Raw genomic sequence first — 57,671 nt, 5'->3', positions numbered from 1 at the left:
GTCACAGCCCTTCGCAGAAGACTGATTTCGGACCGACCGCGTTGGAAGCCTAGCCAGCTTTTGACTGCGTCATCAGCATGTCGGCATCAAGATCCGGCAGGTCAGTCAGTTCAGGTAGGTCAGACATATCCGGCAGATCCGGCAAGTCTGGCAAATCAGGCAATTCCGGTAAGCCTCCGCCCCCAATACTGCTGTTTTCAACAGGCGAATCCGCAAGACTTGCAGTGTTGGCAGTGATGTCGCCCGTCAGAGGAAGGGACAAATCAGGTGGCGACACGCCCCCGCTTTCAGCAACCTCCGGTCCCTGTGTGGCCGCGTGCATCTTGTCGGCGTCTCCCAATCCAGCGCGATCCTCTGCCCGACGGCTAAGCACACTATTTTGTCGTTTGCTCTGCTGCACCATTACCGCACGGCCACCATCAAGCTGCCCCAGAACACCGCGTCCGATCCGGTTGCCTGCAATCGTCTGGATGCGCACAAGGTCAAATGACGCCGCGCCAAGATCAATGATATCGCCCGCTTGAAGCACACCAAGCTGGCGTAGCGGCATTTTAAACTGCGCGATTGAAATTAGCAGCTCTGCATGGAGGCTCATCACCGTCTCTGACAGGTCCGCAGCGGGTGCCCTGTCAATGCTTGCTTCCGCAGAAGTGTGTCCCTCGTCATCGGGATCAGTGAAATGGGTCACCGCGCCGTCTTTCGGCAAGCACAAAACAATACTGCCCTGACAGACCCCTCCGGCGATATCCAGATCGAGATGAAGCAGTTCATATTCGGGGTCTTCCAGCGCCATACAGAGCACGCGCAGGTCTTCAACCCATGCACCGAATGCGAACCCTTCGATCAATCTTCTGTCATCAGGCTCCTCGGGAACAGGTGCTGCACGGCGCAGAACAGCATCCAGAAAGGGCGCTGCGACTGCCGCATCTGTCGGGGTCATCCTGCGCGGGTCATCGTCTGATGGTGCCATCACCTTTCCCATGGTTTGCTGTTGGATCAGCGCGGTGACCAATGCACTGTCAAAAACCGCAGCCGCACGGCGACGGCCCGGCCCCTCCAACAACATGCGCAGACCTTCTGGTTTGAGTGTTTGAGCCAAATCATCTGTCGGACAGCTTTGACGGCGGACGCCAATCACTGACACCGACATATCAATCAGTTCTTCTGCTACTTTGGCGACGGTCAGGCGCAAAGCTTTGGACAGCGACATCGCACGAGCTTGATGCTCGGCCCTGCCAAGTTCGGTCTTACGGTGAATGATCGTTCCGGGAGGCGCCGTGCCTCCTTGGGCCGACCGTTCGGACGCTGCCATATCGCCTCAATTTCCTGTTTGCTGCCGCCCTTCGTTCGGGCTCCGGCTTCAGACATAGCGGACAAGAGGTTACCAGAGCCTTTAGGATACACGGCCAAACCGTCACGAAGGCGTTAAATCAGTATTACCTACGCGCGTGCGGAAGGACCGCCAGCCTTCCTGATCCGCTCGATTGTGTCTCAGGAAACCTCAGACGTAACAGGTGGCGCTTCAGACCGGCTTAGCGCCGAGACGGGAAGCGTCACCCGGAACGCTGCGCCGCCACGGCCCGGCAGGTAGGTAATATGCCCCCCAAGCCGCACCATAATTTCCTGACAGATTGCCAGCCCGAGGCCCGCGCCCTCACCCTGCGCGCCGGTCACGCGGTAGAATTTCTCAAAGATCACACCCTGCTCATCCGCCGCAATACCGGTGCCGTTGTCGACAAAATCAATCGCCACGCCTTGCGCAGTAACCTGCGTCGTAATGACAAGCTTTGGATTTTCGGCAAGGCAATATTTCTGCGCGTTGCCAATCAGATTGATGAAGACCTGAACAAGACGATCAAGATCGGTATGAAGTGCGACAGGCTCCGTGCCGCCACGCAGCTCGACCTGCAAGGCAGCTGCACCGCCCGCCACTGCAGTGGTTACTGCGCGGTTCAGCACCTCATTCAACTCTCCCTCGCTCAAGTGCAATGAAACCTGCCCGTTCTCCAAAACGGACAGGTCCAGCAAATCATTCAGCAGCCTTGTAAGTCTGAGTGTCTCGGTGTGAATGATCGAGGCGTAGCGGGTTTTGTCGGCATCAGACATTTCCTCAGCATCGCGCAATATTTCTGAAAACGACCTGATCGACGTCATCGGTGTACGCAACTCATGGCTGATCTGGCTCAGGAACGCGTCTTTTTGCAACGAGAGCTGCGTCAGCTTTTCGTTCGCGGTGCGCAGCTGTGCCGCTGTCAAAGACAACTCCCGCGATTTTTCCTCTAGCTGGCTGGAGTATTCCAGAAGTTGCGCGGACTCGTCAGCCACGGCTAGCAGGTCCTGCACCGAGACTGAGGTTCCCCCGACAATCTGGCTTACCATCGCATGTGCTGTCGCTGCCCCGACCGACGCGGCAAGCTCGCGTTCAAGGGCTTGTACGAATTCCGGCGTCGGCTCTGGCAGTTGTCCGCCCATGCCCTGCGCCTCAGCCTCCTGGCGGAAAAACTGCTGCGCATCCGCAGCGCCCAAAATCCGCTGTGTCATGATCATCAGGTCTTCGCTGCCCGCAACCGATGCCGCCCAAACGCGGTTCGGGCTGGTATGCTCCATCACGTTCACAAACTGCGCGCCTTGCAGTCGCTCCATCGGCGTGGGGAACGTGAAAATCGACGTGACAACAAAGGCCATCGTATTGAGCGACAGGCTCCACAGAACAGCATGCACTGTCGGGTCAAGGCCATCGATGCCGAACAACGCCTGGGGGCGCAACCAATGGATGCCAAGGAGGCCTTGTTCAAACGTGGATCGCGAGAGTGCTGTATCCATGCCGAAACTTGGCAACAGCATCGTGAAAAGCCAAAGGGCAAAGCCGACGGCCAACCCAGCAAGCGCACCACTTCGCGTAGCCCCGCGCCAGAATATCCCACCAGCGAGCGCGGGCAGGAACTGGGCCACACCGCCAAAGCTGATGGTCCCAATGGCGGCCAATGCCCCGCTGCCGCCCGACAGACGATAGTAAGAGAACCCCAACCCCATGATCAGAAGGATCGACATGCGCCGCGCAAGGATCACAACGTTGCGCACGTCGCCCGATTGCGTAGCCCCGCCTTGCCTTGAAGCCAACCAGATCGGCATGACGATATGGTTCGAAACCATTGTGCTGAGTGCCAGTGCCGCCACGATCACCATTGAAGTCGCCGACGAAAATCCGCCGAGAAAGGACAGCATCGCAAGCCCGTTCTGGTTCTGACTAAGCGGGAGTGTCAGCACAAAGAGATCAGGGTTTGATCCGGCGGGCAAAAGGTCAAGCCCGACGACCGCGATCGGCATGACAAAAAGGCTCATTGCCATCACGTACAAAGGGAAAGCCCATGATGCGATTTGCAGGTGGCTTTCGTCGTCATTCTCGACCACCATTACCTGAAACATACGTGGCAGACATAGAAACGCTGCCGCTGAGAGTAACGTCAATGTTGCCCAACGGCTGCCCTGCACATCCCAAGCCCCGATCGTGGACGCGTCGATGCGGGCAAGTGTATCACTTACTCCGCCGGCCAACCCCCATACAACAAAGATGCCAACCGCCATCAAGGCGACCAGTTTCACCACCGCCTCAACCGCGACAGCGATAACGATGCCATGATGACGCTCGTTTGCGTTCAGGTTCCGCGTGCCGAACAGCACAGTAAAAAGCGCAAGTCCGGTCGCGACCCAAAACGCGGCACGGGTGGGGTTAAAATCAGCAGGCGTGGCAGTCGACCCCAGATCAGCCACGGCAAAGATCGAAAGCGACAGAACAACCGACTGAAGTTGCAAGGCAATGTAGGGTGTCACACCGATGACGGCCATCAGAGTCACGACGATGGCCAGTACATTTGATTTTCCGTAGCGCGAGGAAATCAAATCAGCGATCGATGTGACCCGCTGGCTTCGCCCGATACTGACCAACCGGCGCAGTACCCACCACCAGCCGATCATGACAAGCGAAGGCCCCAAATAGATGGTCAGATACTCAAGCCCCGACCGCGCGGCATAGCCGACCGCCCCGTAAAACGTCCACGCTGTGCAATAGATCGAAAGCGAAAGCGTATACACCAGTGGTGAGCGCAGCAAAGCTGCCCCTCGCCCCTGTACCGCTGCCCGCTCCGCCAAAAAGGCAATTAGAAACAGAAAGGCAACGTAAGCAAGGCACACCAATAGGAGTTGGTTGAGGCCTACCATCATGGCTTTTTGGGTTCCGGTGTCGCACCACTTTCTGGAACAATGCGGTTTCGTGTCCTCCGCCACAGCAGCCACGCACAAAATGGCAAAAGGCACCAGACCCCGAAGATATAGCGCAGTGCCACGCTCATTGAAGTGCCCTGCCCGCCGTTCGCATCCGGCAGCGGCCACATCAGCGGCACCATCCACAAGGCAACACCCAGAAAAGGTAACAAGCGCACCGCATCCATCATCCGGCGCATCCGGTAGCTTTGACGCTCAAGAAAAACGGGCGTTTTTGTTATCGGGGCCACCGCCCTGGCCGATTGTGGAGAAGCGGGGTTGGGTAAAGGGGTTTTGGCCATATCAAAACACCTCACTCAAATCTGATCAACGGGTTAGGTCGCGCACGGCGTCCAGCATTTCGGTATTGGAAAAAGGTTTGGTCATAAAACGGCTGACGCCTGCTTTCTCTGCCATTTCGCGGTCGCGGGCATGACCGCGTGCGGTCAGCATCAGAACCGGCAACGCCTCAAACGCCGCGTCGCTGCGCAGATCATGCAGGATCTCGAATCCGCTTTTGCCCGGCAACATCACGTCAAGAATAACAAGATCAGGCACGGCGTTCCGAATGACATCATAAGCACTGCCCCCGTTTGCCAGCGTTTCGACCCGCCAGCCTTCGTTTGAGAGCAAAAAGCGGATGGCCTCCGCAATATTGACCTCGTCCTCCACCAGCACGACATGTTTTGTCATGAGCGGCTGTCCTCCCCCATTGGTAATCTGCGTGCCCGCCATCTGACGCGGCAGGTCACACATTAAACCAAGGATGCACCGGAACGCCTGCCGGTGTCAAAAGGACAAGCTGCCTCAGACCCCGACGCCAAGCACTGACGGCTCGCGACGGGCGCGACATTCTCTTTGTGCGCAGACCCTACAGGTTGATCCCACCTCAAGGCCCTGCCCCGACCCCGCAGCAGCAGGCAGCAACAGCATCACCCCCTGCACCAATGGCCGCGCGTTATACTGCGGTGTGGTGAGCGTTTCGCAGGCCGCAAAACTGTCGAACGCCAGATCGCCACCGCTTGACTGGCTAATCCGGGTTTTTAGCACTGTGCCGGGATCGCCAAGTGCCGCAAACAGTGGCCAAAGCGGACAGCCCGATCCATGACGCGGCACTGTGAAACCTTCGATGGATTTGCGAAAAATGACCGTGCCGGAGCGATCACAGACGACCAGCCCCGCACCCAGTTCAGGCAAAGCCGCCAGTCGCCGCAGAATGCAGGGCACGCCGAGGCGCAGAATACGCGCAAGCGCCAAGGGGTCGGTGCCTGCCTCATTGATTGCAGACCGGAGTTCGGCCAGCTTGAGCACGGCAGCATCACCAGCTACCTGTTGCAGAACGTTTGTCGCGATGTATTTCGCAGCCTGCGATTTCAGTTCTGGTGCGGCATCAACAACGCGCGCGATCTGGTCTGCCTTCGGGGTGCCCAACTCAAGCATCGGAAAGCTGAATTCCTGCGCAGTCAGAAATTTCTCGACTTCTTCTTGCGGAGAACTCGCCGCATCGGCAGCTTCCCCGTCCGCTTCCAGATAGGTGACGATAGCACCGGCACTGTCTGACAGGCGTCTGCTGTCTTCGTGAATATTGGCATGGAAGCGGTCGCGCCATTCTGGCTGCAATGTTTTGGTTTCCGCAAGGATCGACGCCGTTGACCGGATCGCCGCCGCTGTTGACAACAGCTCGTGCATAGATGCGGCAAGATGCGGGTCATGGGCCAGACGGTCGGTCAATGCCTCAACTGTGCGCTCCAGCGCTTCGACCCGTTTGCGGGTGCCTGCCACGACATCTGCCCACCCCGGAAAGCGCCCTGCAAATTCGTCGGCGCGGGCCGCTTCGGCGGCACTTAATCCGGCTTCGTCAGCCGCTTCGCGCAGGCTGGCGATCAATGCGGCTTCTGCACCTTCCGTCAGTGCCTGCGTCTCAACACCCAAAGCCTGAGCGATATTGAGCAGCAACTTCCCCCCGATCTTGCGACGGTTGTGCTCGATCAAATTGAGATAGCTTGCGGAGATTCCGATATTGCGGGCCAGATCGGCCTGCTTGAGCCCGGCCATCACCCGCTTTTCACGGATGCGGCTGCCCGTCAGTGCGTCGCGCGTCATGTCAACCAAACCTTACAAAGTCGGGCAATTTCAATGCGTTTCTGCACCGCAACATCATCTTATTTACACCTTTGCAAAGAGCCTTGCGAATATCTTTACAGAATAATTGTGAAGATCAAGGGACTTATTGATCGGTTTTCTGGAATCAACTCATAGTGGCTTTGCACACTTGTGTTGTCATGGCCGAGAGGAACGGCCAGGCGAATTTACCAACCGGGAGGACTTCATGTCATTTTCAAATCCGACACGTCGCGGTCTGATCAAAACGGGTGCTGTTGCCAGCGCCGGTCTTGCGCTGCCGACGTACCTGCGTGCCGATGGCCACTCTGGCTTCACCAACGCACCGACAGGCTCAACTGTAACGCTGGGTTTCAACGTACCCCAGACCGGCCCATACGCCGAAGAAGGTCTTGACGAGCTGCGCGCGCAGGAGCTGGCAGTCCAGCACCTGAACGGCGAAGGCGACGGCGGAATGATGAATACGTTCAGCTCGAAAGCGCTGAAGGGTAACGGTATTCTGGGCAAAAAGGTCGAGTTCGTTACAGGCGACACACAGACCAAGTCAGACGCTGCACGGGCATCCGCAAAAGCGATGATCGAAAAAGACGGCGCTGTCATGATCAACGGTGGCTCATCCTCGGGTGTGGCTGTTGCGGTTCAGGGCCTGTGCCAAGAAGCCGGCGTCATCTTTATGGCGGGCCTCACACACTCCAACGATACAACCGGTAAGGACAAGAAAGCCAACGGCTTCCGTCACTTCTTTAACGGTTACATGTCAGCGGCTGCTCTCGCACCCGTTCTGAACAACGCTTATGGTTCCGACCGTAAGGCATACCACCTGACAGCCGACTACACATGGGGCTGGACACAGCAGGAATCGATTGCCGCGGCAACCGAAGCCATGGGCTGGGAAACAGTGAACAACGTGCTGACGCCACTCGCGTCCACGGACTTCTCTTCCTATATCGCACCAGTGCTGAACTCCGGTGCCGACGTTCTGGTTCTGAACCACTACGGCGGAAACATGGTCAACTCTTTGACAAACGCGGTCCAGTTCGACCTGCTGAACAAAGAAGTGAACGGCAAGAAGTTCGAAATCGTTGTTCCCCTCTACTCCGAGCTGATGGCTGCGGGTGCGGGTAAAAACGTTGAAGGCGTTATCGGCTCCATGAACTGGAACTGGCAGCTGCAGGATGAAGGCTCCAAAGCCTTCGTTAAATCCTTCGGTGAAAAGTATGGCCGTCCACCGTCCAACTCTGCGCACACATGCTATGTTCAGACGCTGCTGTATGCGGATGCTGTCGAGCGTGCGGGCACATTCAACCCATGTGGTGTTGTCGAAGCTCTGGAAGATTTCGAGTTCGACGGCTTGGGCAACGGTCCGGTTCTGTACCGTGGCGATGACCACCAGTGCTTCAAAGACGTGCTTGTTATGAAGGGTAAAGAGAACCCGTCAAACGAATACGACACACTGGAAATCGTTGAAGTGACACCACGTGCTCAGGTCGAGTACGCGCCTGATCACCCAATGTTTGCTGGCGGCCAGCTGGGTTCATGTAACCCCGGCGCGTAAGCGAAAACCTTTCTATAATATCAGGGCGCACCATAACGGTGCGCCCCATCCCATAGCCTGTGCGGGACCGATGGCGGTCCGGCAACAGGCGTAGTGCATCGAGGTGGGGACCATGGACGCAATACTTCTTCAATTCTTGAACGGTCTGGACAAAGGCTCCGCATATGCGTTGATCGCCCTTGGTCTGACCCTTATTTTCGGCACGCTCGGTGTTGTGAACTTCGCACACGGTGCGCTGTTCATGATCGGTGCGTTCTGCTCTGTCACCTTGCAGCGCATCCTCACACTCAGCTCCGAGACGCTGTCCGAGACGGAGAAGGATTTTCTGGGCAACCCGCTCAAGATCAAAACGCCTTATGTAGAGAACTGGTTCGGCCCCGAGGTGGGCGGTGCCATCATTGACTGGGCCGTGCCGCTGGCAATCCTGCTGGCAATCCCCGTCATGCTGTTGATCGGTTTCATCATGGAACGTGGTCTGATCAAACACTTCTACAAGCGCCCCCATGCCGATCAGATCCTTGTGACTTTCGGTCTGGCGATCGTTCTGCAGGAGGTAATCAAGTACTTCTATGGTGCGAACCCGATCCCGACGCCCGCACCCTCCGCCTTTGTCGGCAGCTTTGACTTCGGCCCGCTTCTCGGCCTCGATACATCGCTGGCCTACCCCTACTGGCGACTTGTCTACTTCGGGTTTTCCGCGCTGATTATCGGTGCTGTGTTTGCCTTCCTGCAATTCACCACCTTCGGGATGGTTGTTCGCGCCGGTATGGCAGACCGCGAGACCGTCGGCCTTCTGGGCATCGACATCGACCGCCGCTTTACCATTATGTTCGGTATCGCCGCCGCCGTCGCCGGTCTGGCCGGTGTGATGTACGCTCCGATCAACTCTCCCAATTACCATATGGGCATGGACTTCCTCGTTCTCAGCTTTGTGGTTGTTGTTGTGGGTGGCATGGGATCGCTTCCCGGTGCGGTACTTGCGGGCTTCATGCTCGGTATCCTCGAAAGCCTTGCCTCCATGAACGAGGTCAAGAACATCCTGCCCGGTATCGACCAGATCATCATCTATGTGGTCGCCATTATCATCTTGCTGACACGTCCACGTGGCCTCATGGGTCGCAAAGGCGTGATGGAGGAATAAATCATGTTCGGACTTCAAAAGAACGACACCCGCCTGCTGATCTTTGTCGCATTTCTTGCCATGGCAGCGCCTTTCCTGTTGAACCCCTTTCCGGTCGACAGCGCGATGGCACAGTTTAACGCGGGCTATCCCGACCTGATGCAACGCTTTGTCATCTTCGGTATCTTTGCGATCGGATTTAACCTCCTGTTCGGCCTGACCGGCTACCTCAGCTTTGGCCACGCAGCCTTTCTCGGGCTCGGCTCTTACGGTGCGGTCTGGATGTTCAAACTGCTGAGCATGAACATCATTCCCGCGATCTTGTTGTCGATCATCGTGGCGGGGCTTTTTGCACTCGTTATCGGGTTCATCAGCCTGCGGCGGTCGGGCATCTACTTTTCGATCCTGACGCTCGCCTTTGCCCAGATGATGTTCGCGATTGCCTATTCCGATCTGATTGGCCGCTTCGTGGGCACACCGATCACCAACGGCGAAACAGGTCTGCAACTGGCACTCGATGATCCCCGCATCCTCGGAGTATCGGCAACCCCTGACGGATCGATCCCGCTGACGAACCTCTTTGGCATGGACATGCGTTCCGTGGCCGAGCTTGAGGTCGGAGGCTGGCTCTTTACCTTCTCCTTCGGCTACTACGTCTGTGCCGTCCTGATGCTGCTGTCCTTCTACCTTGCCATCCGTATCTTCCGGTCGCCTTTCGGTCTGATGCTGCGTGCGGTTAAGTCCAACCAGCAGCGAATGAACTACACCGGCCTGAACAAGCGCCCCTACACACTGGCCGTTTTTGTCATCTCCGGCATGTATGCCGGTCTGGCAGGCGGTCTGATGGCCTCCATGGACCCGCTTGCCGGTGCCGAGCGGATGCAGTGGACAGCTTCGGGCGAGGTGGTTTTGATGACCATTCTCGGCGGTGCGGGGACCCTGATCGGTCCGGTTCTTGGTGCAGGTTTCATCAAGTACTTTGAAAACATCTTTGCCAAGATCAACGATAACGTCCTGCACAGCTGGTTCTCGTTCATGCCCGATGGCATCGAGGACATGATGGTCGCGATCATTCACCCCTTCGTGGGCAAGGGATGGCACCTGACGCTTGGTCTGCTGTTCATGCTGGTTGTGATCTTCCTGCCTGGCGGCTTGGTCGAAGGCGGTCAGCGCATCGGCAAGATGTTCAAGCGCCAACAGCCTCAGGACGACTCGCCTGATGCCAGCAAAACACCAGCGGAATAGGAGGCTGTCATGGCTATTCTCGAAATCAAAAACGTAAACAAGCGCTTTGGTGGTCTGCAGGCCCTTGGTAATGTGAACCTGAGCGTTGCGGAAAATTCCGTCCACGCGATCATCGGGCCAAACGGTGCCGGCAAGTCCACCTTGCTGAACTGTCTGGTTGGTAAACTGATCCCCGATACGGGTTCCGTGATGTTCGCGGGCCAATCCGTGCTGGGGCGCAAACCATACGAGATCAACCAGATGGGCATCTCCCGCGTTTTCCAGACACCTGAGATCTTCGGCGATCTGAATGTGATGGAAAACATGATGATCCCATGCTTTGCAAAACGCGACGGATCGTTCGAGATGAACGCGGTTGCCTCGGTGGGCAGCCAACGCGACGTCATCGAAAAAGCAGAGCATATGCTGGAAGACATGAAGCTGATCGACAAGCGCGAGATGCACGCGGCATCCATGTCGCGGGGCGACAAGCGCCGTCTCGAAATCGCGATGTGCCTGGCGCAGGATCCACGGCTTTTGTTGCTGGACGAGCCGACAGCGGGGATGGCACGTGCTGACACCAACAACACCATCGATCTGTTGAAACAGATCAAGGAAGAGCGCGACATCACCATCGCCATCATCGAACACGACATGCATGTTGTTTTCTCGCTGGCTGAACGGATCACTGTGCTGGCTCAGGGGACGCCGCTGGTCGAAGACACGCCAGACAACATCAAAGGGCACCCGAAAGTGCGCGAAGCCTATCTTGGCGAAACACAGGACGCGGCATAACCGCCCGCGTCCCCTGCCCTTGCAAAGGATATTCGACATGAACACGCAAACGCTTGAGAAAAACGCAAACCACGCAGCCACCGCTCCGGCCTATCTCTCGGTCTGGGATCTCGAAGCCTACTATGGCGAGAGCTACATCGTCCAAGGCATCAGCTTTAATGTGCACGAAGGCGAGATCCTCGCGCTTCTGGGACGAAACGGAGCTGGCAAAACCTCCACCCTGCGGGCCATCGCCCGCCTGTCTTCCCCCGAAGTGCACAAGGGCGAGATCTGGCTCGACCATCAACCGCTGCACAAAATGAAGTCTCACGAGGCATCAGCTGCGGGCTTGGGTCTTGTCCCCGAAGACCGTCGCATCATCCCCGGACTGACAGTCGAGGAAAACCTGAAACTTGCCCAGATCGCACCACCTGTAGGTTGGTCACTGGAACGCCTCTATGATCTGTTCCCACGTCTTGGTGAACGCAAAAGCCAGGAAGGCACGACCCTATCCGGCGGCGAACAGCAAATGCTTGCCATCGCGCGTGCACTTGCCCGCGACATCAAAGTTCTTTTGCTGGATGAGCCGTACGAAGGGCTTGCGCCTGTCATCGTGGACGAGATCGAAAAAACCCTTGGTATCATCAAGGAACAGGGCATCACGACCATTCTGGTCGAGCAGAACGCGGTTCGGGCGCTGCAACTGGCGGATCGTGCTGTGATCCTCGACACTGGTGGAATCGTCTTTGACGGCACCGCACAGGAAGTCCTCGAGAACGAAGCACTGCGCGCCGAATACCTCGCGATCTAATCTATAATCCTATGAAAACGCGCGACTTGAAGGACAAGTCGCGCGTTATCTCCGACGATTCCGGCATCTGCCGCCGGCTTGCGCTTTCCCTGATCCACTCTGCACGACTTTCCCCTGCAAAGTGGCGGGTTTTCATGCCATGTCCCTTAGCCTATAAGCATTAAAAACGTTGCGGCATTTTCACGCGCCGCATAGGGACCTGTCGAGGATAATATGACAAAAAACACCCATGACGCAGATGTCGCGTTTATTCGGGCATTGGCCGAGCTTTTGAATGAAAACGATCTGACCGAGTTGCAGGTCAAGCGGGACTACGCCGAAGACGACAGTCTGAACGTGCGTGTCAGCCGCAAACCGCCACAACAGGTTATGGCCGCTCCTGCCCAGATGGCGGCTCCTGCCGCACCGGCAGCAATTGCCGCTCCGGTCGCCGCGACACCTGCTTCCGCGAGCGAAGGTGCTGCAGACCCTGCAAGCCACCCCGGTGCTGTCACTTCACCAATGGTCGGAACAGTCTATATGCAGGGCGAACCCGGTGCCCCGGCCTTCATTACCGTTGGTGCCACCGTTGCCGAAGGCGATACATTGCTCATTGTCGAAGCGATGAAGACAATGAACCACATCCCCGCCCCCCGCGCAGGCAAGATTGCGCGGATCATGGTTGGCGACGGCGATGCGGTTGAATTCGGCGCCCCGCTTGTAATCATCGAATAAGGCGCACGCCCATGTTCAACAAAATCCTTGTCGCCAACCGTGGTGAAATCGCGTTGCGCGTGATCCGCGCCGCGCGCGAAATGGGCATCGCCTCAGTGGCGGTTCATTCCACAGCTGACAGCGACGCAATGCACGTGCGCATGGCTGACGAATCCGTTTGCGTCGGCCCGCCTTCTTCTGCGCAGTCCTACCTTTCGATCCCTTCCATCATCGCCGCATGCGAGATCACAGGGGCCGAAGCAATCCACCCCGGCTATGGCTTTCTGTCCGAGAACGCCGCCTTTGTTCAGGTGATCGAAGATCATGGCCTGACGTTTATCGGCCCGACAGCGGAGCATATCCGTGTCATGGGCGACAAAATCACAGCCAAAGAAACGATGCGCAAATTGGGTGTCCCTTGTGTCCCCGGCTCCGACGGTGGCGTGGCAAATCTTGCAGACGCACGCGCCTTGGGTGAGGAAATGGGCTATCCCGTTATCATCAAAGCGACCGCAGGCGGTGGCGGCAAGGGCATGAAAGTGGCACAAACCGCCGCAGACATGGAGCGTGCATTCCAGACAGCGCGTGCCGAAGGCCAGTCCAACTTTGGCAATGACGAAGTCTATATCGAGAAGTACCTCACCACGCCGCGCCATATCGAGATCCAGGTCTTTGGCGACGGTAAAGGCCGCGCCGTGCATTTGGGCGAGCGTGATTGCTCGCTCCAGCGCCGCCATCAGAAAGTTTTCGAAGAAGCCCCCGGCCCCGCGATCACCGCGGAAGAGCGTGCGCGCATCGGTAAGGTCTGCGCGGATGCCATGGCGGACATCAACTATATCGGCGCCGGCACAATCGAGTTTCTGTACGAAGACGGCGAGTTCTATTTCATCGAGATGAATACACGCCTGCAGGTTGAACACCCTGTGACCGAGGCCATCTTTGGTGTCGATCTGGTGCGAGAACAGATACGTGTCGCTTCCGGTATGGATATGTCCTTTGTGCAAGAAGATTTGCACATCAACGGCCATGCCATCGAAGTGCGCATCAACGCGGAGAAGCTGCCGAACTTCAGCCCCTGCCCCGGCCGGATCACGCAGTACCATGCGCCCGGTGGTCTGGGCGTGCGGATGGATAGCGCACTTTATGACGGCTATAGCATTCCGCCTTATTACGACAGCCTGATCGGCAAGCTGATCGTGCATGGTCGTGATCGGCCAGAGGCGTTGGCACGTCTCAACCGCGCTTTAGGTGAGCTGATTGTGGATGGGGTCGATACGACGATCCCGTTGTTTGATGCGCTGTTGCAGGAAAAAGACATCCACACCGGCGAATACAACATCCACTGGCTGGAACATTGGCTGGAAAACCTCAGTGCCGATGCCTGACCGGCAATGTCTGAACTGACGCCGGAACTGCTGCTCCACGGATACCGTATCGGAATTTTCCCGATGGCCGAACATAGGGACGACCCGGAGATTTTCTGGGTCGATCCGGAGCGGCGTGGCATTATGCCACTCGACGGCTTTCACCTCTCGCGTTCTTTGGCCAAGGCGATGCGGCGCACCCCATTCGACGTCAAGATTAACACCGTTTTTGACGATGTTGTTGCTGCCTGCGCAGATCGTGCAGACACATGGATCAATGACGAAATTGCAGGGCTATACAGCGCGCTGCACGATATTGGTCACGCCCATTCATTGGAAATCTGGGATCAAGACGATCTTGTCGGCGGGGTCTACGGAGTAACATTGGGCAGTGCTTTTTTTGGAGAAAGCATGTTCTCGCGACGTACCAACGCATCCAAAATGGCGCTTGCCGCACTGGTTGACCGGCTGAACCACACAGGCTTCACGCTATTTGATACACAGTTCCTGACGACCCATCTCGCATCATTGGGGGCAATCGAAATTCCCAGACGGACCTATCAAGCGCGTTTGCAAAAGGCGCAACAAACAGCGGCCCTGTTCACTCAAGGCCCGGTCGCGACACTTTATGATGTTGTGCAGCGGATGACCCAAACGTCGTAGCGTGGATGTTCCATCGCCGAAAGTGCTGGCGCGGATGCGATCATCCACCCTGAAAACACGACGCCCGGCTTGCCGCGCTCTGAAATTTCCAGCGCAGCATATGCATTGCCGGAAGGGTTGCCAGCGGGATACCGGCAATCGGTCATCACGATTTCAAGCAACCCATGGCTTACCGCCTGACCGCTTCTGATTTCGATATCGGCGGTCTGACCGGACGTTTTATCAAGCGCACGCAGAACACCACCCGTAGCGCTTGTCACATTTTGCGCGTAGGCAGGTACAGCGACAGCGGCGGCTAAAAAACCGATCAACGTCAATGACTTCCACATAGGTCTATCCTGCTAGAACGGCCCGATCACTCTGGGCTCCACGCCTCGTAATCAGAGCGGTCTTTCGGCTTTTCCTGACGGATCGAACCCGCAGGCGCATAGGCCAGCATTGTGCCGGTCAAATTTTCAGTATGCGGCTTTTCCCAAACCTTGTGCGCCAAAGGTTTGTCTGTGGGTGGCTCATCCCATGTGTGGTGCAGCCAGCCGTGCCAGTCGGGGCTGACCCTGCTGGCTTCCATATCACCGTTGAACATCACCCAGCGGCGCGTGTTGTCTGCGTTGCGGTAATAGACATTACCCTGATCGTCTTCACCCACTTTGGTGCCTTTGCGCCACGTGAAGAACTGCGTGTTCAGGGTGGCGCGGTTCCACCATGTCAAACCTCTGAAAACTGTATTCAAAATGCCCATGATACTCTCCGCGCTGTGTTGATCTGCTTATGCACCAAGCCGCGGTGCGCGTCCAGCCAATCCATACGCCGCATGGGTGTTGCGGCAAAGACTCGTGCAGCACCCGACGAAGAGACACCAAGAGCAAATCTATTGGAAGATAGGCACCGCCGCGCGTATTGTTGCAAAAACGGAGACAATCACGATGGCCACTGCTGCAAAAAAGAAGACACATGTTGCCGAATGCCATGGTGTAAAAGTGCCCGACAGCCCGATGCTCAATCCGATGAGAATCGAACGCATCAATGCAGCGCGCTATGAGGGGCAAGAAATTGCAGGGGCGCTCGACGTCGTGCGCAAGGGCGACAAGGTACTGGAACTGGGTGCCGGCATCGGATTGGTCGGCGCAGTCGTGGCCAAGAACGCAAAACCTTCAAAGGTCATGTCATTTGAAGCCAACCCCGGCCTGATCGAACACATCACGGCGCTCTATAGATTGAACCGTCTGGGAACGAAGATCGAGGTCCGAAACGAGGTTCTGATCAGCGCACCGGATGCCCCAAAGACATTGCCGTTCCATATCCGCAATTCCTACCTTGGATCGTCGCTCATTGATTCTGACAGTCGCGCCACCACACGTGTGGACGTCCCCACCGCGGATTACACCAAATTACACGCTGACTTTGCCCCCGATGTTCTACTCATGGATATCGAAGGGGGCGAGCTTGAGTTTTTACGCCATGCCAATCTTGAGGGTATTCGGGCGATAGTTGTCGAATTCCACCCCGAAGCCTACGGCAGAGCGGGCATGCAAGAATGCAAATCCATTCTTGAAAACGCGGGCTTTGGCAAAGTGGAAGGTCAATCCACACGTCTTGTGTGGACTTGTGTACATGATGCCGGACTGCGCCCCCCATTGCCGGACGGCGGCTGGAGCACGGAAATCGACACGGTCGAGAACGCCATCGTGGTACCGCCAAGCGAGCAAGGTTTTGTTCAGAAAGCCGGGGTTCTTACTGCGGACGGGCATTACAAGCCATCGGGCGCACTCTGGCGTAATGGAAGGGCGCTCACAACCCAGCCCCCCATGCCTGAAGGAGAGCTTGCCGAGCGCAAGGGAACATGGCTTTGGGGCGGCGTGCTCTGGATGCACTTCGGGCATTTTCTGGTCGAAAGCGCTGCGCGTCTGTGGGCTTTGGACCAGATCGACACTCCTATCGACGGGGTGATTTTTGTCCCGAAACGACCGCGCAATGGCAGTGAAGTGCTCGGCTACCAACAGGAATTCGTTAACCTGATGGGCCGTGACATCCCTGTTGTGTGTCTGGCAGAACCTGAAAAAGTTGAGCGCTTGATTGTGCCCGGCCAAGGCTTCGGGCTTGGTGCCATGACGCCCGGCACCGATGCATTTCGCAGCGCTTTCGCCAAGAATTTCGCCCATGGGGTCGCACCGGAGGGCAGCGAAAAGGTCTATATCAGCCGCAGTGATCTTCCGGCAGGTCGCGGAAATCTCATTGGTGAACGCGAACTGGAAGAATATCTGAAATCAGATGGTTACACGATATACCACCCCGAGAAACACGATATCCGTCACCAGATTGCCACCTACAAAGCGGCCCGCAAAATCATTGCGGCTGAAGGGTCTGCCTTGCATATGGTCGCATTGGTCGCCGATCCCGAAGCGGATGTCGCCCTCGTTGTGCGCCGCCCCTCAGGTGCGACACGCAATCTCGAAGTTCATCTGGAATCCTTCACCGGCAAGAAACCAACAACCGTCACGCAGCTGATCCGTTCATGGAAGCCACGCGGCCCCTCCAAACCACGACACTGGATGGGAGAGCTGGACATGCCCGCCCTGCAATCGGAACTTGCCAGCGGCGGGTTCATTTCAGAAAGCGGCAGTACCTGGATATCGCTGGAACCGGAAGAAGTGCAAAAACGCCTCGGGGACCGGTTTGAGGAAGTCGCATAAGCGGCTAATCCGCATTTATGCTGGCAATAGGGCCGTAACTTCTATCTCGATCCGGTATTTCGGGTCGATTAACCCACATTCGATCATCGTCGCCGCAGGCGGGTTGGTCCCGAAGGTTTCAGCAAGCACAGGCCAACAGTTTTCGAACTCGGTCCGGTCTGGCAGCATGTATGTTACCCGCACCACATCCGCAAAGCCCGCTCCGGCTTGCTTCAACGCATCACCGATAATATCGAGTGCTGAAGCACATTGTGCTTCAACCGTGTCACCCTGCCCAACGGTCCCTGCCACATGGACAAAGCCACCGGCAACAACAGCACGGCAATAGCCCACCTTGCTTTCGAACTCTCCGCCCGAATGTATCCGCTTGATCGCCATCGCTCATCCCCTCTCTTGGTTTGAGTGAGACAGAAGCACACAACCCCGCAAGAAAAAAGGGCGTACCAATTGGCACGCCCCTTAATCAGTTTCGGAAAGCGGGCAATTTGCCCGCCCTCAATCTCAACCCGCGGTGGCAGGTTCTTTCTCGGCCTCGCCATGGATCATCAACGGAGCGGCGTCAGAATTGACCGCCTCTTCATTGACGACAACTTCGTTCACCGATTCAAGACCAGGCAGATCGAACATCGTGTCGAGCAGAATGTCTTCCAGAATAGACCGCAGCCCACGCGCACCGGTCTTCCGCTCGATCGCACGTTTCGCGATGGCAGATAGCGCATCCTCGGTGAAGTTCAGCTTGGTATCTTCCAGCTCGAACAGACGCTGGTATTGCTTGACCAACGCGTTTTTGGGCTGCGTCAGGATCGTCACCAAAGCATCTTCGTCCAAGTCCTCAAGCGTTGCCAGAACCGGAAGACGGCCGACAAATTCGGGGATAAGGCCGAACTTCAGCAGATCCTCAGGCTCAAGATCGGTAAATATCTCGCCCACGCCCCGCGCATCGTTGTCACGCACATCGGCACCAAAGCCCATCGCAGATCCTTTGCCGCGTGCGGCAATAATCTTGTCGAGACCCGCAAAGGCACCACCGCAGATGAACAGGATGTTTGTGGTGTCCACTTGCAGGAATTCCTGCTGCGGATGCTTGCGCCCGCCTTGCGGCGGTACAGAAGCAACAGTGCCTTCCATCAGCTTCAGCAGCGCCTGCTGCACGCCCTCGCCCGAAACGTCACGTGTGATCGACGGGTTCTCTGACTTGCGTGTGATCTTATCGACTTCGTCGATGTACACGATTCCGCGCTGCGCCCGTTCAACATTATACTCGGACGACTGCAAAAGCTTGAGAATGATGTTTTCGACATCCTCGCCCACATAACCGGCTTCGGTCAGCGTGGTGGCGTCCGCCATGGTGAACGGCACATCCAGAATGCGCGCCAGCGTTTGGGCCAGCAACGTCTTGCCACAGCCGGTGGGGCCGATCAGCAGGATGTTGGATTTCGCAAGTTCGATATCGCCGCCTTTTTGGGCGTGGTTCAAACGCTTGTAGTGATTGTGCACCGCAACAGACAACACGCGTTTGGCCGTTGCCTGACCGATCACGTAATCGTCCAGAACCTCGCAGATGTCCTTCGGTGTCGGAACACCGTCCGTCGCCTTAAGGCCGGACGCTTTTGTCTCTTCGCGGATGATATCCATACACAGCTCGACACATTCATCACAGATGAACACTGTCGGGCCTGCAATCAGCTTTCTCACCTCATGCTGGCTCTTGCCGCAGAAGCTACAATAAAGCGTGTTTTTGCTATCACCGCTGGAAGTATTGGCCATGTCAGCCCTTTCAGGTCTGTCGTGAATTTTACAGCACCAAAGGCGCTGCCATGTTTCCTGCCCAGAACACTAAGGCAGTGCCTTGGACGCTACAATCGCAAAATGGCAGCGTCCGAGGACTTGGTTACTTGTCGCCCTTGCCCTTTTTAGGGGTATCAGGGTCATCCGCCTTGCCGCGGCTCTCGACGATCTCGTCGATGTGGCCCCATTCCTTGGCTTCTTCGGGTGACATCCATGTGTCACGGTCCAGCGCGCGCTGCACGGTTTCATAGTCCTGACCGGAGTGTTTTACATAGAGCTGGTACATCCGTTCACGCGTCTTCTCGATGTGGCGTGCAGAGATCAGTATATCCGCTGCCATACCCTGAGACCCGCCTGAAGGCTGGTGCACCATCACTTCGGCATTGGGCAGCGCAAACCGCATCCCCGGCTCACCACCAATCGCGATAACAGAGCCCATGGACGCCGCCATGCCGCAAATCAGCGTTGAAACTTTGGGACGGATGTACTGCATGGTGTCATAGATCGACAGGCCTGCCGTCACTTCACCACCCGGAGAGTTGATGTACATGCTGATTTCCTTGGACGGGTTTTCCGCCTCAAGGTGCAACAGCTGTGCAACGACCAGATGGCTCATACCGCTGTGAATAGGGCCGTTGATGAAAATGATCCGTTCTTTCAGCAGGCGCGAAAAGATATCGTAGGCCCGTTCGCCACGGCTGGTTTGCTCAACCACCATCGGCACGAGGTTCATAAATGTCTGGTGTGAATCGGTCATGATGTTTGCCTGTATTTGTGTTCGCGGGACCATACCCGATAAACTGTTATCATCAGATTAGTCGTGTGAGGGTGGAGCTTCAAGGGGGGCAGCGCCCTTGAAATCAGCGGTTGTTTGACAGGGCCACCGCCCTATCTCGCCGGTATGACCGATGCACTGACACAATTCCCGCCAACATTGACCGAAGCCCGCAAGCGTCTGGCACAGTTTGTACCGCACGCCGGTGTCGAATACGCACGATTGCGCAACTTTGATCACGGCCCCGGCGCGCATGACCACGTGTCGGTGCTGTCGCCTTACATCAGGGCGCGACTACTGGATGAGACGGCAGTTACCCGCGCTGTTTTGGCGCAGCATACAACCGCTGAGGCCGACAAGTTTCTGGCGGAGGTTTTCTGGCGCACCTACTGGAAAGGCTGGATTCAGCAACGGCCAACAGTGTGGGATCAATACCTCCATGATCTCAACCGCTTGCGCGATGACGTGCAATCTCAGGCGGGTCTGCGCGCGCGGTGGGAAGAAGCCTGTCTTGGCCAGACCGGTATCGCCCCGTTCGACGCATGGGCGCATGAACTTGTCAGCACTGGTTATCTGCACAATCACGCGCGCATGTGGTTTGCTTCGATCTGGATATTTACGTTGCAATTGCCGTGGCAACTCGGTGCAGACTTTTTTCTCAGGCATCTGCTCGATGGCGATGTGGCCGTCAACACGCTTAGCTGGCGTTGGGTCGCAGGCATCCAGACCCGTGGCAAAACCTATCTGGCGCAACCGGACAACATCGCGAAATTCACAGGCGGCCGGTTTGAAAGTGTAACAGGTCTTGCCAGTGAGGCGCCCCCGATTGACGCGCCTGAACCTCCTGCAATCGTGCCCTTACAACCCAGTGATCCCCTGCCCCTCCCTGCACGCTACGGCATCCTTCTTCACGGCGAGGATATCGACCTTCCTCGTATGCTCCGACATGCGTCCGAACCTGTAGCGATCGCCTATAGCGAGACGACAGACCGTCACAGCCCATGGACTATGGCACCCCACGTCGCGACCTTCCGGCTTGAAGCGGCAAGGTCCGTGCTGCCGGATGGCGTGACCCTGGATGTGCTCGCTGATGCGCAGGCGATCAGTCGGTGGGCGCAGTTACACAGGCTCGAACAGATTGTAGCACCCTATGCCCCGACCGGGCCGGCCCGTCAGGCGCTGGATGTATACGAGGCGCTACAAGATGGCGTCCCACTCAGCCTTTATCGCCGGTCTCTGGACAGCACCGCGTGGCCGAAGGCAACCAAAGGGTTCTTCCCCTTCCGCAAACACATTCCCGACCTCATCGCGACCTTCGGGCAATAGCCTTTGAAACGATAGCCCGTGTCGTGGTGCTTGCATTGAACCATAGTCTAAAACACGGCTGTTCTGCGGCGAAGGAATAGTGTCACAATTGTTTAACAGACTCAGTCCAGACCAGCGCCGATACAAACCGCAGCCTTGGGGAGCCACGCATGAACCGCAAAGATATCCTGAACGATCCGACCATTGGAAACAAAGCAGAAGCCTTTGAAGCCTTCGATGATATTCCAACAAATCCAAACTTGTCGCGCACCATCGGCGACGTCATCAACGCACGTTATGGCCGTCGCGACGTGCTTCGCGGGATGCTTGGCGTATCGGCGACGACTGCGCTCTTTGGGACATCCGCAATGATCGCGCCCAATGCCGGCCAAGCGGCCAGCGCCAGTCGCTATGTCTTTGACGAACTCGCCGCAGGGAACGACGAAACACACCATGTGGCAGATGGCTATGACGCGCAGATCCTGTTGCGTTGGGGCGATCCGATCACGGCGGACGCGCCCGAGTTTGATGTGATGAACCAGACGGCCGAGGCGCAGCTGAAGCAGTTCGGCTACAACAATGACTATGTGGGCTTTGTCTCACTGAACGACGAAGGCACACACGGCCTGCTATGCGTCAACCACGAATACACCAACGAAGAAGTGATGTTCCCCGGTCTTGGCCGTCAGGATCGGGACGGTTTCAAAGGCATGACGCCCGAGCTAATCGACATCGAGATGGCCGCGCATGGCGGCTCCGTGGTCGAGATCACCCGCGATGATGCGGGAAAATGGTCCGTTGTGCGCGATGGCAAAATGAATCGCCGCATCACGCCGCTGGACACGGCAATGACGCTAAGCGGTCCTGCCGCAGGTCATGACCGGATGAAAACCAATGATGACCCTGCAGGCATGAATGTGATCGGGACACTGAACAACTGTGCTGGCGGCATGACGCCTTGGGGTACATGGTTGATGGCCGAGGAGAACTTTCACGGCTATTACTGGACCGATACGCTGGACAGCGAAGGCAAGCCAGACCTGACCGGTCACAGCGATGCCGCCTCTAAAAAGCGCTACGGTGTGCCAGGCATGTGGTACAACTGGGGCACGCGCCACGACCGTTTCAACATCGACCGTGAACCTAATGCGCCGAACAAATTCGGCTGGGTGGTCGAGGTCGATCCGATGGACCCGACGTCCACCCCGATCAAACGCACCGCCTTGGGTCGGTTCCGCCACGAGGGGGCCGAAACAACGGTCAGCAGTGATGGCAAACTTGTGGTCTATATGGGCGACGACAACCGCTTCGATTATCAGTACAAATATGTCTCTGACGGATCGGTTTCGGAAGTTGCTGCCGAAAACAGCAATTTGCTGGATGAGGGCACGCTCTACGTGGCGCGTTTTGACGAAGATGGCACGGTTGCATGGTTGCCGCTGATACACGGCCAAGGGCCCCTCACCGCTGAAAACGGGTTCAACGATCAAGGCGATGTGATGATTGACACCCGCCTCGCTGCCGATCTGCTGGGTGCCACACCTATGGACCGCCCCGAAGACGCGCAACCGCGCGGTGATGGCACGGCCTATATCATGCTTACCAACAACACGCGGCGCAAACCCGATGATGTGAATGCAGCAAACCCGCGCGCGGACAGCAGCTTTGGTCATATCATCGAGGTCAAAGAGGATGGCGGCAATCATGCTGCAACCTCCGGCACATGGTCGATTCTTGTGAAATGCGGCGATCCGAACATCTCCGAGGTTGGTGCGCAGTGGAACCCCGAAACCTCCCAGAACGGCTGGTTCGGCTCTCCCGACAACTGTGCCTTCGACGCAGACGGACGCCTGTGGATTTCTACGGATCAGGGATCGAACTGGGGCAAAACCGGCAAATCCGACGGCCTCTATGCACTTGAGACCGAAGGCGAAGCACGTGGGACCTCAAAGCTGTTCTTCCGCTGCCCCGTCGGCGGCGAGATGTGCGGCCCCTACTTCACCGACAACGGTGAGACCCTGTTCCTTGCGGTCCAGCACCCGGGCACCGATGGCACCAAGGACCTGCCGGGCTTCGAGCGCAACTCGACCTTCGAAGATCCTGCAACGCGCTGGCCTGATTTCGACCCCGCAATGCCGCCACGGCCATCCGTGCTGGTGGTGACAAAGACGGGCGGCGGCAAGATCGCCGTTTAGGCATAGACGATTAAAAGACTAATGGCCCCGCCACATAGGCGTGCGGGGCCATTCTTGATTACAGGATCGCCAGCTTTGTTGAGTGCCTGACGCCCGAATGCTCGCTTAACGGCTCAAGCAGCTGAGGAATTCACCCGCAAGCGCGTCAATCGTCCCAAGATAGTGATCAGGCCCAAGGGGCAAATCGCTCCCCATCGGATCAAGCGTGGCTGCTTTGAAGTCCAAGCCTTCCGTGACCAGCGTAATCATGCGTGTGTTGTTCTGCGGCTCTGAGAAAGCGCAGGTTGCACCGCTGGCCGAAATAGCGGCTTTCAGGTCCGCAATCCTTGCAGCACCGGGTTCTGACGCATCACTAGGCGCAATCGCGAGCGGTTCGCTCAGATCATACGCTTTTTCGAAGTACTGAAATGCATCGTGCAACACGATGTAGCGCTGGTCGGAAACCTCTGACAATGGACCCGTCCACTTGACTGAAAAAGCGGTTACTTCCTCGGCAAAGCTTGCAAGATTAGCGGCATACTTTTCTTTGTTCTCTGGATCGAGCGCCGAAAGCTGGTCGGTAATGGATTCGGCCCAGATCACGCCGACCGAAGGATCAAGCCACCCGTGAGGGTCGACCACATGATCGCTGTGGTCATGGGCATGGTCGGCTTTGTCTTCGTCATGTTTGTCATGATCATCGTGACCGTCTTCGTGATCCTCATGATCGTCGTGGCCATCATGACCGACATGGTCCTTATCGTGATCGTCGTGGTCATCGTGACCATCATGTTCCTCGTCGTGACTGTCGTGATCGTCATCGTGGGCGTCCTCTAAGGAGACAGACAAGCCAACCCGTGCAGGCAGCGCTGTTGCCTGATCCAACAAGGCCATTTGCACGGATTGATCCGCAAGGTTCTCGACGGCATCTTCAAGCCACGGGGTCAGTTCCGGCCCCACCCAAACAAAAAGCTCCGCCTTCGACAGCATCCGCGCCTCGGACGGGCGCATGGCATAGCTGTGCGGCGAGGCCGTGGGTGGCAGCAAAAGCTCGGGAGAACCGACACCATCCATAATACGGGCCACCAGCCCGTGAACGGGCGCGATATCCACGACGACGCGTGGCACCTCGGCCCACCCCATTGTTGGCACAGCACAGAAGACAAAAAACAAGCGACGCATCACAATCCCCATAAATGTTATAGTATTACAGTTGCTACCCTGAATGTTATAACATATCAATACGCGAAACTGGAGAAACTCGTGTCAACCATCGGATTTGAACCGCATGATCACCGGCACTGCGTAAAAGATACGCTGTCGGAGGCGGAAAAACACTGTGCTGAAAAAGGTTTGAGGCTGACAGCTGTTCGCCGCAGAGTGCTTGAAATTTTGCTTGCCCATCACCGCGCCTTGGGTGCCTACGATGTATTGGGCACGCTTTCTGCAGAGGGCTTGGGCACACAACCACCTGTCGCCTACCGTGCGCTCGACTTTCTCGTAAAAGCCGGATTTGCGCATAAAATCGAAGCGTTGAACGCCTATATAGCCTGTGCGCATCTGGGCGCGTGCCAGACACCGGCTTTTCTCATCTGCACCGACTGCAAGTCTGTCGCCGAAACCGATACGCAACCTGCATCGGGCCGTCTGGTAGACGCGGCAAAGGCTGCGGGCTTTGTCATCAAACGCACGGTCATTGAAGCCGAAGGGCTTTGCCCGAATTGTCAGGAGCCCCCCGCGTGAGCCTCATTTCGACCAAGGGCCTGACGCTCGGTTACGGCAAGACCACCGTGCTGAGCAACGTCACCATGTCAATTAACGCGGGCGAGATTGTCACAATCGTCGGCCCGAACGGGTCAGGCAAATCAAGCCTGCTGCGCGCGTTGATAGGCGCGCTGCGCCCCGCGAAGGGGACGGTTCACCGCGCGCCGGGATTGCGCATCGGCTACGTGCCGCAAAAGCTGCAGATCGACGCGACGCTGCCCCTCACCGTGCAAAGGTTCCTGAACCTGCCCAAGCGCCAGACTGCGGCAGATGTAAGCGATGCACTGGATCGCGCCGGTGTTCCCGAGCTTAAAGAAGCGCAAATGTCATCATTGTCAGGCGGTCAGTTCCAGCGTGTTCTACTGGCACGGGCGTTGTTGGCCAAGCCTGACATCCTTATTCTGGATGAAGCCACGCAGGGGTTGGATCAACCCGGTGCTGCGGCTTTCTATCGGCAGATTGAGGCGGTGCGCCGCGATCTGGGTGTGGCGGTTCTGATGGTCAGCCATGACCTGCATGTGGTGATGGCCGCATCAGATCGCGTGATGTGCCTAAATGGCCATGTGTGTTGCGAAGGTGCGCCTGATATTGTCGCAGATGCGCCTGAGTACCGCGCCCTGTTCGGGACGGGCACCAAAGGGACCCTGGCGCTTTACCGACACCATCACGACCATGACCACGATCATCAACATGCGCATGGTCACGAGCACGAGAACGGACACACCCACTGATGTTAGATGATTTCATGATCCGGGCCGCGCTCGCAGGTCTGGGCGTGGCCCTCGCAGCCGCACCTTTAGGCTGTTTTGTGGTCTGGCGCCGGATGGCCTACTTTGGCGATGCCACCAGTCATGCCGCACTTTTGGGCGTGGCCCTTGCACTAGCGACCGACCTGCCCGTCCTTGCCGGTGTGATGCTTGTCGCGCTGGCCATGGCCCTGATTGTCAGCGGGTTGTCTGACAGACAGGTAAGCGCTGACGCGCTGCTGGGCGTTCTGGCGCATGCGGGCCTTGCGATGGGACTTGTGGCGGTGTCACTTGTACCGGGACAACGGGTTGACCTTTCGGCATATCTTTTTGGCGATATTCTGGCGGTGTCGAAGACAGACGTCGCTGTAATCTGGGGCGGTGCCGCGCTTGTTATCGTGCTGCTGTTGTCACGATGGCAGGCGCTGTTGACCGCTACGCTCAACCCGGATCTGGCGACCGCATCTGGTGGTAATCCGCGCCGTGAACAGCTGGTTCTGACGCTAGCGCTTGCTCTTACCGTTGCTGTGGCACTTAAGGTCGTGGGCGCATTGCTGATCGCGGCTATGCTTATTATCCCCGCCGCCGCTGCCCGCCCCTTCGCCCGCACGCCCGAAGGCATGGCAATCTGTGCCGCAGTTCTTGGCTCAATCGCCATCGGTGCTGGCCTCTCGGCCTCCTACATCTATGACACGCCAACCGGGCCAAGCATCGTCGTCGCAGCGGCATTTCTTTTCGCGCTATCGACAGCGGCTTCCCCGCTTTTGCGGTCGAAGTAGGACGTAACTCGACCGCTCATGGCGTTAACCTAAAACTTGAAGGTAAGGCGTTAACTATCTGTTAACAAAAACCATTCAAGTGACGCGACCGCGCACCTTGTAGGCCTCATCATCCCAAAGACGGTTCTCCATTACATCACGGATGATCTTGACTGCCGCGGTGACGTCACTGCTATCAAGATATAAAGGTGTAAATCCGAAACGCATGATATCCGGCGCACGGAAGTCGCCGATCACACCCCTGTCGATCACAGCCTGCATCGCCGCATAGCCATGCTCGAACCGGAACGACACCTGCGAGCCACGTTGCTTCGCCTCGCGCGGGCTGGCCAGAGAAAGCTGCGGCACATCACGCTCGACCTCTTCGATGAACTGTTCCTGCAACGCAATAGATGCCGCGCGGACATCCGACATGGCTATCCCATCCCAGACTTTCATCGCTTCATCCAAAGCCGCCATTTGCAACACCGGCGGTGTGCCGACGCGCATCCGCTCGATCCCTTGCGCGGGCTTATAATGCAGATCAAAGTCAAAAGGGCTGGCATGGCCCAACCATCCACTAAGCGCTGGTTCTGCCGTGTCCGCCAAATCGGGGCGCACATAGATAAACGCAGGCGCACCGGGCCCGCCATTCAGATATTTATAGGTACATCCCACCGCAAATTCGCAGTTCGCCGCCGCCAGATCGACGGGAATCGCACCGGCGGAATGCGCCAGATCCCATACCATCACAGCACCTGCTGCATAGGCCATCTCCGTGACTGCCTTCATGTCATGCATGCGACCCGTGCGGTAATCGACCTCGGTCAGCATCACAACAGCCACATCATCATCGATGGCACCCGCTACGTCTTCGGGCGCCACAGTCCGAAGCTCATAGTCTTGACCCAACAGACCTACCAGCCCCTCGGCCATGTAAAGGTCACTGGGGAAATTGCCATTGTCGCTGAGGATCACGCGGCGGTCAGGGCGCATTTTCAGCCCCGCGGCCAGTGCCTGATATACCTTGACTGACAGCGTGTCGCCCATCACCACCGACCCTGCCTCAGCCCCGATAAGCCTGCCGACACGTGTTCCGATATCCGTAGGTTGTGCCATCCAGCCGGCTTTGTTCCAGCCCCGGATCAGCATCTGCGCCCATTCCTCGTTCATCACTTGAGCCAACCGCTCGGGCACGGATTTGGGCATCGGACCCAATGAGTTTCCATCAAGGTAGATCACACCTTCCGGCATGATGAAGTCTTCTTTTTTCAGAACGTTAGACACCTACAAGGCTCCTCTGACATGCCATAATTCGGGAAACAGCTCGACATCGAGCATCTTGCGGAGATAGCCCACACCAGAGGTGCCGCCAGTGCCCCGCTTGAAACCGATAATCCGCTCTACTGTGGTCACGTGGTTAAAGCGCCAGCGGCGGAAGTAATCCTCCAGATCGACCAGCTTTTCGGCCAACTCGTAAAGCTCCCAATGGGTTGTGGGATCTTCATAAACTTTTTGCCACAAATCCTGCACGTCCTTATCTGCCTGCCAGTCGCCCTCGCTCGGCCTACCTGCCAGTGACGGCACGTTCAGGCGCGTGCACAGGATGTCGATTGCCACCTGATACAAACTGGGCTGCGCCAACTCTGCACTCAGTGCTTCAAATGCAGCGGGCTTGTGCTTGTGCAGCTTCATCAGAGCACCGATACGGTTGCCCAGCAGATATTCCACCAGCCGGTACTGATGGGACTGAAAACCGGAAGAATTACCTAAAGACGGGCGGAACGCTGTGTATTCGCTTGGCGTCATAGTACGCAGCACATCCCATGCGGAATTGAGCTGCTCGAATATACGGGCGACACGGGTCAACATTTTGAAAGCCGATTGCAGATCGCCCGCCAACATGACGCGGCGCGCGGCCTGTAGTTCATGGATCGCAAGCCGCATCCACAGCTCAGAGGTCTGGTGCTGCACGATGAACAGCATCTCGTCATGGGCATCGGACAACGGATGTTGCGAGGACAAAATCGCGTCCAGCCCCAGATAGTCGCCGTAGGACATGTCCTTGGCAAAATCCATCTTCGCCCCTTTGGAGGCGTCTTCAAAGTCGCTCACGTTTCTTCTCTCAAAGCAAATCGCTGGATCTTGCCTGTCGCTGTCTTTGGCAACGCCTCGATAAAGCGGATGTCGCGGGGGTATTTGTAAGGCGCAATGGTCGCCTTCACATGATCCTGAAGCTCTTTGACCAATGCCGCATCGCCGGACCTCCCGTCCATGAGAACCACATGTGCCTGAACGATCGACCCACGATCAGGGTCAGGGGCTGCTACCACGCCGCATTCACTGACCGCAGGATGCGCGAGCAAAGCGGCCTCCACTTCGGGTCCGGCGATATTGTAGCCTGCGCTGATAATCATGTCGTCATTGCGGGCCGCAAAGTGCAGATAGCCGTCTTCATCCATGGTGAAACTGTCGCCGGTGATATTCCAGCCATCCAGCACGTAATTCTTTTGCCGGTTGTCACCCAGATAGCGACATCCGGTCGGGCCGCGCACCGCGAGGCGTCCAACCTCACCGCGTGGCACCTCTGCGCCATTATCATCGATGATTTTTGCCTCATAACCTGTCACCGGCTTTCCGGTGCAGGCAGCGCGGTGATCATCGAACCTGTTAGAGACGAAAATATGCAGCATCTCGGTCGCGCCGATCCCGTCCAGCATCGGCTTACCCGTCTTGGCCTGCCAATCGTGATAGACAGGCGCTGGCAACGTCTCACCCGCGCTAACCGCAGCGCGAAGTGATGACAGGTCCGCGCCCTCCTCCATCGCCTGCAACATTGCACGATAAGCGGTGGGGGCCGTGAAACAGACGGTCGCTTTGAATTTCTCGATGATCTCGATCATGTTGGGCGGGCTGGCAGTTTCAAGCAGGGTCGCAGCCGCGCCGAAGCGCAATGGAAATACCGCAAGGCCGCCAAGACCAAAGGTAAAGGCAAGTGGCGGAGAGCCGATAAAGACATCATCCGGCGTCACCTGCAGCACTTCGCGTGCATAACCGTCCGCGATAATCAGCAAATCACGGTGAAAGTGCATCGTCGCTTTGGGGTTGCCTGTCGTGCCAGAGGTGAACCCGAGCAGCGCCACGTCATCTTGTGACGTTTCAACCGCATCGAACCGCACCGGCTTTTCAAGCGCCAGCCGGTCCAGCTCGGCATCGTGATTGCTGGTGCCGTCGAAACCAACCACGGTTTTCAGATACTTCGATGTTTTGGCGCAAAGCGTCATCTCGTCCATCAGGCGTGTGTCACAAAGCGCGTGACTGATCTCGGCCTTATCGACAATCGCCGTCAATTCGCCTGCGCGCAGCATCGGCATGGTGTTCACCACAACCGCACCCGCCTTGGTCGCCGCCAACCAACAGGCCACCATGGCCGGATTATTGGCAGAACGGATCAGCACGCGGTTGCCCGGCTTCACCCCAAGGTTTTCGACCATGGCTGCCGCCAGCTTGTTGGTCCAATCGGCAAGCTCCTTATAGGTGCGCCTGCGGCCGTTGCCGATCAATGCCGTGTGATCGCCAAATCCATTTTCGACCATCTTATCAGTCAGTTCGACGCCGACGTTCAGACGGTCCGGATAGTCAAACCCTTCCAACAACAGATCAGGCCAAAGCCCCACATCTGGTAGGTTATCACGTGAAAAACTGTCCGTATGCGCCGATGGTCCCAGCATCATCTTGCTCCCAGAGTTTGCCTTGCAATCACAACACGCTGCACGTCCGATGCGCCTTCATAAATGCGCAAAGCACGGATTTCACGGTAGAGGCTTTCGACCATCTGCCCGTGCCGCACCCCGTCACCGCCATGCAGCTGTACCGCGCGGTCGATGACCAACTGCGCGTGGTCCGTGGCAAACAGCTTCGCCATCGCCGCTTCTCTCGTTACACGGGGCGCGCCCGAATCCTTGGCCCAAGCAGCACGGTATATCAGCAAGGCCGACGCATCCACATCGACCGCCATATCCGCGATATGACCTTGCACCATCTGCAAGTCACTCAAGGGTGCGCCCTGCACCTTGCGTGTCGTGACGCGGTCTATGGCCTCGTCCAGCGCACGGCGTGCAAAGCCCAACGCAGCCGCAGCAACGGTTGAGCGGAAAACGTCGAGAACCGACATCGCAATGCCAAAGCCCCTTCCCGCTTCGCCGATCAATGCAGAGCCGGGTATTTTGACGCCGTCGAAATGCAACGTTGCGAGCGGATGCGGTGCGATCACTTCCAACCGTTCTTCAACCTTCAGGCCCGGTGTATCCGCAGGTACGATAAAGGCGGACAGTCCCTTGGCCCCCGGTGCCTCTCCGGTTCTGGCAAAGACGGTGTACACATCCGCAATCCCGCCATTCGAAATCCATGTTTTGCGCCCGTCGAGTACAAAGCCGTTGCCATCGGTGCTGGCTGTCATAGTGGAATTTGCCACGTCAGACCCGGATTGCGGCTCGGTCAAAGCGAAAGCCGAGATGGCCGCGCCACTGCGGGTCTTGGGCAACCATTCCTCCTGCTGCTCTGCCGTACCGAAAAGGGAAATCGCACCGGTTCCAAGGCCCTGCATCGCAAAAGCGAAATCGGCCAAACCGTCATGTCGGGCCAGCGTCTCACGGATCAGACAAAGCGACCTTACGTCAAGCTTTTCGCCCTCCATTGCGCCCGAATGCCGAAGCCAACCGCCGTCTCCCAACATCGCGACCAGCGACCGGCACGCCGCATCCGTATCGCTATGATCCACGGACGACAGCTGCGCCCCTGCCCAGACATCCAACGCATCCGCCAACTCGCGGTGCCGGTCCTCAAAAAACGGCCAGCTCAGAAAACTTCTGTCAGACATCGTGCGCTCCCTCTGGCCTCACACGGCCAATAAACTCAATCCCGCAGCCAGCCATGCTCAATCCCCCTCGAAAACGGGGCGTTCCTTGGCCACAAATGCCTTATAAGCCCGCTCGAAATCGCCGGTTTGCATACATATGGCCTGCGCCTGCGCTTCAGCCTCAATCGCTTGCTCAATGGACATCGACCATTCCTGTGCCAGCATGGTTTTGGTCATCATATGCGCAAAGTTCGGACCCGCCTGAATTTGTTTCGCCAACTTTAAGGCGTCCGCGTCCAGATCATCTGATGAAACCAGCCGGTTAAAGAAGCCCCAACGTTCGCCTTCCTCGGCGCTCATGGATCGGCCGGTATAAAGCAGCTCGGCCGCGCGCGTCTGACCAATAATGCGTGGCAGGATGGCACAGGCCCCCATATCGCATCCAGCAAGGCCAACACGCGTGAAGAGAAATGCGGTCTTGGCTTCGTGAGTGGCAACCCGCAGATCAGATGCCATGGCGATGATCGCACCGGCCCCGACACAGATCCCGTCAACTGCAGCAATCACCGGTTTGCCGCAGTTCACAATCGCCTTGACCAGATCACCGGTCATGCGGGTGAAATTCAGCAGCTCTTTCATGTTCATGCGCGTCAAAGGGCCAATAATATCATGCACATCGCCGCCAGAGCTGAAGTTGCCGCCGTTGGATGCAAAGACAACCACGTCTACGTCGTCGGCATATACCAGATCGCGAAACCAGTCGCGCAGCTCGGCATAGCTGTCAAAGGTCAGCGGGTTCTTGCGGTCAGGCCGGTCGAGCCGAACGGTCGCGATTCCGTCTTCGATCTCGCACAGAAAGTGTTTCACATCGTCACGCATGGGCGTCTTCCTTTGTTGTCGCAGGCTGCGCGTCACCGGCAGCGGCATATTCCTGTAGCCGTTCGGCCATAAACCGGGCCTCTTCGGGGCTTACCCCGCTCAAGATATCGTTGATCCAGTTTTCATGGGCTTTGGCCTGACCTTCGAATTCCACGCGTCCCGCTTCTGTCAGGCGCAGTACGATGGCGCGGCGGTCACCGGGGACCGCAACGCGCTCGACCAACCCCTCATCGCTGAGCCGGTCGGCGATGCCTGTCACGTTTCCATTGGAAACGCGCAGGACACCCGAGAGCTGGCTCATCTTCAGCCCGTCAGGATGACGGGACAGGGCCGACATCACGTCAAAGCGCGGCAGGGTCGTATTGTGATCCCGACGCAGCTTTTCACGCAAATCGTTCTCGATGCCGCGCACGACTTTCAACAGCCGAAGCCATAGTCGCACACGGTCTTTTGCGGCTGTCATATCTCGCCGCCCGAGACCACCATGTCGTGACCGTTGATCATGGATGCTTCAGGGGACGCCAGAAAGCGGACCGCTGCGACAACCTCGTCGCAGGTGATCATGCGCCGCATGGGGTTATTGCCCACCAGCATTTTTTCGGCTTTCTCGCGGTCTACTTCCATCCGCTTCATCACATTACGTATCGCACCATCAGCCATCGCAGTGTCGACGAAACCGGGACATACCGCGTTACAGGTCACACCGGTTTTCGCCACTTCGACAGCAAGGGAGCGGACCAGGCCCAACACGCCGTGCTTCGCAGCCGCATAGGCGGCGAGGTTCGCGCCACCTTTCAAGCTGGCAATAGACGCCATCGCGATCAATCGCCCGCCCGGCTGCATGCCCTGCTGCAACGCGGCACGGAAGGTCAGGAACACACCTGTCAGGTTCACCGCCATCGTGTCATTCCAGACCTGTGTCGTCATTTGCGCGACCGGTACGGAAAAGCCCGCGCCCGCATTCGCCACAACCACATCGTAAGACTGGTCAAAGAGCGCATTCACCGATGCCTCGTCTGTCACATCAAGCTGCAGACACCGCATGTCGGTATCGCCTTTTGTTTCCTCCAGCGCGTCCATCCGGCGTCCCGCGATAGTGACCTTGTCACCTCTTGCGGCGAAATCACGTGCGCAAGCCTGTCCGATACCCGAACCGCCGCCTGTCACCAAAACCTGTCTCATACTTTCTCCATTTCTGCGGCCCTGTCGGCCAGCCGCCACATCTGATCGCGGCCCGCTTCATAGGGCAAGGGCCACTTGGCGTGTCTGTCACCGATTGCAGCGCCTTCACGTAACGTCCAATAGGGATCGGCCAGATGGGGACGCGCGAGGCAGACCAGATCGGCCCGTCCGGCCATCAGAATCGAATTGACGTGATCGGCCTCATAGATATTGCCGACTGCCATCGTCTTGATGCCGCCCTCGTTCCTGATCCGGTCCGAGAACGGTGTCTGGAACATGCGGCCATAAACCGGCTTGCCCTCGGTCGAAGTCTGACCGGCTGACACATCGATGATGTCCGCGCCTGCGGCCTCGAACATCGCGGCAATTTTCACTGCTTCTTCGGGTGTCACACCATCATCGCCGGCCCAATCGCTGGCAGATATGCGGACAGACATAGGTTTGTCTGCTGGCCAGACCGCGCGCATAGCTGCAAAGACTTCCAAGGGATAGCGCATGCGGTTTTCAAGCGAGCCGCCAAATTCATCGTCCCGCGTGTTCGAGAGGGGCGAGATGAAAGACGAGATAAAGTACCCATGCGCCGCATGCAGCTCGATCATGTCAAAGCCTGCGCGGTCGGCCATTTCTGCCGATGCGACGAACTCATCGCGGATGCGGTCCATATCAGCGCGGGTTGCCGCGATCGGGGTGGCGTTTTCATCGGACCATGCGATGGCAGAGGCGGAATAGATCGGCCAGTTGCCTTCTGTCAAAGGCTTGTCCATGCCTTCCCACCCGATGCGCGTTGATCCTTTGCGACCTGCATGCCCGATCTGGCAGCAAATTTTTGCGTCAGTCTCGGCGTGGACGAAATCAGTCAGTCGTTTCCACGCCGCCTCGTGCTCGGGCGCGTAAAGTCCCGGACAACCCGGCGTGATGCGCCCGTCATCCGACACACAAGTCATCTCGGTGTAAACCAGCCCTGCACCGCCCTTGGCCCGTTCACCATAGTGGATGAGGTGCCAGTCCGTCGGCGTGCCCTCCACCGCTTTGTACTGCGCCATCGGGGATACCACGACGCGGTTTTCAAGCTTCATGTCGCGCAGCTGGAATGGTGCAAACATAGGTGCCCGCGCCGGACCGTTCGCCCCTGCGCCAGATTGCTCCATAAACCACTTTTCGGCGCTCGCCAGCCATGCAGGGTCGCGTTCACGCAGGTTTTCGTGGCTGATACGCTGTGACCGCGTCAGCATGGAATAATTAAGCTGCACGGGATCAAGGTCGAGATATCGCTCAACGTCCTCAAACCATTCAAGCGAATTGCGCGCGGCGGATTGCAGGCGCAATACTTCGAGCCGGCGGGCGTCTTCGTATTTCTCGAAGGCTTTGCTGATGTCATGCTCTGCATGTACATGATCCGCGAGCGAGATCGCCGATTCCAGCGCCAGCTTTGTCCCCGACCCAATCGAGAAGTGCGCCGTCGCCGCCGCATCCCCCAATAGCACAACATTTTCATGATGCCATGTTTCGCACAATACGCGCGGGAACTTGATCCAGGCCGAACCACGGATGTGGTTGGCATTGGTCATGAGGCTGTGGCCATCAAGGTGGTCTTTGAACACCTCTTCGCAGATCGCGATGGTTTCCTGCTGGGTGATGTCGCCAAAACCGTAATTATCAAACGTCTGCTGACTGCATTCGACGATGAATGTCGCTGTGTCATCGTCAAACTGATAGGCGTGCACCCAAAGCCAGCCTTTATCGGTTTTCTCAAAGATAAAGGTGAAGGCGTCGTCAAATTTCTGGTGCGTGCCAAGCCAGATGAACTGGCATTTTCGCACATCGACGTCTGGCTGGAAGGTGTCCTGAAACTCCATCCGCGTTTTGGAGTTCAGGCCATCACAGGCGACAACCAGATCATAGTCTTCCTGATAGGTGGACGCGGCCTGCACTTCCGTCTCAAATTGCAGATCGACGCCCAGCTCGCGCGCCCGCGCCTGAAGAATCATAAGGAGCCGTTTTCGCCCGATCCCGCAAAAGCCGTGACCGGAGCTCACTGTTTTCTGACCCTTGTAGATCAGCGCCATATCATCCCAATAGGCAAAGTTCTTGCGGATTTCAGCGGCTGAAACAGGATCGTTTGCTTCGAGGTTCTGAAGGGTTTCATCGGACAGCACAACGCCCCACCCAAAGGTATCATCGGGCTTGTTACGCTCCAGCACGACGACTTCGGCAGAGGGGTCGCGCAGCTTGAGCGAGATGCCAAAGTAAAGACCCGCAGGCCCGCCGCCCAGACAGATTGCACGCATTTCATTTTCCCCAAATCAATCACGTTACAGAGAGGCTAAGTGCAAAAACCTTATGCTTCAAGTGGGAATATTTTATATCTAAAGTAAATAGACGTGGATAGGACGCGACCCGCATGGCTGCGCCTTGAAAATAGGGGTTATCTGATCCGGAGCTCGCTTTGCGCGTCAAAAACCATGACGCGGCGTGGTTCAAACGCGATATCGACGGTATCGCCTTCGCGTGCGCGCTCGTCCCCGCGCTCTTCGCAGATTATCCGTTCGTCTGTGTGCGTACCCAAATGCAGATAGCTCACGCCGCCCAGCGCCTCTGACAGTTCTGCGTTCAGGCCACCCTGCCCGCGCTGCACCTCGATATGTTCGGGTCTGATCCCGATAATCACCTCGGTGCCTTCCATAGGCAGATTGACCTCGGGCATAACAGAACGTCCCAGCGCGGGCACCGCCACTGCGCCATCCATCACCTTGCCGTTCAGAAAATTCATCGCAGGGGAGCCAATGAAACCCGCCACAAAGCGGTTGTCGGGATCGCGGTAAAGCTCGAGCGGTGCGCCGACCTGCTCGATATGCCCCGCCCGCAGAACGACAATCTTGTCGGCCAGCGTCATTGCTTCGACCTGATCGTGGGTGACGTAGATCATCGTCGCGCCGATTTCCTTGTGCAGCCTTGCGATTTCAACGCGCATTTCGACGCGCAACTCCGCGTCCAGATTGGACAGAGGCTCATCAAACAGGAACACTTCCGGTCCACGCACAATCGCACGGCCAATCGCTACGCGCTGGCGCTGTCCACCGGACAGGTTTGCAGGCTTGCGCTTGAGGTAGTCATCCAGCTTGAGAATATCCGAAGCAGCTTTGACCTTTTTCTTGATCTCGGCCGACGGCACACCGTTCATCTTGAGACCGAAGCCCATGTTCTGCTCGACCGTCATATGCGGATAAAGCGCGTAGGTCTGAAACACCATCGCCACACCGCGCTCTGACGGGTCAGCCTTTGTGACATCCCGCGCACCAATATTGATCTGGCCTTCGGTGGTCTCCTCCAGCCCCGCAATCATGCGCAACAAGGTAGACTTGCCACAGCCAGAAGGGCCCACAAATACGCAAAACTCACCATCTTCGACTTCAAGGTCGATGCCGTGAATGACCTGAACCTCGCCATAGCGCTTAACGGTTCGTTGTAATGTTACGCCTGTCATCCTTCAGTCCCCGTTCGGTGTTGGTTCGTTTCTCGGCCGGTGCTGCGGGCCAGATGCGTTGGTGAGCGCCAGGTCTCCACATCAATCGCAATAGCAGTTGCCGCCCTTTGCAAATCAGGCACCAGCGCATCCAGTTTATCGTAGGTCATCTGAGGTGTTGCACCGGTTATGGACAGCCCGCCCAAAACAACGCCGCCCCCGGAAAGGATCGGCACACCAATGCAAATGATACCCGGCTCGTGTTCTTCGCGGTCATAGGCATGACCCCGCGCGACGATATTGCTCAGTTCTTCCACCACTGCCTCGGGAGAGGCCAGCGTTTGATCGGTGAAGATATGATAGCTTTGTTTTGCAAGTGCTTGTTGCTGCGCTGCGGGCGGCAGATAAGCGAGCATCGCCTTGCCGACACCTGTACAATAGGCCGGCCCGATCTTGCCCGCGTCCGAAAACATCTCGACCGGCTTGGCCGCGTTGCGCTTATCTACATACAGCACTTGCCCGTTGTCGAGTTGTGCCAGATGGACCGTCAGCCCGATCTTATGACTCAGCGCATCAAGATGGGGCCGCGCAATGGGGGCGATGCTGGTCTGGTTCCACGCGGCGTGGGCCAGGCGCACCAGACGGACACCGACGGAATATGTCTGATGATCGGGATCATATGCCAGAAGGCGTTGATTGGTCAGAGTCTGCAAGAACCGGTAAAGCGTGGCTTTTGGAAATGGGCTGGCCTCAAGCAGCGCGGCAAAGCGTACCGGACGGCCAAAGGCGGCCACCTGATCCAGCACATCCATCGCTTTTCCAACAGTGCCGTCACCCGACATTGCAATCCTCCCTCGTGCGCCACCCCTGCCACTTTTGCCGGACATTCGGACAGCAACACCACTTGACAACTCTGGCAGAGTCGGGTGTAGTTTTCAATATATAAAACCTTGTTTCAAATAATGGAACTAAATTCGATCTCGGGAGGATCACCATGATGTCACTGAAATCCAAGATGCTTGCTGTATTTGCGGGCACGACCATGTTGGCAGGCAGCGCCTTTGCCGACGGGCATTCAAAGCTGTCGGGCGATCTGGTGATCTTTTCCGACATGTCCAACCCTGCCCCGCGGGCAGTGATGGAAGGCATGGTCGAGCGTTTTGAGGAAATGCACCCCGACCTGAACATCCAGCTGACCGTGATCGACCGCGAAGCGTACAAAACCCAGATCCGCAACTTTCTGACAGCCGATGCGCCTGATGTGGCCAACTGGTATGCAGCCAACCGCATGCGTCCTTACGTGGATGCGGGCCTTTTCGAAGACGTATCCGACATCTGGGAAGGCACCATGAGCGAAGAGCTGGCATCCACCAAGGGTGCGATGACGCTGGATGGTAAACAGTGGGGCGTGCCTTACACGTACTACCAGTGGGGCGTGTACTACCGCAAAGACATCTACGAAGAGCTGGGGCTGTCCGAGCCGACAAACTGGGAAGAGTTCAAAGCCAACTGCCAGGCTGTAATCGACAGCGGCAAGAAATGTTTTACGCTTGGCTCAAAATTCCTGTGGACCGCTGCGGGCTGGTTTGACTACCTCAACATGCGCACCAACGGCTATCAGTTCCACGCGGATCTGACCGGCGGGAAGATCGAATGGACCGACGAGCGGGTGAAAGCAACCTTTGCCAACTGGAAAGAGCTGTTGGACATGGGTGCGTTCATTGACGACCACACCGCCTACAGCTGGCAGGAATCGCTGCCCTTCATGACCAATGGCGACGCGGCTGCGATCCTGAAAGGCAACTTTGCTGTGGCACCATTGCGTGAAGCGGGTCTGGATGACAGCAAGCTGGACTTCCACCAGTTCCCTGCCATCAATGGCGATGTCGAATTGGCCGAAGACGCGCCGACCGATACTTTCCACATTCCCGCCAATGCGCAGAACAAGGACAACGCCAAGGCGTTCCTGAAGTTCGTGACCTCTGCGGAAAACCAGACACTGATTAACGCGGGCGATGCGCTTGGCCAGTTGCCGGTGAACAACAAATCTTCTGTGGATGATGACAAGTTCCTGCAAGAAGGCTTTGACATGCTGTCGAACAACTCGACCGGCGGCGTTGCACAGTTCTTTGACCGTGACGCCCCTGCCGAGATGGCCAAAGTGGCGATGGAAGGCTTTCAGGAATTCATGGTCAAGCCGGACGAGCTGGACCGCATTCTTGGCAAGCTGGAGCGCGCACGCGGTCGCATTTACAAGTAAAGCTCAAGCGGTGCGCCCTGAGATCGGGGCGCACCGCAGCGGTGCATATCAAGTGCACCTCCCCCACCGTCTGCCGTCATCTGTAGACCTGTCGCACCCTGACCTGAGGAACACCCATGTCAGACCCCACACTCAGCCGCAGTTTCTGGCACCGCAACCAGCAGACGCTGGCCCCGTGGTTGTTTTTGGCACCGGGCATTCTGTTCTTTGTGTTCTACGTGGTCTATCCGGTTTTCCAGTCCTTCAACCTGTCGCTTTATGAATGGGATGGTTTGGGGGCCAAGGAATATGTGGGCCTGCGCAACTACGAAGACCTCTATTACGAATACATCGACCGCGATGCGTTTTATACCGCGCTCAAGAACAATGTCATCTGGCTATTTCTCTACCTGTTAGCCATCCCCGCCGGTCTGTTCATTGCGCTCTTTCTGAACCAGACGGTGACGGGCATTCGCCTCTATAAATCGCTGTTCTTTTTCCCATTCGTGATCAGCCAGGTCGTTGTCGGTCTTGTTTTCACGTGGTTCTATGATCCTGCTTTTGGATTTCTGAACGTCTTTCTGGGTTGGTTTGGGGCGGGTCCCATCAACATGCTCGGTGATGAGAAATACGTCACTTACGGCGTGATCATTGCGGGCCTCTGGCCACAGACCGCCTATTGCATGATCCTTTACCTGACGGGGCTGAATGCCGTGAACCCCGAACAAATCGAAGCGGGCCGTCTGGACGGTGCCAAGGGGTTGCGCATGCTGTGGCATGTGGTGCTGCCGCAATTACGCCCTGCGACTTTCATCGCCTTCGTGGTCACCATCATCGGCGCACTGCGGTCATTCGACCTGATCTCGATCATGACCAGCGGCGGGCCATTCGGGTCAAGCCGCGTGCTGGCCTATTACATGTTCGAGGTCGCGCTGTCTGAGTACGGTTTCCGCATGGGATATGGTGCGGCCATTGCGGTTGTTCTGTTCGGCATCATGATGGTCTTTATCGCCTATTTCCTGTGGTCCATGTACCGCGAGGAAAAACGATGATGACCCGCAGCGACATTGATCGCATTTGCGCCGCTTTCCCCGGTGCGACAGAGGCCCATCCACCCGAGCTTGTCAGCTGGAAGATCGGGGGCAAGATGTTTGCCTGTTTTGGTGGCGACGGAGAGATGAACGGCGTGTCAGTCAAGACCGACAGCACAGACACTGCCGCGATGCTTATTGAGGCGAGCGCAGCTGTGCGCGCGCCCTATTTCCACAAATCATGGGTGAGACTGCCGTTCGACAGCAGTGACACCGAAGAAGCACGCCACCGGTTGGCAGTAAGCTACGACATCGTCCGCGCTAGCCTGCGCAAGTCGGACCGCGATGCCCTACCGGTAAGGGAGGCAATCTAATGTTCCCCACTCCATTGGAAAAACGCCCCGCAGCTGCCAAGACAATGTATCAGGCGGTTTTACCGCTGGCACTAATCGTCTGGCTTTTGCCGCTGATTGCGGTCGCGATCTTTTCGATCAAGCCCGGTGCCGACTTTACCAATGCGAACTATTGGGGCGTGCCATCATCGTTTGATTTCGTGGAAAACTACGGACAGGTGTTCTTCAACTCTGACATGCCACGCTATCTGCTCAACTCCTTTACCATCACCATACCCACCGTGATCGGTGCTGTGGCTCTGTCGGCGATGGCAGGCTTTGCGCTGGGCATCTACCGGTTCAAAGCCAACATCTGGATTTTCTTTATGTTCGTGGCGGGCAACTTTGTGCCTTTTCAGATCCTTATGGTGCCTGTGCGCGACCTGACACTGGGCATGGGGCTTTATAACACCAAGACCGGTCTGGTGCTTTTTCACATTGCGTTCCAGACCGGGTTTTGCACGCTGTTCATGCGCAACTTCATCCGTGCCCTGCCCTTTGAGCTGATCGAAGCCGCACGCGTCGAAGGCATATCCGAAATACAGATATTCTGGCACGTTGTCTTGCCCTTGATGAAACCCGCGCTGGCCGCCCTTTCGGTGCTGATCTTCACCTTCATCTGGAATGACTATTTCTGGGCTGTGGTGCTGACCCAAGGACCGGAAAGCCAGCCGGTGACCGCAGGCATCACCGCCTTTAACTCGGAATTCCGCGCGATGTATCATCTGATGAGCGCGGGCAGCATCGTGGCGGCCCTGCCTCCTGTGGCGATGTTTTTTCTAATGCAAAAGCACTTTATTGCGGGCCTCACACTGGGGGCGGTGAAGTGATCAGAACCTGGCGACTGGATGATGCGCGGCAAACGCTGGCGCTGGGATCGCGCGAGGGGCGCTGTCCCGAGGTGATCTATTGGGGTGCCCCCCTGCCCGAAAGGGAAGACCTCCCGGCGCTGGCGGGAGCCACACAACTGGATGTGACCGGTGGCATGCTGGATGAAAATCCGGACCTGTCGATTTGTCCCGAAGCCGCACGCAGTTTTCCAGGCCAGCCCGGTCTTATCGTGCGTGACGCAGATGGCACACCGCTTTTGCCGCAGTTCTCGCTTGCCGATGACAGCCAGACCGACACGGGCCTAAAGATTGTCTGCGCCGATCTGGTCAACCGGTTGACCTATACCGCCGAATTCACACTTGATCCCGCCACCCACGTCATCGCAATGACGGCCGAGCTGACATCAGACCGTCCGCTGCATCTGCACTGGCTTGCCGCGCCCACGCTGCCCGGCCCACAGCAAGCGGATGAAATGATTGACGTTGCGGGCCGCTGGTGTGGTGAGTTCCAGTTGAACCGCACCGCATGGTCTCCCGGCATCCGCTACCGCGAGAACCGCACGGGGCGCACAGGTCACGAGCATTTTCCGGGTCTGATTGTCCCCTGCCGCGGAGCGACCAATGCCAGCGGCGAGGCTTATGCCTTTCACTACGGATGGTCCGGCGGCCACCGGATGATCGCCGAAGAGCTGCCAGATGGCCGCCGCCAGATTCAGTTCGGCCATGCCGCCCGTATGGAAACGGCAGCGGCGACCACATTCAAGACAGCGCCGCTTTACGCGGTCTATTCTTCTGACGGGCTGAATGGCTGCGCGGTCAGCTTTCAACGTCATCTGCGCGACCGGATCGTGACATGGGCGAAACCCGATGCCCCCCGTCCGGTGCACTATAATTGTTGGGAAGCGGTCTATTTCGATCATAACATTCCAAAGCTGAAAGAGATCGCCACACGGGCGGCGTCCCTCGGGGCGGAACGCTTTGTGCTGGATGACGGTTGGTTCGGCCAGCGGGACGACGATACCTCGTCGTTGTCGGACTGGGAGGTTGATCCGCGCAAATACCCTGACGGGTTGGGCCCGCTGATCGACCATGTACACGAAGCAGGCATGTCTTTTGGCATCTGGTTCGAGCCTGAGATGATCAACCCTGACAGCAATCTGCACCGCGCGCATCCCGACTGGGCGCTGGGCGCCGAAGACCAGATTCTGGGCCGTCAACAGAAAGCGCTCAATATGGCGCTGCCGCAGGTACGCGACTTTATCTATGAACGGATCGCGGCCCTGCTTACGGCGCATCCCGTCGATTACATCAAATGGGACCATAACCGCGTGCTGCCAATGCCGGATGCGGCCCAGACGCGCGGTTCCTACGCATTGCTGGACCGCCTGCGGGCGGATTTTCCGCATGTGGAGATTGAAAGCTGTGCTTCCGGTGGCGGGCGTATAGATTTTGGTATCCTGAGCCGTACACAACGGGTTTGGCTGTCAGACAGCAATGACGCGCTGGAGCGGCTGAAAATGCAGCACAACGCGGCGCTGTTTCTGCCCGCCGCTGTAACCGGCTCTCATGTCGGGCCGCGCCGGTGCCACACGTCGGGGCGCACGCTCGATATCGAGTTCCGCGCATGGGTGGCTGCACAGCGGCACATGGGTTTCGAGATGGACCCGCGCGAGCTGGATAGCCGCGAAGAAGCCGTACTGCGCGAGGTAACCCAGTGGTGGAAGGCCAACCGTCACTGGATGTATGTCGCAGATATTCTGCGGCTCGATTCCGCGGATGAAGCGGTCGTGGCTGAATTGCAGCTTGCCGAAGACGGGGCACAGTTTGTGCTTTTTGCAGGCAAGGCTGCCACCTCGACACAAATCGTACCGCGTCCCTTGCGCCTGACCCGACTGGACCCTTCCGCCCTCTATGAGGTATCGCTGCGCAATCGGGCGTCGGCATCGCATCTGTCACGTGGACAACAGGCTCTCAAGAACGGGCCAGTGACGCTGAGCGGGGCCGCCCTGATGCACAGTGGCCTGACCCTGCCTTGGAGCTTTCCCGAGAGTATGTGGGTTTTGGAAGGACGGCGGCTATGACCGGAGATGAACTGCAATCGTACTGCACCGCGCTATACCTGACGTCTACCTGCCCCTATCGACTGCCCCGCCTGCAAAGGAGAACAACGTGACCCAGAGTGCAACGTTTCACGATCTAAAAGGCAAATCCGTCTACATCACCGGAGGCGGCTCCGGCATCGGGGCATCGCTGACGGATGGATTTCTGGCACAAGGTGCAAAGGTCGCCTTTATCGGGCGGTCGGACGCGACCGACTTTGTGCAGGAGATGGAGGCGAAACACGGCCGCCCGCCCTTGTTCATTCAAGGGGATATCACCGACACGGCAGCGTTGCAGGACAGCATCGACAAGGCGGCGCAAATCAATGGGCCCGTTGAGGTGCTGGTCAACAATGCCGCCAATGACGCCCGCCACACCACGGCCGATCTGTCGCCCTCCGAATGGGACCGGCTGCTCGACATCAACCTCAAGGCATATTTCTTTGCTGCACAGGCTGCCCTGCCGGGGATGCAATCCACGGGCGCAGGATCGGTCATCAACTTCAGCTCTATCAGCTATATGATGGGCAACGCAGGCTATCCGGCGTATGTCGCGGCCAACGGCGGCATCACCGCGATGACGCGCGCGCTGGCCCGTGAATTCGGGCCGGACGGTATCCGCGTCAATGCCTTGGCACCGGGCTGGGTGCTGACGGACAAACAGATGGACAAGTGGGCAACGCCAGAAGCGCTGGCAGGCCATCTGGAACGGCAATGCCTGAAGACGCATCTCGCTCCGCAGGATGTGGTCGACGCGGTACTCTTCCTCGCATCGAATACCAGCCGGATGATGACCGGACAGTGCATGGTCGTCGATGGCGGCGTGGTAACGACGGGGTAGACATGGCTGAAAGGATCACACCTGACTGGATCGGACTGGACTGGGGCACAAGCAACCTGCGCGGCTGGGCGTTGCAGGGCGGACAGGTGCGCGACACAGTTCAGTCGTGTGCTGGCATGGGCGGCTTATCGCGCGACGGGTTCGAACCTGCGCTTGCCGATATGGTCGCACATTGGGATGTGACACCACAGACCCCGATCCTTGCTTGCGGCATGGTCGGATCACGACAAGGCTGGGCCGAAGCGCCCTACCGCGCAGTGCCCTGCACACCACTGGAAGGCACAGGTGCGGTTGCACCGACCTCGGATCGCTTCAACCTGCGTATCTTGCCGGGTCTGCGGCAGACCACCCCTTCGGATGTTATGCGCGGCGAGGAAACGCAGATCGCGGGCTTTCTGGCACTCAACACCGATTGGGACGGGGTGATCTGCTTACCGGGCACCCATACCAAATGGGTCCAGATCAGCGCGGGTGAGGTAATCAGTTTCCAGACCTACATGACCGGCGAGATGTTTGCGCTATTGTCTTCCCAATCGGTGCTGCGTCATTCGGTAAGCGGCGACGGCTGGGATGACGCCACATTTGATTTTGCGGTCGAGGAAGCACTTGGAAAACCAGAAAAACTGGCTGCGCGTCTGTTTGCGATCAGGGCGGACGATTTGCTGGATGGCACCTCGCCTGCGGTCGGGCGCGCACGACTTTCAGGTCTGCTGATCGGGGCCGAACTGGCGGCAAGCAAACCCTACTGGCTGGGCACCAATATCGCGATCATCGGTGCCGATGCCGCCGCAAAACCCTATGCCCGCGCCCTTCAGACCCAAGGTGCACCCGCGACTGTTACGGATGCGGAGCGGATGACACTGGCGGGCCTGACAGCCGCCTACCGACAGATACAGGACACTCTATGACGCTTCCCCTTATCGCTATCTTACGCGGCATCACCCCGGCCGAAGCGCCCAGCATCGGGACTGCCCTTCTGGATGCGGGCATTACCACCATCGAGGTGCCGCTAAACTCCCCGCAACCGTTTGACAGCATCGCTGCGCTGGTGCGCCACCTGCCCGATGATGTGACTGTGGGTGCTGGGACCGTCCTGACGATTGATGACGTTAACCGCGTCGCGGATGCTGGCGGACAGATCATCGTTTCACCGAACTGCAACACCGATGTCATCGAAGGCACCAAAGCGCGTGGCATGCAAAGCTGGCCGGGCGTCTTCACCCCAACCGAAGCGTTCGCCGCACTGGAGGCGGGCGCAGACGGGTTGAAATTGTTCCCCGGCGCGATGGCTGGGACGCAGGGACTGGCCGCAATGCGGGCCGTCTTGCCGGACGGCACTTTGGTTTATGCGGTGGGTGGTGCTGGACCGGACAATTTCCGCGAATGGATCAAAGCCTCTGCTGACGGCTTCGGGCTCGGCTCTGCGCTGTACGCGCCGGGCATGACCGCGCAAGACGTTGCACACCGCGCCGCAGATATTGTAGCCGCCTACAAAGCCGCCGCTCAATGACGCCTTTTGATGCGACGGTTTGTGCGTTGGGCGAAGGTCCTCTTTGGCATCCTGAACGTGGGATGCTTTTCTGGTTCGATATCCTTGGCAAGCGTCTGTATGCGCAAAGCCCTGAAAAAGAAGGCCAAACGCGTCTCGAGTGGCGTTTCGACACACATTTTTCGGCGGCGGGCTGGGTTGACCGCGACACGCTGCTGCTCGCTTCTGAGGCTGCACTCTGGCGCTTCAATATCGACAGCGGCGCAAAGGTCGCCGTCTGCGCGCTGGATGCCGACAATCCGGTGACACGGTCCAATGACGGAAGGGCTGATCCTTGGGGCGGCTTCTGGATCGGTTCCATGGGCAAGGAAACAGAGCCCGAGGCCGGTGCCATTTACCGGTACTATCGGGGCGAGCTGCGCCAGCTGAAGGACAAGATCACAGTAAGCAATGCGATCTCATTCGCACCGGACAAAAGCTGCGGATACTATACCGATACAGTCACCGGACAAATCATGCGACAGCCCCTGTCAGCCGCCGATGGGTGGCCCGACGGAGACCCTACAGTGTTTGCTGATCTGAAAGGCCAGCGCCTGAACCCTGATGGCGCTGTGACAGACGCGGAGGGAAACCTGTGGGTCGCCATGTGGGGCGCAGCTTGCGTGGTGTGCTTTGCCCCCGACGGCACGGAGATCTGCCGCATTGACGTTCCTGCCCGCCAGCCAACCTGCCCTGCGTTCGGCGGACCACTGCTGCGTGATCTTTATCTGACATCTGCCACCACCGGCCTGAACGACAGTGACATGCAAAAACGACCTTTGAACGGACAAACCTTCGTGCTGCATGATGTAGCGCAAGGTGTGGCAGAGCCACGGGTGCTCCTATGAAACGATCGCTGGGCGTTTGCTACTACCCCGAACACTGGCCACAAGAGATGTGGGCGCTGGACGCGCAGCGGATGGCAGATGTGGGGATTACCTGGGTCCGCATCGGCGAATTCGCATGGTCCCGTTTGGAACCGCAACAGGGCGTGTATGACTTTGACTGGCTTGATGCTGCGATTGCAGTTCTCGCCGATGCCGGTCTAAAGGTAGTTCTTGGTACGCCGTCGGCCACCCCGCCGCGCTGGATGCTGGAACGATTTCCCGACATGCTCGCCGTAGATGCTGGCGGTCAGCCCCGCAAGTTTGGCTCGCGCCGGCACTACTGTCATAGCCACGCCGGTTACCGCAAAGCGGCGGCAGATATGGCGGCAATGATGGGCAAACGATATGGCCGCGACCCCCGTGTTACCGCATGGCAGATAGACAACGAATATGGCTGCCACGAAACGGTGCTGAGCTATTCGGATGCCGCGCGCCACGCCTTTCGTGACTGGCTGGCACAGCGTTATCAGAGCGTAGATGCGCTTAACCGTGCGTGGGGCAACGTGTTCTGGTCAATGGAATATGCTGATTTTGACGAGGTTGACCTGCCCAACCTTACAGTAACCCAGCCTAATCCGGCCCATGAGCTGGCCTTTCGCCGTTTCGCCTCCGATCAGGTGGCGTCATGGAACGCCGCACAGGTGACAGCACTACGGCCTCTGACCGACGCGCCGCTTATTCACAATTACATGGGCCGCGTGCTGGAGTTTGACCATTTCGCCGTCGCCCGGGATCTCGATATCGCATCATGGGACAGCTACCCGATCGGCTTTTTGTCAGACCGCCTTGAAGGCGATGCGGCGCACAAGGCCCGCTATCTGCAACAGGGTGATCCCGACATGCAGGCGTTTCACCATGACCTCTACCGTGCCATGAACAACGGGCGCTGGTGGGTGATGGAGCAGCAACCCGGGCCGGTAAACTGGGCACCCTACAACCCTGCCCCTTTGCCCGGGATGGTACGGCTGTGGTCGTGGGAAGCCTTTGCCCACGGGGCAGAGGTCGTCAGCTATTTCCGCTGGCGTCAGGCTCCTTTCGCGCAAGAGCAGATGCACGCGGGTCTGCTGCGTCCGGATGACGTGGCCGCGCAGGGTTTGTCGGAGGCAGCACAGGTCGCTCTAGAGCTGGAGCAGATGCCGGATGTAGCGCAGAAAGTAGCACCGGTGGCCCTGATTTTTGACTATGCGTCTGACTGGGCGTGGCAGACCCTGCCACAAGGCGCGGATTTCGACTATTTCCGTCTTGTCTTCGATTGCTATCGAGCGTTGCGCCGTCAGGGGTTGTCGGTGGACATTTTGTCGCCCGATACTGATGCGGAAGCTTTGTCTGGCTATAACGCCCTTTTTGCACCCGGCCTCGCGCATATCCCACAAACGTTGATGGATGCCTTGAGCAAGGCAAACGTTCCCTGCCTGATAGGCCCGCGCAGCAATCTGATGACGGAGGAGTTGTCGACAGCACTACCACTCGGCCCCGGCATCCCAGATCTGGATACCTCTGTCGTAAAGGTGGAAAGCCTGCCGCCAAACATCACCCGTCAGATCGAGGGCGGCGGTGCGATTGTCCATTGGGTAGAAACGCTGGAGGGCGCGGCACAGGCTTTGATGCATGGGAAAGATGGCGCTGCGGTCCTGACTGCCGCCGGTCCGCTTCACTATCTTGGAGGATGGCCGGACACAGTTTTGTGGGACCGTTTGGTGTCCCTCATCTGCACAAACCTGACACTGACCGCCCTGCCGGATGGCCTGCGCCTGCGAGATACCGCGACGCACCGGTTTGCTTTCAACTACGCACCTGAAACGACACTATGGGAAGGCCGCGAGATTGAAGCCGCAGGTGTCGCGTGGTGGCCCCTGCCCTCTGACAAAGCATAGGGCGTCTGGCCTACGGTGAGATCATTGTGACGCCCGGCAGTCGCTGCACGGCGAGCATGTCCTCATCGTAAAGATCGGTCAGCTCGTCCACCAAAGCCTCGGTCCAGCCGGGCATGTCGAGCTCTTCCTCTATCGCTTCATCAATCGCGAATTTCTCAAGAAACGCGCCGATCACCCTGCGCTTTTGCATCTCGGTCATCTCGGGATTGCTGTGCATGTAGGCACGCAACCGCTCCATCCCTTCCTTGCTCATGATCGACATAAGAAGGTCAAAGCCACCAGCGATCTTGTCATGGTGTTCAATACCGGCCATGTCGCGTATGATCTGTGACCAGATCAAAGGCGTGTCTTCATTGCACCAGACAGTGATCGGAACGGACGGCGCTGCGGCACGTATCTGTGATATTGTATCGGACCACTGGATGTCCTGCGGCCGCCGCCCTGCCCAGAATGCATCCGGTGCCTGATCGATGGACTTATCGTAGAGGACGGGAATCAGTGTCGCCGGATTGCGCAGCCCTAGAAAGATCTCGATCTCGTCATCCGGAAAAAGCGATACCATATTCGCCATGCGGTCAGGAGCGGCTGGGTATAGTACGCCGCGCTGGATCGCTGTGCCGGCTGTGCGGAAAAAATTGGCATCGGACAGGATCAACCTGTCTGCAGGCGTGCCATCCAGCATAACATCCAGCAACACCGCGCGCGCATCAGGGGATGCGGGGCTGCGTGACATTGCATTCAAGGTGTCGCGCATAATACCGCGATAGCTGTTGGGCCCAGGAACAACCACGCCACGCTGGCTGAAGGTTTCCTTGTTGCGCAGGACCGATTTAATGAGCCGTTCCTGTTCGGTGTAATGGGCTCCGGTGTGCAAAATCAACTGCATAGGACACTACTCTGCGCTTGTTCGGATCAGGCGGTGGATACAGCCTCTGGAGCTGGGTGTAAAACATCAAAATGAGGCCGGAGCGTGTCGTTTTGGGAAACTGAAAAAAATCATGCAAATCTGTGTTCAAGAGTGCTTGCATCCTGAATCATCATCTACTAAAGAACGCCAACGTCGCGACAGACAAGCGCTGCTGGCGACAAGGTTCTCACTTACGCGAGTACCTGCCCCTATAGCTCAGCTGGTAGAGCAATTGATTTGTAATCAATAGGTCCGCGGTTCGAGTCCGTGTGGGGGCACCATTAAATTTATACCTCAAGTCAGTTACTTATCTCATGTACGATTGTAGTTGAGTTGTTTCTTTGTCCTCTTAATCTTACACTGGGGGGACACATGGGGGACAAACTCGCAAGATCTAGCACCTCTGCAATGATTGGCCCTCCCCGCCTGACGTTTGACGAAGGCAGATAAATCGCTTTGTTCAGGGTCATTAGAAACTACTTTTATGCTGCACATCACTGAGAAGCTAAAAGCTGATACTTGTACTGGATTGAGATGCAATTCATGACTCCTCCTGCGCCCAAGACCACGGGCAGCACTTTTGTCCATCGGTATACGATGCCATGGTTGACGATCTAATGGGGCAGTCTCATGAACGCCGTTGAAATTGAACAAGCCATCTCGGATCTTGCTGATCAGTCATACGACGGATCAGAGTTTCCCTATGTCTTCCTTGAATGCTTCGACAATTCTGCTGCAAGGTCCAAAAGCTACGAAAGGGCACGTCCAACAAATCTGATATTGATGGAGTCTTGCAATCGGGTTCGATCCACATCAAGACCTGCGAGACGGGCCAAGTCCCCGAAACCCTGACTACTCTAAAGGACAGCAAAGCCACCCAAACCAAACGTAACAAGGTCCGTTTTGTACTGGCCACTGATGGCGAACAGATCGAAGCAGAAGACCTGCAATCGGGTGATGTGATCGCCTGTAGCTACACCGACTTACCCAACCGCTTCGTGTTCTTCTGGCCACTGGCGGGCCTGTCCAAAACCAAGCAACTGTCCGAATCCGAGTTCGATGTGCGGGCCACCCTGCGGCTGAACAAACTCTACGTCACTCTGCGGTCGGACAACCCAGAATGGGGCACCGCCGAACGCCGCCACGACATGAACCACTTCATGGCACGGCTGATCTTTTTGTTCTTCGCCGAGGACACGGACATCTTGGTGGGCGAGAACCTGTTCACCAGCACCGTCAACACCTTCGCCAAGCGCGACGGGTCCAACACCCACGAGGTCATCGGCGAACTCTTCCGTGCCATGGACACGCCCATCAAGGACCGTGCCACCGCGAACCTGCCCAACTGGGCCAACCAGTTCCCATATGTGAACGGGGGGCTGTTTTCAGGCTCCAAGGAAGTCCCCCACTTCTCGCTTATCGCGCAACGCTATCTGATCCAGATTGGCGGGCTGCCGTGGGACCAGATCAATCCCGACATCTTCGGCTCCATGATCCAAGCCGTCGCGGATGAGGAGGAACGCTCCAAGCTGGGGATGCACTACACCTCGGTGCCCAATATCCTGAAGGTGCTGAACCCGCTGTTCCTCGATGATCTGCGTGACCACCTGGACCGCGCGGGCGACAGCCCGCAAAAGCTGCTGAACATGCGCAGACGCATGTCCAACATCCGCGTCTTCGACCCCGCCTGCGGGTCGGGCAACTTTCTGGTCATCGCCTACAAACAGATGCGCGAGATCGAGTTCGAGATCAACAAACGGCGGGGCGAGGACGACCGCGCCTCCGACATCTCGATCCAGAACTTTCGCGGGGTTGAACTGCGGGACTTCTCCGCCGAGATCGCCCGTCTGGCCCTGATCATCGCGGAGTATCAATGCGATGTGCTCTACCGTGGGCCCAAGGTCGCACGGGACACCTTCCTGCCGCTGGATGCGCAGAACTGGATCACCCAAGGCAACGCCCTGCGGCTGGACTGGCTGGACGTGTGCCCGCCCACAGGTAAGGGGGTGAAGCTGACCTCCGACGATCTGTTCGACACCCCGCTAGAGCAAGCCGCGATTGATTTCGAGAATGAGGGGGGCGAGACCTATATCTGCGGAAACCCGCCTTATCTGGGATCGACCTGGCAATCTGGTGAACAGAAAGAGGACATGGGCCGCATCTTTGATGGCCGTGTCAAAAGCTGGAAATCACTGGACTATGTGGCGGGCTGGTTCATGAAGGCGGCGGACTATGCGCTGCACACGCCGACAGTCAGCGCTTTTGTTACGACCAACTCAATTTGTCAGGGACAGCAAGTCCCTATCCTTTGGCCTGCTCTGTTCAGGGACGGGCATGAGATCACCTTTGCTCATACGTCATTCAAATGGGCCAATCTGGCCAGCCACAACGCGGGTGTGACAGTGGCCATTGTGGCGATTACGAATGTGGCGGGACGTGAGAAACAGTTGTTCTCGGTCGATGAGGACGGTGAAACTCTGGTCAAAGAGGTTGCGAACCTGAATGCCTATTTGGTTGGCGGTAAATCCGTTTCGATCCAGAAAGCTATGCGTCCGCTGAGCGGCAAAGCAGAAATGCTGCGGGGCAACATGCCTTATGATGGCGGCAATTTGTTGTTGAACCAAACTGAGGTCGATGAGCTTGGTCTAACCGCTGCACAACAAAAGACGTTCATTCGTCGCATTTATGGGTCCGCTGAGTTCATTCGCGGCATAGTGCGATACGTCCTGTGGATTGAAGACAAGAACCTTGACGATGCTAAACGCATTCCAACCATCGCTGCGCGTATTGAGGGTGTTGAAAAGATGCGTCTTGGTAGCAAAGACAAAAGTGCCAATGAGATGGCGAAGAGAAGCCATCAAATGCGTGAGATGAACATTGGAGAGCAACAAACGATTGCGATGCCATGTGTGTCATCAGAGAGCCGCGATTATCTCCCTGTCGGCCTTTTGGATGATAAATCGACGGTCACTAACCTTGCCTTCGCCCTCTACGACGCCCCGCTCTGGAACATGGCCCTCATCGCTTCCCGTATCCATCTGGTTTGGATCGCCACAGTCTGCGGCAAGCTGAAGACCGACTATCGCTACTCTAACACCCTCGGCTGGAATACCTTCCCCGTCCCCAAACTCACCGAAAAGAACAAGGCCGACCTGACGGCTTGCGCCGAGGATATCCTGCTGGCCCGCGAGGCGCATTTCCCCGCCACCATCGCCGACCTCTACAAACCAGACGCCATGCCCGAAAACCTCCGCGCCGCCCACGACCGCAACGACGACACTATCGAACGCATCTATATGGGCAGACGTTTCAAAAACGACACCGAACGCCTCCAAAAACTGTTCGAAATGTATACGAAGATGACTACAAAGGTGCCTGTTGAATGAAGGCAGCTTTCGACCTGATCCTTGATGATGGCAGCGGCGTTCTGCCCTTTGAATGGGACACAAACAAAGATTTAGAGAACCAAAAGAAGCACGGCATTTCATTTGAAGACGCCGCCGAGATTTTCCAGAACGAAACACTTACAGCCGAGGATGAAAGCTCGGTCGGGGAGCTTCGTGAAGTTAGTATCGGGCGATTGGGTCCTGACGGAAACGCCCCGTTGATCTTATGTGTGGTACATACTGACCGAGGCGGAGCATATCGTTTGATCAGTGCCCGAAAAGCAACCTCGCATGAAAGGAGTAACTTTGATGTCTATTTCAAAAAAACGTATCATTGAGATCGAAGCGATCCGTGATCAAGACATTGACCTCTCTGATATGCCTGAGCGGGACGAATCCTTTTTCATGAAGGCCAAGAAGAAGCGGTTGCAGCCAAAGGGTTCACCGAAAGGTTTTGCCGAGCCACGGGGGAAATTCCACATCCCAGCCGTGACGATGGCCTATAAGCAAACTGGTCGTTCTACCACATCCAACGAGCTTGGGATGCGGGCCATGCAGGAGCGGGCGTATGAGCGGCGTGGGGAACAGTATCTGCTGATCAAGTCGCCCCCTGCATCTGGTAAGTCTCGGGCGTTGATGTTCATTGCATTGGACAAGCTGGAAAACCAAGGGCTGAGGCAGGTCATCGTTGTGGTGCCAGAGAAGTCCATCGGGTCCAGCTTTAACAATGAGCCGCTGTCAGATTTTGGGTTCGACTTTGATTGGACCGTCCAGCCTCAGTGGAACCTGTGCGATGTTCCCGGTGGTGACGATGGCAAGGTTGGTGCCGTTGGCCGTTTTCTCGAAAGCGATGATCGCATTCTGATCTGCACCCACGCTACGTTCCGCTTTGCCGTGGACCGCTTCGGGATCGACGTGTTCGATGATCGCCTGATCGCTGTGGATGAATTCCATCATGTCAGTGCCACCCCCGATAACAAGCTGGGTGCCCATTTGAGTCAGTTGATTGCCCGTGACAGGGTGCATGTCGTTGCGATGACCGGCAGCTACTTCCGTGGGGATGCTGAAGCTGTACTGTCGCCTGAGGACGAGTCCAAGTTCGATACAGTGACATATACCTATTACGAGCAATTGAACGGGTATGAGCATCTAAAGACGCTAGATATTGGTTACTTCTTTTACACAGGGTCTTACGCCGACGACATCCTTGCAGTCCTGAAACCGTCTGAGAAAACCATCCTGCACATCCCCAACGTCAACGCCCGGGAAAGCACGGGCGACAAACACAAAGAGGTCGATCACATCATTGATGCTCTTGCTGGTGGAGACGATCTGGACATCGAAGTGGACCCAGACACCGGATTCTACCTAGTTAAGACCGTCGATAACGGCGTTTTAAAGATCGCGGATTTGGTTGACGATGATCCTATCAAACGGGAGCGGGTGTCCCGAGCGTTAAAAGACCCCAAACAGAAGAACAATCGTGATCACGTAGATATCATTATCGCACTCGGCATGGCCAAAGAGGGTTTTGACTGGATTTGGTGTGAACACGCTCTGACTGTGGGTTACCGAGCCAGCTTGACCGAGATTGTCCAGATCATTGGGCGAGCGACGCGTGATGCTAAGGGCAAGACCCATTCGCGGTTCACCAACCTAATCGCAGAGCCCGATGCATCCGAAGGTGCAGTTACAGAAGCGATCAACGATACCTTAAAAGCCATTGCTGCCAGCCTGTTGATGGAACAGGTGCTTGCCCCACGGTTCAACTTCACGCCCAAAACTACAGCGTCAAAAGCCGAGCCCGGTTTCGAGTATGGTGAAGGTGGGTATGATTCCGAAAAGACCAATGTCGGCTTTAATGAGGACAGCGGCCAATTCCAGATCGAGATCAAAGGTCTTGTCGAGCCTAAGACCAAAGAGGCCGAACGCGTCTGTCAGGAAGACTTGAATGAGGTCATCACAGCATTTGTGCAGGACAAACCAGTTGTTGAACGTGGGTTGTTCGATGAGGAACTTGTGCCCGAAGAACTGACTGTTGTTCGGATGGGTAAGATTATCAAAGACCGCTATCCCGAGCTAGAAGAGGGCGATGTGGAGGCTGTGCGTCAACGGGCTGTAGCTGCGATGAACCTAACCCAACAGGCGAAGAAAGCCGTCCTGGACCAGGATGAGAGGGAGCCATCGGCGAATACGGCACTGATCGATGGTGTACGCAAATTTGCCATGGATGTGAGGGATTTGGATATCGATCTTATCGACTCGATCAATCCATTTGGCGAAGCATACAACATCCTCGCCAAATCAATGAACGAAGAAAGCCTCCGTCAGGTTGCTTCAGTGATCTCGGCTAAACGCAGCCCGATCACCCCAGAAGACGCTTTGACATGGGCCAGACGTGCTAGTCGCTTCAAGAAAGAGAACGGACGCTCTCCGACAATGACAGCAGCCGACCCATATGAACAACTTATGGCCGAAGGGGCGACAGCGTTCATGCGTTTCCGCAAAGAGGGCCGCTATGACAGATGATCTCGATGCCCTTGCAGATGATTTGGCTGAATTTGCGACAGAGGATAAACCTGTCGCTCGTTCCGCCGTTGATGAACGTGTGATTGCAGGATTTGAAGATATCCAACGGTTCAATGAACAAGCAGGCCACCCGCCACGCCACGGTGATGACGTGGATATCTTCGAGAGGCTCTATGCTGTCCGTCTGGAGCGTTTGGCTGGCAATCCTACATATGTGGCCCTGTTACGGCCTAACGACCACCAGGGCCTCTTAAATGAAGCCTCCAGAGCCAGTGACGTTGATGGTGCCATTGATCTGGATGCACTGGCCTCGGATTTGGAAGACCTAGACGAAGTTGCATCCGACATCACCGAACTCAAACACGTACGTCCAGTGGCGGAGAAGCGGGCTGCGGAAGAGATAGCAAACCGTGAAACATGTGCGGATTTCGACAAGTTCAAACCGTTGTTCGAAAAGGTTCAAAGCGAACTTGATGCAGGTCTGCGTACAACACGCCCGCCCGAAACCAGCGCAGAGATTGATGCTGGTCGTTTCTATATCCTGTCGGGCCAGAAAGCCTATGTGGCTGAGGTAGGTGAAACGTTCAAACAGGACTATGGTGATTGGGACGCGCGACTCCGTGTCGTTTTCGACAATGGCACCGAAAGCAATCTCTTGACGCGCTCCTTGCACCGGGCGATGAACAAAGACAAATCCAGCAGGACAATCAGTGATCCGACCGCTGGTCCGCTATTCACGGATGTTTTCGCCGATGGTGATGAAGCAAGCGGCATTATCTACGTTCTGCGCAGCAAATCGAAATTGCCAGTTGTGACTGCCAATCATGACTTATTGCACAAGATCGGTGTGACAGGTGGGAGCGTAGAACGCCGTATCGCCAACGCCAAACTGGACCCCACCTTCCTGATGGCCGATGTAGAGATCGTCACAACCTATGAGCTTTACAACATCAATCGAGTGAAGCTGGAAAACATGTTGCATCGAATCTTCGAAGCAGCACGGATGGACATCGAAATCAAAGACCGCTTTGGCCATCCTATCTCGCCAAGAGAGTGGTTCTTGGTGCCGTTGTTTGCCATCGACGAAGCTGTAGAGCGAATCAGGAACGGGTCCATCAAAGGTATGTCGTATGATCCGAAAAGTGCATCTTTGACGCTAAGCTTTGGAGATGGCAAAGGGCGAGATTTGTGAAATGAGTTCGGGTTGCTTTCAAACATCGGATGCCTTTTGAATTTGGTTTTGGGAATTTCAACTCTCAAAAGGTCAAATAAATGCGATCATCAGTGTAGATCCTGGGGTAATCCCCCATTTTTCATGGGGTGAGCCTCCCCCTTTGAAGTGGTCCGCCCCTATAGTTAGGAAAGTGGAGTAGTCGGAGAAAAGGATCACAAATTGATGGATGACACTACTGAAAAAACTCTTGCTGAAGAAGCCGCCCAGAACCTAGGTATGGAGATCGACGACGTTCAATCGGTAATGAATGTGAACCGCGCCGGGTTTGCCGGAGGCTGATTTCGGTTAGTTACGCGGCCACGGGTTCAGTTTCCAGAGCTGCGTAGAAGTTTGCTTCGGCTTCTGCGGGCGGGATGTTTCCGATAGGCTCGAGCAGGCGGCGGTTGTTGAACCAGTCTGCCCATTCGAGTGTCGCGTATTCGACGGCCTCGAAACTGCGCCACGGGCCGCGACGGTGGATGACCTCAGCTTTGAACAGGCCGTTGATCGTTTCGGCGAGGGCGTTGTCATAGCTGTCACCGACGCTGCCCACAGAAGGTTCGATACCCGCCTCCGCCAATCTTTCGGTGTATTTTATGGACAGGTATTGGCTGCCTCGGTCGCTGTGATGTACCAGCCCCATGCCTTTGACCGGGCGACGTTCGTGGACCGCCTGTTCCAATGCATCAAGGACGAAACCGGCGTGAGGGGAAGTGCTGACGCGCCAGCCAACGATCCTCCGAGCATAGGCATCGATCACGAAAGCGACATATGCGAACCCCTTCCAGGTTGCGACGTAGGTGAAATCACTGACCCACAGCATGTTCGGTGCGGGCACCCGGAACTGGCGGTTCACTTTGTCCAACGGACAGGGCTGCTTCTTGTCGGGGATCGTCGTTCTGTGTGGCTTGCCTCGAATGATGCCTTGTATATCCATGTCCTTCATCA

The 57,671-nt window shown here is 57.0% G+C and carries 52 protein-coding genes and 1 tRNA gene (1 of these 53 running past the window's edge); 30 read left to right on the top strand and 23 right to left on the bottom strand.

Going from position 1 to position 57,671, the window contains the following annotated elements; all coding sequences use genetic code 11:
* Positions 1-25: the end of a protein tyrosine phosphatase family protein gene (locus tag Z946_RS0101430; RefSeq protein ID WP_025053967.1), read on the top strand. The gene continues 404 nt to the left of window position 1, outside the view; only the last 25 of its 429 coding nucleotides appear in the window; the start codon falls outside the window, past its left edge; its stop codon occupies positions 23-25.
* 24 nt (positions 26-49) lie between these two features.
* Here Z946_RS0101430 and Z946_RS0101425 read toward each other — a convergent pair whose 3' ends face one another.
* From Z946_RS0101425 to Z946_RS0101405, 5 genes are all read right to left on the bottom strand, one after another.
* Positions 50-1,312, bottom strand: coding sequence for a FliM/FliN family flagellar motor switch protein (locus Z946_RS0101425; protein WP_025053966.1), 1,263 nt, complete (start codon positions 1,310-1,312; stop codon positions 50-52).
* A gap of 179 nt (positions 1,313-1,491) precedes the next feature.
* Positions 1,492-4,218 (bottom strand): sensor histidine kinase, encoded by a 2,727-nt coding sequence (locus tag Z946_RS0101420; protein ID WP_025053965.1) that lies wholly within the window; start codon positions 4,216-4,218, stop codon positions 1,492-1,494.
* Entirely contained in the window at positions 4,218-4,511 is a 294-nt protein-coding gene (locus Z946_RS0101415; protein WP_037969008.1) for a hypothetical protein, read from the bottom strand. Before Z946_RS0101415 ends, Z946_RS0101420 begins: the two co-directional genes overlap by 1 nt.
* 76 nt (positions 4,512-4,587) lie before the next feature.
* Positions 4,588-4,953, bottom strand: coding sequence for a response regulator transcription factor (locus Z946_RS0101410; RefSeq protein WP_025053963.1), 366 nt, complete (start codon positions 4,951-4,953; stop codon positions 4,588-4,590).
* A gap of 114 nt (positions 4,954-5,067) precedes the next feature.
* Positions 5,068-6,363 (bottom strand): helix-turn-helix domain-containing protein, encoded by a 1,296-nt coding sequence (locus tag Z946_RS0101405; RefSeq protein ID WP_025053962.1) that lies wholly within the window; start codon positions 6,361-6,363, stop codon positions 5,068-5,070.
* A gap of 226 nt (positions 6,364-6,589) precedes the next feature.
* On the opposite strand from Z946_RS0101405, the gene Z946_RS0101400 reads away from it, so the two are divergent.
* The 8 genes from Z946_RS0101400 to aat all read left to right on the top strand — a co-directional run bounded on the left by Z946_RS0101400 (position 6,590) and on the right by aat (position 14,585).
* A complete protein-coding gene (locus Z946_RS0101400; RefSeq protein WP_025053961.1) occupies positions 6,590-7,936 on the top strand; it encodes a substrate-binding protein in 1,347 nt (448 codons plus the stop codon).
* A gap of 112 nt (positions 7,937-8,048) precedes the next feature.
* Positions 8,049-9,077, top strand: coding sequence for a branched-chain amino acid ABC transporter permease (locus Z946_RS0101395; protein WP_025053960.1), 1,029 nt, complete (start codon positions 8,049-8,051; stop codon positions 9,075-9,077).
* Between the two features lie 3 nt (positions 9,078-9,080).
* Complete coding sequence (locus tag Z946_RS0101390) at positions 9,081-10,301, top strand: branched-chain amino acid ABC transporter permease (protein ID WP_025053959.1); 1,221 nt, start codon at positions 9,081-9,083, stop codon at positions 10,299-10,301.
* A 9-nt stretch (positions 10,302-10,310) separates the two neighbouring features.
* The gene (locus Z946_RS0101385; RefSeq protein ID WP_025053958.1) at positions 10,311-11,075 is read left to right on the top strand and encodes an ABC transporter ATP-binding protein; all 765 of its coding nucleotides are present in this window, start codon (positions 10,311-10,313) and stop codon (positions 11,073-11,075) included.
* 37 nt (positions 11,076-11,112) lie between these two features.
* A complete protein-coding gene (locus Z946_RS0101380) occupies positions 11,113-11,865 on the top strand; it encodes an ABC transporter ATP-binding protein (RefSeq protein ID WP_025053957.1) in 753 nt (250 codons plus the stop codon).
* 213 nt (positions 11,866-12,078) lie between these two features.
* Positions 12,079-12,579, top strand: coding sequence for an acetyl-CoA carboxylase biotin carboxyl carrier protein (gene accB, locus Z946_RS0101375; protein ID WP_025053956.1), 501 nt, complete (start codon positions 12,079-12,081; stop codon positions 12,577-12,579).
* Positions 12,580-12,590: 11 nt separating this feature from the next.
* A complete protein-coding gene (accC, locus tag Z946_RS0101370; protein WP_025053955.1) occupies positions 12,591-13,943 on the top strand; it encodes an acetyl-CoA carboxylase biotin carboxylase subunit in 1,353 nt (450 codons plus the stop codon).
* A gap of 6 nt (positions 13,944-13,949) precedes the next feature.
* Positions 13,950-14,585 (top strand): leucyl/phenylalanyl-tRNA--protein transferase, encoded by a 636-nt coding sequence (aat, locus tag Z946_RS0101365; RefSeq protein WP_025053954.1) that lies wholly within the window; start codon positions 13,950-13,952, stop codon positions 14,583-14,585.
* On the opposite strand, the gene Z946_RS0101360 is transcribed toward aat, so the two are convergent.
* Complete coding sequence (locus tag Z946_RS0101360; RefSeq protein ID WP_025053953.1) at positions 14,549-14,914, bottom strand: DUF2155 domain-containing protein; 366 nt, start codon at positions 14,912-14,914, stop codon at positions 14,549-14,551. The two genes, aat and Z946_RS0101360, sit on opposite strands and share 37 nt — an antisense overlap.
* Positions 14,915-14,940: 26 nt before the next feature.
* Positions 14,941-15,324, bottom strand: coding sequence for an NADH:ubiquinone oxidoreductase subunit NDUFA12 (locus tag Z946_RS0101355; RefSeq protein ID WP_025053952.1), 384 nt, complete (start codon positions 15,322-15,324; stop codon positions 14,941-14,943).
* Between the two features lie 184 nt (positions 15,325-15,508).
* On the opposite strand from Z946_RS0101355, the gene Z946_RS20315 reads away from it, so the two are divergent.
* Positions 15,509-17,275: an FkbM family methyltransferase gene (locus Z946_RS20315; protein ID WP_037968999.1), complete on the top strand. Its 1,767-nt coding sequence runs from the start codon at positions 15,509-15,511 to the stop codon at positions 17,273-17,275.
* 15 nt (positions 17,276-17,290) lie between these two features.
* Here the strand turns inward: Z946_RS20315 and Z946_RS0101340 are convergent, their stop codons facing one another.
* From Z946_RS0101340 to Z946_RS0101330, 3 genes are all read right to left on the bottom strand, one after another.
* A complete protein-coding gene (locus tag Z946_RS0101340) occupies positions 17,291-17,653 on the bottom strand; it encodes a RidA family protein (protein ID WP_025053951.1) in 363 nt (120 codons plus the stop codon).
* Positions 17,654-17,776: 123 nt separating this feature from the next.
* Positions 17,777-19,042 (bottom strand): ATP-dependent Clp protease ATP-binding subunit ClpX, encoded by a 1,266-nt coding sequence (clpX, locus tag Z946_RS0101335; protein WP_025053950.1) that lies wholly within the window; start codon positions 19,040-19,042, stop codon positions 17,777-17,779.
* A gap of 124 nt (positions 19,043-19,166) precedes the next feature.
* Positions 19,167-19,820 carry an ATP-dependent Clp protease proteolytic subunit gene (locus Z946_RS0101330; protein ID WP_025053949.1) on the bottom strand — a complete coding sequence of 218 codons (654 nt, stop codon included), beginning with the start codon at positions 19,818-19,820 and terminating at the stop codon, positions 19,167-19,169.
* A 144-nt stretch (positions 19,821-19,964) separates the two neighbouring features.
* Between Z946_RS0101330 and Z946_RS0101325 the strand changes: the two genes are divergently transcribed.
* Complete coding sequence (locus Z946_RS0101325; RefSeq protein ID WP_025053948.1) at positions 19,965-21,164, top strand: FAD-binding domain-containing protein; 1,200 nt, start codon at positions 19,965-19,967, stop codon at positions 21,162-21,164.
* A 149-nt stretch (positions 21,165-21,313) separates the two neighbouring features.
* Positions 21,314-23,338 (top strand): PhoX family protein, encoded by a 2,025-nt coding sequence (locus tag Z946_RS0101320; RefSeq protein ID WP_025053947.1) that lies wholly within the window; start codon positions 21,314-21,316, stop codon positions 23,336-23,338.
* A gap of 105 nt (positions 23,339-23,443) precedes the next feature.
* On the opposite strand, the gene Z946_RS0101315 is transcribed toward Z946_RS0101320, so the two are convergent.
* Positions 23,444-24,499, bottom strand: coding sequence for a zinc ABC transporter substrate-binding protein (locus Z946_RS0101315; protein ID WP_037969006.1), 1,056 nt, complete (start codon positions 24,497-24,499; stop codon positions 23,444-23,446).
* A gap of 81 nt (positions 24,500-24,580) precedes the next feature.
* Between Z946_RS0101315 and Z946_RS0101310 the strand changes: the two genes are divergently transcribed.
* The 3 genes from Z946_RS0101310 to Z946_RS0101300 are packed head-to-tail and all read left to right on the top strand — an operon-like array spanning position 24,581 to position 26,606.
* Complete coding sequence (locus Z946_RS0101310; protein ID WP_025053945.1) at positions 24,581-25,060, top strand: transcriptional repressor; 480 nt, start codon at positions 24,581-24,583, stop codon at positions 25,058-25,060.
* A complete protein-coding gene (locus Z946_RS0101305) occupies positions 25,057-25,812 on the top strand; it encodes a metal ABC transporter ATP-binding protein (RefSeq protein WP_025053944.1) in 756 nt (251 codons plus the stop codon). Before Z946_RS0101310 ends, Z946_RS0101305 begins: the two co-directional genes overlap by 4 nt.
* On the top strand, positions 25,812-26,606 hold the full coding sequence (locus tag Z946_RS0101300) for a metal ABC transporter permease (RefSeq protein ID WP_025053943.1): 795 nt from the start codon (positions 25,812-25,814) through the stop codon (positions 26,604-26,606). The genes Z946_RS0101305 and Z946_RS0101300 overlap by 1 nt, the downstream gene beginning before the upstream one ends.
* Before the next feature lie 75 nt (positions 26,607-26,681).
* Here the strand turns inward: Z946_RS0101300 and kynU are convergent, their stop codons facing one another.
* From kynU to Z946_RS0101250, 10 genes are all read right to left on the bottom strand, one after another.
* Entirely contained in the window at positions 26,682-27,839 is a 1,158-nt protein-coding gene (kynU, locus tag Z946_RS0101295) for a kynureninase (RefSeq protein ID WP_052836055.1), read from the bottom strand.
* Positions 27,840-27,872: 33 nt separating this feature from the next.
* Positions 27,873-28,700 (bottom strand): tryptophan 2,3-dioxygenase, encoded by an 828-nt coding sequence (locus Z946_RS0101290; protein WP_025053941.1) that lies wholly within the window; start codon positions 28,698-28,700, stop codon positions 27,873-27,875.
* Positions 28,697-30,316 (bottom strand): AMP-binding protein, encoded by a 1,620-nt coding sequence (locus tag Z946_RS0101285; RefSeq protein ID WP_025053940.1) that lies wholly within the window; start codon positions 30,314-30,316, stop codon positions 28,697-28,699. The genes Z946_RS0101290 and Z946_RS0101285 overlap by 4 nt, the downstream gene beginning before the upstream one ends.
* Entirely contained in the window at positions 30,316-31,464 is a 1,149-nt protein-coding gene (locus Z946_RS0101280; protein ID WP_025053939.1) for an acyl-CoA dehydrogenase family protein, read from the bottom strand. The genes Z946_RS0101285 and Z946_RS0101280 overlap by 1 nt, the downstream gene beginning before the upstream one ends.
* Positions 31,465-31,521: 57 nt before the next feature.
* Positions 31,522-32,322 carry an enoyl-CoA hydratase family protein gene (locus Z946_RS0101275; protein ID WP_025053938.1) on the bottom strand — a complete coding sequence of 267 codons (801 nt, stop codon included), beginning with the start codon at positions 32,320-32,322 and terminating at the stop codon, positions 31,522-31,524.
* Complete coding sequence (locus tag Z946_RS0101270; RefSeq protein ID WP_025053937.1) at positions 32,315-32,785, bottom strand: MarR family winged helix-turn-helix transcriptional regulator; 471 nt, start codon at positions 32,783-32,785, stop codon at positions 32,315-32,317. The genes Z946_RS0101275 and Z946_RS0101270 overlap by 8 nt, the downstream gene beginning before the upstream one ends.
* Entirely contained in the window at positions 32,782-33,504 is a 723-nt protein-coding gene (locus Z946_RS0101265) for an SDR family NAD(P)-dependent oxidoreductase (RefSeq protein WP_025053936.1), read from the bottom strand. The genes Z946_RS0101270 and Z946_RS0101265 overlap by 4 nt, the downstream gene beginning before the upstream one ends.
* Entirely contained in the window at positions 33,501-35,792 is a 2,292-nt protein-coding gene (locus tag Z946_RS0101260) for a bifunctional salicylyl-CoA 5-hydroxylase/oxidoreductase (RefSeq protein ID WP_025053935.1), read from the bottom strand. The genes Z946_RS0101265 and Z946_RS0101260 overlap by 4 nt, the downstream gene beginning before the upstream one ends.
* Positions 35,793-35,929: 137 nt before the next feature.
* The gene (locus Z946_RS0101255) at positions 35,930-36,988 is read right to left on the bottom strand and encodes an ABC transporter ATP-binding protein (RefSeq protein ID WP_025053934.1); all 1,059 of its coding nucleotides are present in this window, start codon (positions 36,986-36,988) and stop codon (positions 35,930-35,932) included.
* Positions 36,985-37,809 carry an IclR family transcriptional regulator gene (locus tag Z946_RS0101250; RefSeq protein WP_025053933.1) on the bottom strand — a complete coding sequence of 275 codons (825 nt, stop codon included), beginning with the start codon at positions 37,807-37,809 and terminating at the stop codon, positions 36,985-36,987. The genes Z946_RS0101255 and Z946_RS0101250 overlap by 4 nt, the downstream gene beginning before the upstream one ends.
* Positions 37,810-38,009: 200 nt before the next feature.
* Between Z946_RS0101250 and Z946_RS0101245 the strand changes: the two genes are divergently transcribed.
* The 10 genes from Z946_RS0101245 (at position 38,010) to Z946_RS0101200 (ending at position 48,688) form a co-directional block, all read left to right on the top strand.
* Positions 38,010-39,227, top strand: a complete 1,218-nt coding sequence (locus Z946_RS0101245) for an ABC transporter substrate-binding protein (protein ID WP_241461285.1) — start codon at positions 38,010-38,012, stop codon at positions 39,225-39,227.
* A 116-nt stretch (positions 39,228-39,343) separates the two neighbouring features.
* Positions 39,344-40,258, top strand: coding sequence for a carbohydrate ABC transporter permease (locus Z946_RS0101240; protein WP_025053931.1), 915 nt, complete (start codon positions 39,344-39,346; stop codon positions 40,256-40,258).
* Positions 40,258-40,611, top strand: a complete 354-nt coding sequence (locus tag Z946_RS0101235; protein WP_025053930.1) for an MmcQ/YjbR family DNA-binding protein — start codon at positions 40,258-40,260, stop codon at positions 40,609-40,611. The genes Z946_RS0101240 and Z946_RS0101235 overlap by 1 nt, the downstream gene beginning before the upstream one ends.
* Entirely contained in the window at positions 40,611-41,459 is an 849-nt protein-coding gene (locus Z946_RS0101230) for a carbohydrate ABC transporter permease (protein ID WP_025053929.1), read from the top strand. Before Z946_RS0101235 ends, Z946_RS0101230 begins: the two co-directional genes overlap by 1 nt.
* Complete coding sequence (locus tag Z946_RS0101225; protein ID WP_025053928.1) at positions 41,456-43,540, top strand: alpha-galactosidase; 2,085 nt, start codon at positions 41,456-41,458, stop codon at positions 43,538-43,540. Before Z946_RS0101230 ends, Z946_RS0101225 begins: the two co-directional genes overlap by 4 nt.
* An 88-nt stretch (positions 43,541-43,628) precedes the next feature.
* Positions 43,629-44,399, top strand: a complete 771-nt coding sequence (locus Z946_RS0101220; RefSeq protein ID WP_025053927.1) for an SDR family NAD(P)-dependent oxidoreductase — start codon at positions 43,629-43,631, stop codon at positions 44,397-44,399.
* Positions 44,400-44,401: 2 nt separating this feature from the next.
* The gene (locus Z946_RS0101215) at positions 44,402-45,307 is read left to right on the top strand and encodes a 2-dehydro-3-deoxygalactonokinase (RefSeq protein ID WP_025053926.1); all 906 of its coding nucleotides are present in this window, start codon (positions 44,402-44,404) and stop codon (positions 45,305-45,307) included.
* A complete protein-coding gene (locus Z946_RS0101210) occupies positions 45,304-45,909 on the top strand; it encodes a 2-dehydro-3-deoxy-6-phosphogalactonate aldolase (protein ID WP_025053925.1) in 606 nt (201 codons plus the stop codon). The genes Z946_RS0101215 and Z946_RS0101210 overlap by 4 nt, the downstream gene beginning before the upstream one ends.
* The gene (locus Z946_RS0101205) at positions 45,906-46,775 is read left to right on the top strand and encodes an SMP-30/gluconolactonase/LRE family protein (RefSeq protein WP_025053924.1); all 870 of its coding nucleotides are present in this window, start codon (positions 45,906-45,908) and stop codon (positions 46,773-46,775) included. The genes Z946_RS0101210 and Z946_RS0101205 overlap by 4 nt, the downstream gene beginning before the upstream one ends.
* Positions 46,772-48,688: a beta-galactosidase gene (locus Z946_RS0101200; protein WP_025053923.1), complete on the top strand. Its 1,917-nt coding sequence runs from the start codon at positions 46,772-46,774 to the stop codon at positions 48,686-48,688. Before Z946_RS0101205 ends, Z946_RS0101200 begins: the two co-directional genes overlap by 4 nt.
* Before the next feature lie 10 nt (positions 48,689-48,698).
* On the opposite strand, the gene Z946_RS0101195 is transcribed toward Z946_RS0101200, so the two are convergent.
* On the bottom strand, positions 48,699-49,574 hold the full coding sequence (locus tag Z946_RS0101195) for a hypothetical protein (protein ID WP_025053922.1): 876 nt from the start codon (positions 49,572-49,574) through the stop codon (positions 48,699-48,701).
* Positions 49,575-49,800: 226 nt separating this feature from the next.
* Here Z946_RS0101195 and Z946_RS0101190 point away from each other — a divergent pair.
* The 5 genes from Z946_RS0101190 to Z946_RS0101170 all read left to right on the top strand — a co-directional run bounded on the left by Z946_RS0101190 (position 49,801) and on the right by Z946_RS0101170 (position 56,702).
* Positions 49,801-49,876: transfer RNA gene (locus Z946_RS0101190), tRNA-Thr, on the top strand.
* A gap of 510 nt (positions 49,877-50,386) precedes the next feature.
* A complete protein-coding gene (locus tag Z946_RS20310) occupies positions 50,387-52,981 on the top strand; it encodes a class I SAM-dependent DNA methyltransferase (RefSeq protein WP_241461283.1) in 2,595 nt (864 codons plus the stop codon).
* Positions 52,978-53,319, top strand: a complete 342-nt coding sequence (locus Z946_RS0101180) for a BrnT family toxin (RefSeq protein ID WP_081780750.1) — start codon at positions 52,978-52,980, stop codon at positions 53,317-53,319. Before Z946_RS20310 ends, Z946_RS0101180 begins: the two co-directional genes overlap by 4 nt.
* Positions 53,291-55,510, top strand: a complete 2,220-nt coding sequence (locus tag Z946_RS0101175) for a DEAD/DEAH box helicase (protein WP_025053920.1) — start codon at positions 53,291-53,293, stop codon at positions 55,508-55,510. Before Z946_RS0101180 ends, Z946_RS0101175 begins: the two co-directional genes overlap by 29 nt.
* Positions 55,500-56,702 (top strand): GIY-YIG nuclease family protein, encoded by a 1,203-nt coding sequence (locus tag Z946_RS0101170; RefSeq protein WP_025053919.1) that lies wholly within the window; start codon positions 55,500-55,502, stop codon positions 56,700-56,702. The genes Z946_RS0101175 and Z946_RS0101170 overlap by 11 nt, the downstream gene beginning before the upstream one ends.
* Before the next feature lie 331 nt (positions 56,703-57,033).
* On the opposite strand, the gene Z946_RS0101160 is transcribed toward Z946_RS0101170, so the two are convergent.
* Positions 57,034-57,671, bottom strand: a 638-nt coding sequence (locus Z946_RS0101160; protein WP_025053918.1) for an IS3 family transposase, incomplete at its 5' end; no start/stop codon positions are given.

This window comes from Sulfitobacter noctilucicola, from assembly GCF_000622385.1.
In the GTDB taxonomy this organism is placed as follows: Bacteria; Pseudomonadota; Alphaproteobacteria; order Rhodobacterales; family Rhodobacteraceae; genus Sulfitobacter; species Sulfitobacter noctilucicola.
Note: the sequence above shows the minus strand (reverse complement) of the source record. Positions and strands in the feature narration are given on the sequence as shown.

Excerpts from the sequence above, each read along its gene's own strand:
- Z946_RS0101355 (WP_025053952.1), bottom strand. The coding sequence starts at position 15,324 with ATGGGCATTTTGAATACAGTTTTCAGAGGTTTGACATGGTGGAACCGC.
- Z946_RS0101230 (WP_025053929.1), top strand. The coding sequence starts at position 40,611 with ATGTTCCCCACTCCATTGGAAAAACGCCCCGCAGCTGCCAAGACAATG.
- Z946_RS0101205 (WP_025053924.1), top strand. The coding sequence starts at position 45,906 with ATGACGCCTTTTGATGCGACGGTTTGTGCGTTGGGCGAAGGTCCTCTT.
- Z946_RS0101285 (WP_025053940.1), bottom strand. The coding sequence starts at position 30,316 with ATGCTGGGACCATCGGCGCATACGGACAGTTTTTCACGTGATAACCTA.
- Z946_RS0101170 (WP_025053919.1), top strand. The coding sequence starts at position 55,500 with ATGACAGATGATCTCGATGCCCTTGCAGATGATTTGGCTGAATTTGCG.
- Z946_RS0101385 (WP_025053958.1), top strand. The coding sequence starts at position 10,311 with ATGGCTATTCTCGAAATCAAAAACGTAAACAAGCGCTTTGGTGGTCTG.
- Z946_RS20315 (WP_037968999.1), top strand. The coding sequence starts at position 15,509 with ATGGCCACTGCTGCAAAAAAGAAGACACATGTTGCCGAATGCCATGGT.
- Z946_RS0101280 (WP_025053939.1), bottom strand. The coding sequence starts at position 31,464 with ATGTCTGACAGAAGTTTTCTGAGCTGGCCGTTTTTTGAGGACCGGCAC.
- Z946_RS0101275 (WP_025053938.1), bottom strand. The coding sequence starts at position 32,322 with ATGCGTGACGATGTGAAACACTTTCTGTGCGAGATCGAAGACGGAATC.
- Z946_RS0101425 (WP_025053966.1), bottom strand. The coding sequence starts at position 1,312 with ATGGCAGCGTCCGAACGGTCGGCCCAAGGAGGCACGGCGCCTCCCGGA.
- aat (WP_025053954.1), top strand. The coding sequence starts at position 13,950 with ATGTCTGAACTGACGCCGGAACTGCTGCTCCACGGATACCGTATCGGA.
- Z946_RS0101315 (WP_037969006.1), bottom strand. The coding sequence starts at position 24,499 with ATGCGTCGCTTGTTTTTTGTCTTCTGTGCTGTGCCAACAATGGGGTGG.
- accC (WP_025053955.1), top strand. The coding sequence starts at position 12,591 with ATGTTCAACAAAATCCTTGTCGCCAACCGTGGTGAAATCGCGTTGCGC.
- Z946_RS0101250 (WP_025053933.1), bottom strand. The coding sequence starts at position 37,809 with ATGTCGGGTGACGGCACTGTTGGAAAAGCGATGGATGTGCTGGATCAG.
- Z946_RS0101340 (WP_025053951.1), bottom strand. The coding sequence starts at position 17,653 with ATGGCGATCAAGCGGATACATTCGGGCGGAGAGTTCGAAAGCAAGGTG.
- Z946_RS0101330 (WP_025053949.1), bottom strand. The coding sequence starts at position 19,820 with ATGACCGATTCACACCAGACATTTATGAACCTCGTGCCGATGGTGGTT.
- Z946_RS0101200 (WP_025053923.1), top strand. The coding sequence starts at position 46,772 with ATGAAACGATCGCTGGGCGTTTGCTACTACCCCGAACACTGGCCACAA.
- Z946_RS0101405 (WP_025053962.1), bottom strand. The coding sequence starts at position 6,363 with ATGACGCGCGACGCACTGACGGGCAGCCGCATCCGTGAAAAGCGGGTG.
- accB (WP_025053956.1), top strand. The coding sequence starts at position 12,079 with ATGACAAAAAACACCCATGACGCAGATGTCGCGTTTATTCGGGCATTG.
- Z946_RS0101195 (WP_025053922.1), bottom strand. The coding sequence starts at position 49,574 with ATGCAGTTGATTTTGCACACCGGAGCCCATTACACCGAACAGGAACGG.
- Z946_RS0101265 (WP_025053936.1), bottom strand. The coding sequence starts at position 33,504 with ATGAGACAGGTTTTGGTGACAGGCGGCGGTTCGGGTATCGGACAGGCT.
- Z946_RS0101325 (WP_025053948.1), top strand. The coding sequence starts at position 19,965 with ATGACCGATGCACTGACACAATTCCCGCCAACATTGACCGAAGCCCGC.
- Z946_RS0101380 (WP_025053957.1), top strand. The coding sequence starts at position 11,113 with ATGAACACGCAAACGCTTGAGAAAAACGCAAACCACGCAGCCACCGCT.
- Z946_RS0101400 (WP_025053961.1), top strand. The coding sequence starts at position 6,590 with ATGTCATTTTCAAATCCGACACGTCGCGGTCTGATCAAAACGGGTGCT.
- Z946_RS0101395 (WP_025053960.1), top strand. The coding sequence starts at position 8,049 with ATGGACGCAATACTTCTTCAATTCTTGAACGGTCTGGACAAAGGCTCC.
- Z946_RS0101300 (WP_025053943.1), top strand. The coding sequence starts at position 25,812 with ATGTTAGATGATTTCATGATCCGGGCCGCGCTCGCAGGTCTGGGCGTG.
- Z946_RS0101260 (WP_025053935.1), bottom strand. The coding sequence starts at position 35,792 with ATGCGTGCAATCTGTCTGGGCGGCGGGCCTGCGGGTCTTTACTTTGGC.
- Z946_RS0101180 (WP_081780750.1), top strand. The coding sequence starts at position 52,978 with ATGAAGGCAGCTTTCGACCTGATCCTTGATGATGGCAGCGGCGTTCTG.
- Z946_RS0101270 (WP_025053937.1), bottom strand. The coding sequence starts at position 32,785 with ATGACAGCCGCAAAAGACCGTGTGCGACTATGGCTTCGGCTGTTGAAA.
- kynU (WP_052836055.1), bottom strand. The coding sequence starts at position 27,839 with ATGCCGGAAGGTGTGATCTACCTTGATGGAAACTCATTGGGTCCGATG.
- Z946_RS0101390 (WP_025053959.1), top strand. The coding sequence starts at position 9,081 with ATGTTCGGACTTCAAAAGAACGACACCCGCCTGCTGATCTTTGTCGCA.
- Z946_RS0101240 (WP_025053931.1), top strand. The coding sequence starts at position 39,344 with ATGTCAGACCCCACACTCAGCCGCAGTTTCTGGCACCGCAACCAGCAG.
- Z946_RS0101255 (WP_025053934.1), bottom strand. The coding sequence starts at position 36,988 with ATGACAGGCGTAACATTACAACGAACCGTTAAGCGCTATGGCGAGGTT.
- Z946_RS0101410 (WP_025053963.1), bottom strand. The coding sequence starts at position 4,953 with ATGACAAAACATGTCGTGCTGGTGGAGGACGAGGTCAATATTGCGGAG.
- Z946_RS0101210 (WP_025053925.1), top strand. The coding sequence starts at position 45,304 with ATGACGCTTCCCCTTATCGCTATCTTACGCGGCATCACCCCGGCCGAA.
- Z946_RS0101320 (WP_025053947.1), top strand. The coding sequence starts at position 21,314 with ATGAACCGCAAAGATATCCTGAACGATCCGACCATTGGAAACAAAGCA.
- Z946_RS0101175 (WP_025053920.1), top strand. The coding sequence starts at position 53,291 with ATGTCTATTTCAAAAAAACGTATCATTGAGATCGAAGCGATCCGTGAT.
- Z946_RS0101245 (WP_241461285.1), top strand. The coding sequence starts at position 38,010 with ATGTTGGCAGGCAGCGCCTTTGCCGACGGGCATTCAAAGCTGTCGGGC.
- clpX (WP_025053950.1), bottom strand. The coding sequence starts at position 19,042 with ATGGCCAATACTTCCAGCGGTGATAGCAAAAACACGCTTTATTGTAGC.
- Z946_RS0101215 (WP_025053926.1), top strand. The coding sequence starts at position 44,402 with ATGGCTGAAAGGATCACACCTGACTGGATCGGACTGGACTGGGGCACA.
- Z946_RS0101360 (WP_025053953.1), bottom strand. The coding sequence starts at position 14,914 with ATGTGGAAGTCATTGACGTTGATCGGTTTTTTAGCCGCCGCTGTCGCT.
- Z946_RS0101235 (WP_025053930.1), top strand. The coding sequence starts at position 40,258 with ATGACCCGCAGCGACATTGATCGCATTTGCGCCGCTTTCCCCGGTGCG.
- Z946_RS0101420 (WP_025053965.1), bottom strand. The coding sequence starts at position 4,218 with ATGGTAGGCCTCAACCAACTCCTATTGGTGTGCCTTGCTTACGTTGCC.